The organism is Reyranella sp. (assembly GCF_044224635.1).
Classification (GTDB): domain Bacteria; phylum Pseudomonadota; class Alphaproteobacteria; order Reyranellales; family Reyranellaceae; genus Reyranella.
Genome location: NZ_JBGAKA010000001.1, coordinates 282,588 through 338,711 on the forward strand (window position 1 = coordinate 282,588; position 56,124 = coordinate 338,711).

The window sequence follows — 56,124 nt, forward strand, 5'->3', positions numbered from 1 at the left end:
TCGACCAGCGCATCCTCCGGCGCGACCGGCATCAGATCCTCGAGCTTCTTTCGTGCCTGGTCGAGGTTGGCCTCGCCCTGCACCACCAACGCCCTGGCCGCATCGATCTCGTCCGGACGGGCGGCGAGATTGGCGACTCTTTCCTGCGCCGCAAGCGAGGCCAGTCGCGAGCGCAACTGGCGCGCCTGCGATTCCGACTGCTCGTAGGCCTGGCGTGTGCCATAGCCGCGCGCCACCAGGTCGGATTGGCGCTTGAGCTCGGTCTCGGCCATGACCAGCGCCGCCTCGGTCTCGCGCTGCTGGCTGCGAATCACGTCGAGCTCCTCTTGCCGCTTGCCAGTCAGCAGATTCTCGTAGCGCGCCTTGGCTTCGGCGAGGGCGGCCTCGCTGCGTGCCACCTCGGCCTTGGCGACGACCGGGTCGATGACGAACAGCCGATCGCCCTTCTTCACCCGGTCGCCGCGATTGACCGGCCGTTCGATCAGGCGACCGGCGCTCGGCGGGGCGATCAGGCTCGTTTCGCCTTCGACGTAGCCCAGGTATCGATTGTCATCGGGCGACAGGCCGAGCAGCGGCTCCCACTGATCGCGCGTCACGTAGGCCGTGCCGGCCAGCAGCACGACCATCATCGCGACGATCGCCCGGACGGGTGGACGTTTCATGACGGCCCCTCCGGCGCCGGCCGCAAGGCATGCAGCATCAGGTCGGCGTGATGGCGCGCGAGGCCGCGCACGTCGAGCTTCTCGCCGCCGATCGGCTCGAACACGGTCTTCCACACCATTCCGAGCAGCATCGGCGCAACCAGCGACCGGACCGTGAGTCCTGGGTCGACCCGGCGGAACTCGCCGCTGGCCACGCCACGCGCGATCAGGCCTTCGAACAGGGGAACGCCGCGGCCGATCACCTCCTTCAGGTAGAAGCGGCCGATCTCGGGAAAGGCGCGCGACTCGGCGATCACCAGCTTGGCGATCGAGGCCATCGGCGTCTCCTCGACGCGGCTGGCCATGAAGTCGAGGATGGCGGGGATCAAGGCCGCCACCGGCCCGCGATGGGCCTTCGCCAGGGTTTCGACCGTGCCGATGTTGGCGCTGACGGTCTGCCGGATGACGCCCTGCAGCAGGGCGGTCTTGTCGTCGAAGTAGAGATAGATCGCAGCTTTGCTGAGCCCCGCCCGCTCGGCGACGTCGTCGAGCCGGGTGGCGGCAAATCCCTTCTCCACGAACAGCGCCAACGCGGCGCTCAGGATCTCTCCTGGCCGTTCGGCAGGCGCGCGACGCTGCTTGGCGGCTCGCTTCATCGTTATTACTTACCGGTTAGTAAGTATTTGGTCAAGCTAGCAAGAAGCGTGCAAAAAGAACCTTGGAAAGGCGGGCTAGGGCCCGTTCCGCATCTACGACGCCTTGTACTCGGCCAGCCGCAGGTTCTTCATGATCGCGCCTCAGCTCATGGCGAACGTCGGCACGCACTCGGCCTCGCCGGGGGCGAACGCCAGCGCCTCCCAGAAGCCGGCCTCCTCCAGCAGGCCGCGCAGGCCCTGGCGATCGGCCTCGGGCAGGTCGGCGAACATCTGCTTAAGCCACAGCCAGCACCTGGCCACATCGGAGCGGGCGATGCCGGTCAGGCGGACGCCGTCGATCTCGTAGCTCGTCATCTGCTCGCCGCGGGCGACGGCCTGGCTGACGGCGAGCATCAGCGGCAGCAGGGTCCTGCCCGCCAGCTTGACCAGGCCGCGCACCGTCTCACTGCTCGCCGGCGCAGCGGACCAGTCGCCGTCATGGCCCGACAGGTCGTCGCTGTACTGGGTCCACTGGAACAACCTGACGGCGCGTTCGCGAAGGATCCTGGACGGCGTCGGGTCGATGACGAACTGCGAGAACATGCCATGGAGGCCGAAATCGGCGATCGACGGCCGCTCGCCGAACAGGAACAGGCTCCGGGACAGGCCGGTCTCGAGGATGTCCAGCAGCGTCTCGTATTGGCTGACGAACATCGGCATCGCCGCCGGGTTGGCGGCGCCCAGGATCATGCGCAGCCGGCGTTGGCGCGCCACAAAGCGCTCGATGCCGGCCGACAGGTCCGCCTCGGAGATGGCGCCGAGCCAGCCCTGCATCTGGCGGCGGGCGCAGAAATCGACGTCCTCGTCCGAGGTCCAGCGGAAGGCCAGCAGCGGGATGGGAAGCCACTCATCGGCGAAATCTTCGATCAGGCGCGCAAGGAAGCGGCGGGCCGGCGTGGGCGGGATGACGGAACGTTCGCCGGGATAGCGCGTCTCGAGTTCATGGATGATCGGCGTCGAATCACACCACGACGTGCCGTCCGGGAACTGCACGATCGGAAACATCGGCTTGCCCAGCGGCCGCAGCTTCTCGGTCTGCGCCGTGCCGTCGAAACCGCCGAGCACGATCACCCAGTCGTGCGGAATGCGCCGGTAGCGCATCACCGCCCGCATCTTGTGCGAGTACGGCGACCCCGGCCCGCCGAAGATGCGATAGCGGTCGTGCGTCTGTGTCGCCATGGCTGGTCTCCGGGGCATCAATCGAGGTCACGCTCCTCTCGCTTGGCGGACAGGGCGTTGGCAAGGGCACTTTCTCATTCTCCTCCCCAGCTCCGCTGGGGAGGAGAATGAGAACATGAGCAGGACAACTCTCTCACATCAGGAACACGCCCTTGCCGTCCGCCTGCTTGTCGAACAGCGTGTAGGCCTGTTCGGCCTGGTCGAGCGACCAGCGATGCGTGAACAGCCGATCGACATCGACCTTGCGCTCGACGCAGAACTCGGCGCAGTCGGCCTGGATGACGGTCGAGAAGGTCCATGACGCGATCAAGGTCAGCTGGCGCCGCAGCAGTTGCGGGCTGACATCGATCGTCACCTCGCCGCCTTCGCCGACGAAGCACATGGTTCCCCACACCTTGGTGCTGCGGATGGCGGCGAGACGCGCCTCCTTGCTGCTCGAGGTGTCGAGCGTCAGGTCGGCAAACTTGCCATGGGTCAGGTCCTTGATCGCCTGCACCGGGTCGTTAGAGCCCGGATTGACCGCGTCGTCGGCGCCGAACTCGCGGGCGCGCGCGAGACGCTGCGGGTTGACGTCGAGCGCGATGACGCGCGCGCCCATCGCCTTGGCGAACTGGGTGGCGGCAAGCCCAACCGGCCCCTGTCCGAAGATCGCGAGCGTGTCGCGGCCCGACAGGTTCATGCGCCGGAGCGCGCCATAGGCGGTGCCCGAGCCGCAGGAGATCGCCGCACCGGCGCTGAAGCTCAGCGCGTCGTGCAGGCGCACCATCGTGTTGGCCGGCACCTTCAGGTACTTGGCATGACCGCCGTGGGCGTTGTTGCCGTAGACCTTGATCGGCACCTCTTGACACAGCTGCTGCCAACCCGAGCGACAATGGCTGCACTGCGCGCAGCCCTGGTAGTGGTGCACCATCATGCGATCACCGACCCGCGCCTCGGCCACCGACACGCCCGGACCGACCGCGACCACGACACCGCATGGCTCGTGGCCGGCGATCACCGGCTCGGCACTCGCCGGCACGCCCGAGGCCGGCCGGGCGCCTCCCTTGGGCCGGCGATACTGGTGCAGGTCGGAGCCGCACATGCCGGAGGCCTTCATCTCCAGCACGACCTCGCCCGGGCCCGGCGTCGGGTCCGCAAACGACATGATCTCGACGGTCCGATCGCCGGTGAACACTACGCCCTGCATGGTTCCTCCTCCTTCACCTGTCGTGATGCCGCGCCCGGTCAGCGTGGAGCCGGATCATGGGCCCTCCTCGCGCGCCACTATCCATGGCGCCCGGATGATCGGCAACCAGCCGCCCGTCGGAGGAGCTGGCATTCTTCTTGCGTGACAAACGGCATGGCATTCCTGGCTGATACTGGCGTGCCGCGCCCCTCCACGCTGTCGCGCCTTACCCTGCGTGTCGAGCGAGCCGAATGGCTGATCGTTGCCGTCTACGGATTGGCGCTTGCCGTCATTCTCGCCATCACCGGCTCGCTGGCCGACAGCAGACCGGCTGCAGCGACCGGCACCGCCGTCTGCCATCAGCGCGTAATCACGCTGGCGCCGGGGTTATTCCTGCTGCCGATCCACTGATCGCGTCATCGCTGCGGCAGATCGCATGCAGAAGAAAGGTCTCTCGCGACGCTCGGGATGACACCGGGGATGTTGCCCCAACGACGATGTCATCCCGAGCGCAGCGAGAGACCTTTCGACTTCACTACGGTCAGAACTCCAGCAAATTATCGCGCAGGTGCTTGTGGGCGTAGGCCTTGCGGGTGACGCCGCGGCACTGCAGCTCGGGCACCAGGCCTTCGCACACTTCCATGATGTAACGGCGGTCGAAGTAGCTGTTGAAGATCAGGAAGCCGTCGCCGCCGACTTCCTCCATGAGCTCCTGCATCAGGCCGGCGACATGATCGCTCGTGCCGGTGAAGTCGATGCCATCCTTGCGCGCGTAGCTGCGGACCAGCGTGCGCGGCGTCTTGCCGATCCACTTGGCCAGCGCCGACTGGTGACCGTTGGTCGTGAGCTCGAGCGGCAGCGGCTGATCGAGATCGAACCTGGCGAAGTCGATACCGGTCAGACGCGACATGCTCGAGAGCTGCATGTCGATGTGCTCGAGTGCCTGCGCCTCCTCGAGGCGCTGCCGCTCGCGCGCCGCCTCCATGGTGGTATCGATGATCGGATGGGCGAGGAACAGCACCTTGATGTCGTCGGGGTTGCGGCCGAACGCGGCCGCCTGGCCCCGGATCTCCTCGCGGTAGGCCTTCATGGTCTCGACGCTGCCGCCGCCCTCGGTGATGATCGTGTCGGCCCAGCGCGCCGCGAATTTCTTGCCGCGTGGCGAGCCGCCGGCCTGGCAGATCGGCACGCGGCCCTGCGGCGAGCGGGGCGCGTTGATCGGGCCGCGGCACTTGAAGTACTTGCCCTCGTGGTTGACCGCATGGACCTTGCTGCCGTCGGCGAAGATCTGGTTCTCACGATCGAGCACGACGGCATCGGGCTCCCACGCCTCCCATAGCCTGGTCACCAGGTCGGCGAACTCGTCGGCGACGTCGTAGCGCTCGTCATGCGGCCGGTGCTTCTCGTGGCCGTAATTCTGCGCCGCGCCGTCGTTGCTGCCGGTGACGCAATTCCAGCCGATCCGGCCCTCGGTCACGTGATCGAGCGTGTTGACCAGCCGCGCCATCAGGTACGGCGGGTACTCGCTGACCGACAGGGTCGGCACCAGGCCGAGATGCGTCGTCGCCTGAGCGAGGTAGGGCACGAGCACCGCCGGATCGAGCTTGGGCGTGCTGGCGGCATACTTGAGATACGTGTCGTGCGTGCCCTTGTAGGTGTAGGGCACATTCGACGAATCCTCGATGATGACGTAATCGAAGCAGGCCCGGTCCATGGCGCGTGCCAGGTCGACGAACAAGTCGGGCATCATCCAGCGCGACACGTCGCTGCCCGGCCAATCCGACCGCCAAGTCTTTGGCCCGTAGCCCTGCGACAGAAACCAGGCGAGATGGAAGTGACGCTTGCCCATGGATATCGACTCGTCGTTGGACCCTCAGTCATCCTCTTCCGGACGGCGAGCGTCTCGCGCGCTCATGGAATCATGAGCGCGCGAGGCGCGCGAGACGCTCGCCGTCCGGAGGACCATGAAGTCTCTATCAAATACCGTTTCAACCCCAGCGCGTCGACATCACCCGCGGCCGTAGTCGGCCGCGGCCCTGGCCGCACTCACCTTGCCGTTGGCGAGGTCGAGTGCGAGTGCATCGGCATCGCGCGCCGCCGGCGCGCCATTACCGCCGCCACCAGCCGTCTCGATCACGATACGATCGCCGCGCTGCAAGCGGGTCATCCCCTTCGAGGGGATGACCTCTTCCGTGCCATCGGCCCGCCGGATGACGGCATCCGCCTTGGCGCCGTCGCCGCCGCCCTGTGCACCCCGCGGTGCATGGAAATGCCGCTCGCCGCGATAGGTGAAGGAAACCTCGCCGTCGAGTATCTCATATTCCTTGACCACGCCGAGACCGCCGCGCTGGCGGCCGGCGCCGCCGGAATCCTGGCGCAGCGCCACGCGATGGACGCGGACCGGCGCCTCCATCTCCATCGCCTCGACCGGCAGGTTCATGCAGTTGGTGACGTCGGTCTCGATGACGTCGACGCCGTCGGACCGCACGCCCGCGCCGCTGCCGCCAGCGATCAATTCCCCGGTGACGAACGGCGCGCCGCCAGCATGCCGGCCGCCGAACGCCAGGACCACCAGCTCGCCCGAGCTGTCGGCCGGCACGCGCTCGGGCAGCACCTCCTTGAGGGCACCGAGGATGCAGCCGGTGATGCGCTTGATGGTGGCCGTCCGGGCATTGACCGGCGCCGGCTCGGACGGATTGACGATGCTGCCCTTGGGCAGCTCGAGCGTGATGGGGCGGAAGCAGCCGGCATTGGTCGGGATCGTCGGATCGGTGACGGCCCGCACGGCATAGCAGGCCGCGGCAAGCGATCCCGAGGGCACGCAATTGAACGGTCCGCGGACCTGCAGCGAGGAGCCGCTGAAGTCGCAATGGAAGGTGCCGTCCTTCACGGTGACCGCGACCTCGAAGCGGATCCCGCGATCGAGATCGATGCCGTCATTGTCGTTGTGATCGACATAGCGATAGGTCCCGGCGGGAATGGTCCTGAGCGCCGCGCGCGTCAGCACCTCCGAGCGATCGAGCAATTCATCGAAGATCGCGAGCGCATGGTTTTCGCCGAGCTGCCCGGCAAGCTCGGCCATGCGACGGGCACCCACGTTGCAGGCGGCGAGCTGGGCGTTTAGATCGCCCATCACGGCGTCGGGGATGCGCACGTTCTGGCGGATGATGGCGACTAGGGTCTCGTTGTACTTTCCGGCGTCGCGGAATTTCAGGGGCGGCAGGCGCAGGCCTTCCTGGAAGATCTCGGTCGCATTGGTCGGGATCGAGCCGGCCGACATGCCGCCCATGTCCTGGTGATGCGTCATGGTAGCGGAGATCGCCACCGGCCGGTCGTTGAAGAACACCGGCTGCACCAGGGCGACGTCGGGCAGATGGGTGCCGCCGAGATAGGGGTCGTTCATGCAATAGACGTCGCCCGGCTTCATGCTCGCCAGGGGAAAGACTTCCAGCATCTTGGCGATGATCGGGATCAAGGTGGCGAGGTGGATCGGTACTGCCGTTGCCTGGGCGAGCGTCTCGCCCCGAATGGTGAACAGGCAGGACGATGCGTCGAGCCCCTCCTTCACGATCGGCGAGAAGGAGGAGCGCAGCAGGGTCTGCTGCATCTCGTTGGCAATACCTTCGAGCTTGTGGCGCACCACTTCGACCGTGATCGGATCGAGGCCCGATCGTTCGCCGTCCTTGCTCATGACCTTGCCGCCTCCAGGCGCGTGAGGATCAGGTTACCGGGCGCATCGACAACGCACGACCACCCCGGCTCGACCAGCGTGGTCGTGTCGGCCTGCTGGACGATGGCCGGTCCGGCAAAGGCGAACCCCTCCGCCAGCGCGTCGCGATCATAGACGGCGGCGCCGACGAACCGCGATTCGCCCGCCACCAGGATGTCACGCCGGCCGATGATCGCCGGCCCGCCCGAAGGTGCGAAGCGCATCTCGGCCAAGGTGTCGCTGCCGCCGGCGCGATGCACGGTACGGACGCCGACGATCTTGGCCGGGATCTCGACACTGTGGCCGTAGATGCGGTCGTGCGCCTCGAGGAAGTCGCGGTAGAGGCACGTCGCCGGATCGGGGTCGTCGGCGTCGAATGGGATTTCGAGGTTGTAGGACTGGCCGATGTAGCAGACGTCGGCGAAATAGCTGATGGCAACGTCGGCAGTGCCGACCTTCTCGGCCGCCATCAATGAGGCGGCTCGCGCGTCGATCGCGTGCAGCTTCTCGCGCAAGGCGGCGCGGTCGAGATCGGCGAGCGGCGTGGCGAACTCGGCGGTCACCTCGTGCTCGGTCGGCGCAGCGAGCAGGCCTGCCGCCGACAGCACGCCGGGCAAGCGCGGCACGACGATACGGCTGATGCCGAGCTCACGCGCCAGCGCCGTCGCGTGCAGGCCGCCGGCGCCGCCCAGCGGCACCAGGGCGTAGCGCCGCGGGTCGATGCCCTGGCGTACCGAGACCAGGCGGATGCCTTCCGCCATTTGAGCGTTCAGCACGCGATGAATGCCGAGAGCCGCCTGCGCCGTGGTCATACCGAGCGGCTTGGCGATCTTGGTATCGATCGCCGCCGCGGCCTTGTGCGGCTCCAGGCCGAGCCGGCCGCCGGCAAAGAAGCCCGGATCGAGATAGCCCAGCACGACCGAGGCGTCCGTCACCGTCGCCTCCTTCCCGCCACGGCCGTAGCAGGCCGGACCGGGCTCCGAGCCGGCCGATTGCGGCCCGACGCGCAGCCCCCCAGACGCATCGAGATGGGCGATGCTGCCGCCGCCCGCGCCGAGCGTCGTCACGTCGACCATGGCGACACGCACGGCATGCCCCGCGATCACGCCTTCCGACTTCAGCATCGGCTTGCGCCGGCTGATCAGCGCAATGTCGGCCGAGGTGCCGCCGACGTCGATGGTGATGAGATCGTCCGAGGCGGCCGAGGCCCCGGCAATCTGGCCGCCGATCACGCCAGCCGCCGGACCGGACAGGAACAGCCGCACGGGCCGCAGGCGCGCCACCGCGGCGGTGGCGAGACCGCCACGCGACTGCATCACCTGCAACGGCGCCGCGATACCGGCTTGCGTCAGACCTTCCTCGAGGCGCGCCAAATAGCGATCGACGCGCGGCTTCAGATACGCATCGAAGGCGGTGACCACGGTGCGCTCGTACTCGCGGAAGGCCGGATCGACCTCGTGCGAGAGCGACAGCATGAGGCCGGGATGACGGGCGCGAATCAACCCCGCGGCGCGTTGCTCATGCACCGGATTGCGGAACGAGAACAGGAAGGCGATGGCGATCGCTTCGACGCCGGCCTGGACCAGCTCGTCGGCCGCCGAGAGCACCGCCGCCTCGTCGATCGGCATCAGGACCGCGCCCGACGCGTCGATGCGCTCGGGAACCTCCTTGCGATAGCGGCGCGGCGCCAGGAAGGCCGGCGCCTCGGGCTCGAGCACGATGCGATAGACTTCGCTGCGCAACTGGCGGCCGATCTCCAGCACGTCGCGAAAACCGGCCGTGGTGAGCAGGCCAATCCGCGCGCCCTTGCGCTCCAGCACGGCATTGGTCGCCACGGTAGTGCCGTGCGCGAAGCGCCCGACCTCGGATGGCTGGACACCCCAGCGTCGGGCGAGCTCGCCGATCGCCTGCAGGACGGCGGCGCTTGGGTCGCCGCGGGTCGTCGGCACCTTGATGACATGCAACGCGCCGCCGACTTCGCGGCACACGACATCGGTGAACGTGCCGCCGATATCGACACCGATCTCGACGCGGCCGCCGGCCGTCAATTGACCCGCTTCCAGGCGACGCGGTTCACGACGCTGCTGTCCGGCTTCAGGTCAGTTGGAGGGGCCGGCTCAGGACGATCCGCCGACCTGTAAGGTATCGCACCAATATGGACAGCGAGGGCCGGGCCCTTCCAGATGCCGACGAGATTGGGCACGTCCTGCGCCAGCGACGATGCGACGAGCGCCGTGGACATACCGGCTGCAGCGGCAACCCGCAAAGCCGCGTGTCGTGCAAGCCTGCCTGTCATCGGGCCTTCCTTCGCGCATCTGGCGACGCGGCGAACGATAGGCAGGTGCATCGAGCCTTTCAAGCGCGCGCGCCAATCGTCACGAGCGAAGCAGGCTTCCATAGCCCGACACCCTTGCTTCGATCGACGCGGATCGCATGGCGTGCCACAGGCTCGCCTGGTTGGCCGAGATCGCCGGCCGCTTGAGGTCCTGCTCGAGCGCCTCGAGGATGCCGACGCAGCGAAAACCAGTGCCGGCGATCAGCACGCCGTCGGCCTCAGTGGGGCAGGCTTGCTTGATCTGCGCGAAAAGCGGCTCGAGCTCCTGCTCGAGGTGCATGCCTTCGCGCGTAAGATCGGCCGGCGGAAGATCGCGCCATTTGCGGCCCGGGTCGTAACGGAGATGGCCTGTGGGCTCGAAGCCGTGGTCGGCATAGTACCGCACGCCGGCGGCGACCAGCTCGTCGTTGAACCAAGGCGGCAGGACGAGGAACGGCCGCTTGACGTCGCTGGCGCAGAGTGCCGCCTGTGTATCGAGGCCATTGGTGGTCACAGCGCCCCGAGGCCCAAGCTTGTCCCGCAGTCCGGCGACGGCGGCCTCGTCCCAGCCCCTGCCGCCGATCAGGCTGCTCGAACTGTGGCCGACAACCACCGCCGACAGGCGCATGGTGGCGAACTGCCGGCAACCGCGCACGACGTCGTCCTCGAGATCGACGCCCGACCTGTCGGCCCGCCAAGCCGCCCATGGTGCCCGCGCCGTCACGCGCGCGGCATGGATCGAGACGTCGGGCGGCGCCATAGCCCACCATTCCGCCTCGGGCACCACCTCGCCACCCACGATGAACAGGCCGATGCGGCCGCGCCACCCCCAATTGTCCCTGCTCATCGGTCGCGGCGCCTTCCTTGCGAGAATTCAAATTGCAATCTCGAACAGTCTAAACCCCGCCGCCTGGACTGAGAAGATCGAGGTTTGCCGGGCAGCAATTCGAACCAAGTGATTGAGGCGACGGCATCCTTCGCCTCAGGTTTGCGCAGCCAACGACCAGAGCGAGAGAACGAATGACCAGGCCACGCGTGCCGCACGATCGCAAGAAGGGTGCCTAGCTATTCGCGAGCTCGAGCAGCACTTCGGTATGGCAGGGCTGATCGAGGCGGCACCAGCAAGCAAGGTCATGGCCGCGCAGCTCTTGCAGCCTGTGCAGCACCATTCCGCGCAGATCGACGAGGGAAATCGCGTCCGGCAAGTGATCTGCGGCGCTCAACGCCGTCATCTCGTCGAGGGACATGCTGCCCTCGAGCCAACGCCGGTGCAGCTCGACCGCTTTCTCCCGCCCGTGAATGCTCACCGGAAATGGATTGCCGAACAAGCTCGGTCGACCGCAGTAGATCGTTCCGGCCGGTTTCCGCCAACCCGCCGTGCGCCGCATCTGGACTCGCTCTGGCATCGCGATCCGTGTGTCCACGTGTTGTGCCCTCGCAATAAGGTTGTTTCGCCTCGCCATCTTCTAGCCCGCGGTGGCAACCGTTCCCGTGATCAATAAAGGTCATCATGGTGGCGGGAGTTGCATTCACCGCCCGAATTTCGTCGGGATTGATGGCTAGCCGACTACCCGCGTGGCCACTGCGCCAGGCAGGTTGTTTTCAGGATGAAACGAAGATGAAAGTCGTGCTGAAAGAAGGGCTGATCGTCCTGATCCCGCAGTCGAACGAGGATTCGTCCGAGCTCGTACGATGGAAGGCGGCTCACGCCGACCATGTGCTCGCCGTGCGTGCAGACCAGCCCGATGTGTCTTCCGTGGAGCTGCACGATCTCGGGCCGCGCCTGGAGGCATGCCGCGAGCCCCTCAACGTCGTCAGCACGAGCACCGACCCGCTGGCCAGGATCATCAGCAATCTGGCGACCACGCCGTTCGAGCTCGACGGTCGGCGCTACCTTTCAATCGAATCATTCTGGCAGGGATTGAAATTCCCGAGCGAAACGGAGCGGCAGCGTCTGGCCGCACATGAAGGTCCGCGCGCCCGATCGGAAGGCCTGCGCCAGAAGTACGAAAAGACGATCAGCTACAACGGCCAGGACATCGCCGTCGGCGCCTGGGACCATTGGCAACTGATGGAGAAGGCCTGTCGCGCCAAGTTCCAGCAGAACGAGGATGCACGGAGCGCCCTGCTGGCGACGGGGGATCGCCCGCTCATCCACGTCGTCCGCCGCGACAGCCGATCGATCCCCGGCGTGATCATGGCCCAGATCTGGATGCGCCTGCGGAATGAGCTCAAGAAGATCGGACGCTGATCAGGCTCCCCCACAGTCGGCGCGAGCAAGCTGGTGGAATGTTGCCAACGGCGTGGTCCTTCATGCATCCGGCGCAGGACACGTGAGCGCATGATGCGACCAACACGGCTTGCCCCGCCGACTCTGCTCGGTACGATAGGCGACATCGAGCCCCCCGGAGCAGCCGCATGTCCCGTCCCAGCCTGGTGATTCGCAACGGCACGATCGTCGACGGCTCGGGCAGCGACCCGTACGAGGCCGATCTCGCCATCACCGACGGCCGGATCGCGGCGATCGACGGCAACATCGCCAAGGGGCTCGAGGAGATCGACGCGCGCGGCAAGCTGGTCACGCCGGGTTTCATCGACGTGCACACGCACTACGACGCGCAGGTCACCTGGACCAACCGCCTGTCGCCCTCGAGCTGGAACGGCGTGACCACGGTTCTGCTGGGCAATTGCGGCGTCGGCTTCGCGCCCTGCCACGCCGACCAGCACGACCTTCTGGTCAACCTGATGGAGGGCGTCGAGGACATTCCCGAGGTGGTGCTGACCGAAGGCCTGCCCTGGAACTGGCACAGCTTTCCCGATTACCTCGATGCGATCGCCGTGCGCCCCTACGATACCGACATCGCCACCCAGGTGCCGCATGCGGCGCTCCGCGTCTATGTCATGGGCGAGCGCGGCGCCGATCGCGAGCCGGCGACGGCGGAGGACCGGCACCGCATGGCCGAGCTGGTGGCCGAGGGCCTGCGCGCCGGCGCGTTCGGCTTCTCGACCTCGCGCACGCTCAATCATCGCGCGGCCGACGGCAGGCACATCCCGACCCTGCGCGCCGAGGAGGCCGAGCTGAGGACGATTGCCCATGCCATGCGCGATACCGGAATCGGCTGGATGCAGATCGTCTCCGACTTCGAGGACCAGGACCGCGAGATCCATCTGTTCCGCCGCCTGGCCCGCGAATCCCGCCGGCCCGTCACCATCTCCCTGCTGCAGTCGGATGCGCAGCCCGATGGCTGGCGTACGCTGATGTCGCATATCGACGAGGCGAATGCCGAGGGCCTGCGCATCATCGCCCAGGTCCGCTCGCGCCCGACCAGCATCCTGCTCGGGCTGGAGCTGTCGCAGAATCCGTTCATGGGCCGGCCCAGCTACAAGGCCATCGCCCATCTCCCGTTTGCCGAACGCCTCGCCCGGCTTCGCCAACCCGAATTGCGTGCCCGCATCCTGGCCGAAGCTTTCGAGGGCAGCCGGCGCGCGCGGCGCGTCGAACGCTGGGATCGCATGTTCCCGCTCAGCGATCCGCCGGACTACGAGCCCGAGGCCGACAGCAGCATCGCCGCCCATGCGGCGCGCCAGGGCCGCTCGCCCGAGGAAGTAGCCTACGACCTGCTGATCGCGGGCGACGGCAAGAGCATTCTCTATCTGCCGGTCACCAACTACGCCGGCGGCAATCTCGATGCGGTGGGCGAAATGATCGCCGCGCCCAATTCCTTGCTCGGGCTGGGCGACGGCGGTGCCCATGTCGGCATCATGTGCGATGCGACGGCGACCAGCTACACCTTGACCCATTGGACGCGCGATCGCCGGCGCGGCTCGCTGTTCCCGATCTCCTGGGGCATCAAGCGGCTGACCGCCGACAACGCTGTCGCCATGGGCCTCAACGATCGCGGCCAGCTGAAGGTCGGCCTGAAGGCCGACATCAACGTGCTCGACTACGACAACATGCGCCTGCGCCGGCCTGAGATCGTCTACGACCTGCCGGCCGGCGGCAAACGCCTGGTCCAGCGCACCGACGGCTTCGACGCCACCATCGTCTCGGGCCAGGCGGTCTACCGTCACGGCGAGCCGACCGGCGCCCTGCCAGGGCGGTTGCTGCGGGCGCGCGCTTAGGTGGCGACGTTCTTCCTTCTCCTCACGAGCGTCCTGAGGAGAAGCCATGCGTCATGTGCCGGGAGCGCGCCACTCCGTGGCGCTCATTCCTCCTCTCGCGCGGAAGAATATGAGCGCCACGGAGTGGCGCGCTCCCGGCCATGACCTCTCCGTCGCCGTGTGACGGCGACACCTCCCCAGCGAAGCTGGAGAGGAGAATAGCGTCACCCCTCCAGCAATCGCTGCACCAGCCCCTCGCATTCCCTGGTGACCGGGCTTCTGAACCAGCGTTGTGCGTTGGCTTCGGGGTCGCCTGAGTAGAGGCGTTCATAAAGGCCGGCGCGCGAGCCGAACTCGGTGCCGGTCATGTCCCAGGCGAGCTTCATCAGCTCGAGCCGCTTCCTGGCCTCGATGTTCGGCCCGATCAGCCATTGGTCCATCAGCGGGCCGACGTCGGGATGGGCGTAGTCGCCCGCCGTCATCGCCAGCACGCCCGACCCGGCGGCGAGGCGCAGCACGTCGGCCGCCTTGGTGTTGGCATAGGGGAAGAAGAAGTTGATCGCCCCGCCGCTCGCGCTGCCGACAGCCGCCGCCTCGCCCAGCCCGTCGCCCTCGACCACCAGCTTGCCCGCAGCGTAGGCCTCGACGCGGCGCTGGCTTTCCGCCATGGCGCCCAGGCGGATACCCTCGGCGACACTGATCAGGGCGATCAGCTCGCCGATGGCGGCCTGGAAGCGCGGGGTCTTGTCGCGGCCATTGGCGCGCGCGATGGTCGTCGCCATGCCGGCGAGGAAGCGCAATTTCATGGTCGAGCGCGTGCAGGCCTGGATGCCGGTGTAACCCGGTCGCGCGTTGATCATGCCGTTGTATGCCGCGAGGTCGCCGTCGACGATCATGCGGTCGTGCGGCACCAGCACGCGGTCGAACATCAGGATTGCGTCGCCCTCGTCGAAGCGACTGCTGAGCGGACGGTCGAAGCGCAACTGGCCGTGATGAAAGCTCTCGCGCGCCAGGATGGAGAGGCCCGGCGCATTCATGGGAATGACGAACGCGAGGGCAAAATTCTCCTCGCCCGCCTTGCGCGGGTAGTAGGGGCCGACGTAGCACTCGTTGGCGACCGGCGCGAGCGTCGCCAGCATGCGGCAGCCGCTGACCACGGTGCCCTCGGCTGTCCGTTCCACCACCCGCACCGCCTGCGACGGCGCATCGAGCGTCGATCGATCGGACTGCGGATCGATCAGGGCGTGCGTCACCTGAAGGTCGCCCTCGCGGCAAAGCTCGACCATGCCCTGGGCGCGCGCGGCCGCCTCGTTCTTGCCCAGGGCGCGCAGGCCGGCCGACAGATCGACCAGGAAGCCCGACATGAAGTCGGTCAGGCGGCCCATCAGGCCGAAGGTGCGCTGCGCCCGCAGATGGAAGCAGGCGGCGAGCGCGCGGAACTCCTCCGCGGTGCGCGCTTCGAGATAGGTCTTGCTGACCAGGTCGCCGGTCGAAGGCGAGCGGTATGTCAGGATGTCGCCGAGCGCCGGATCGTGCTGGTCGTCGTGCAACGCCGCGATCGTGTCGATGACGCCGCGCAACGGCAGATAGTCGGTGACATCGGACACGACCTTGCCGTCGATATGGAGCGTGCGGCCGTCGCGCAGCGAGGCGACGTATTCCTGTCCGGTCTTGATGGCCATCTTTCCTCCCCTATGAAAAGCGCCGGGAGCGCGCCACTCCGTGGCGCTCATGAGGATCGCGGTCGTCTCGCCCGCTCATGAGTTACAAGCTGGAGAGACGCCCACGGCCCCGACGAAGAGCATGAGCGCCACGGAGTGGCGCGCTCCTGGCAATGAGCTTTCATCACGCACATTGCGAAGGTTGAAGCGAGAACCGTTTGGCTTCCATGCCCGAATCTGAAATGTTCGCGAGGCGAACATGGGTGAAAGATGCATCGTTCCGTCAGGTCGCTGTCGCGCGGGCTGGACCTGATCCGGCAACTCAATGTGACCGGGCCGGCCGGCGCCCAGCAGCTCGCCGCAAGCACCGGTCTCAATCGGACAACGTGCTATCGCCTGCTGCAGACGTTGCAGGACGAGGGATACGTCTCGTTCGACGCCAAGAGCGCCCTGTTCGCTCTGACCAACCAGGTGCGCACGCTGAGCGAAGGCGTATCGCTCAGTGACCTGTCGAGCCAGGCTGCCCTGCCACCCATGTTCGCCCTGCTGAAGGAAGCATCGTGGCCGAGCGATTTCGCCCTGTTCGAGCTCGGCTCGCTCATGATCCACGAAAGCACGCACTCGTTCAGCCCGTTCTCCGTTCATCGATCGATGATCGGCCGACGCCGCTCGCTGGTGAGAAGCGCTCTCGGCCGCGCCATTCTCACGGCCGCGTCGCCGACGCTCCGGCGCGAGATGCTCGACATCACGGCGTCCCTGGTGCCCGAGGACGCGACGCTGGCGCGCAATCAGAAAGTCATCCGCCACTTCGTTCTGCAAACCAGGAAGGATGGCTATGCCTCGTCGGTGGGCGAGGCCGAACACGGCATCAGCGCGATCGCCCTGCCGGTTCAGGGCATCGGGCCGGTCCTCGCGAGCCTCAACCTTGTCTTCTTCACGTCGGCGATGACGCCCGAGGTCGCCGCGAGGCGGTACCTGCGTGCCATGAAGAAGGCAGTCAGGGAGATCGAACGGCGATGGCGGGCCCTGCAGCAGGAATCGGCAAGAGGATAATACCCGCGCGCAGCCCGACGGGGATCAGCTCCCATAGGCGCCAACTCTCGTCGAAGGCTCACAAGATCCTCATCCTGAGGAGGCCGCCCCTCGAGTTCCTCGGGATAAACTCAGCGGCCGTCTCGAAGGATGGGCCTCAACGAAATCGTTGGAAAATCCGTGTCGCCACACCAACTCTGTCGTCGACCCTTCGAGACGCGGCCCTCCGGGCCGCTCCTCAGGGTGAGGTCCGTTTGTAAGTCAAGTTAAGTCAGCGCCCAGGGATCATCGCCCCTTCCAGCGCGGCGGGCGCTTCTCGATGAACGCGGCGATGCCCTCGACGCGGTCCTCCGACAGGTAGGGGTTGGTCCCTTCGTTCAGCCGCAAGGCGGCCGACGCCGGCAGGCCCGACGCCTTGGAGGCCGTCTCCTTCATCCGTCGTACCGTGACCGGAGCATTGCCGGCGATCTGCGTGGCCCACGCCATCGCCTCGTCCAGCGCCTTGCCCTTGGCCACCACCTTGTTGAGGAAGCCGATGCGCTCGGCTTTCACGGCATCGATGTACTCGGAGCGGAACAGCAGATCGAGCGCGTGTGCCCGCGGAATGGTCCGCGGCAGCATGACGGTGGCGAAATGGGCACCCATCCCGCGCTTGGCTTCCGGCAGGCCGAACACCGCATGCTCCTCGCCGATCCGCAGGTCGCAGGCGAGCGCCAGCTCGAAGCCGCCGGCGACCGCCGCGCCGTTGATCGCGGCGATCACCGGCTTGTAGGTTTCGTAGATCACCTCGAAGACGAAGCGCTCCCGGGTCGACATGAGATAGACGAACGGCTTGCCGGCCTGGTCCGCTTCGTGCCGCGCCTTCAGGTCGAAGCCGCCGCAGAACGCTCGATCGCCCGCGCCGGTCACCACGATCGCCCGCACCTCGGGATCGGCCCCGGCCTCGACGAACGCTTCGCCGATCGCCGCCATCAGCCCCGGCGTCAAAGCGTTGGCGCGCTGCGGCCGATTGAGCGTCAGCAGGCGGACGTGTCCGTGATCCTCGATCAGGAGATCCTGCGCGGCCCCGCCCGTTGCTCCCTGTTGCGTCTGTTCCGATGTGCTCACGGTTCGCCCTCTCGCTCAATGATCCCAACCGAACGATCGCCCGCCCGCGCAGCCAAGACAACGCCGCGATCGCATCGACTTCAGCGCCGTTTCGCGCGATAAAGGTGACCGTGACTCGACAGTCGGGCCGGTTTCAGAGCGGGAATGCCTGAAGCCCAACAAACCAGAAACTACGCGGCTCTCGCAGCCTTGGCCGTCGTCGCGACGCAGTTCTCGAACGCCTGGGGCGCGGCGTGGTCGAAGTCGCTGTTTGCGGCCATCGGGCCGGAGGGCGTGATCGCGCTCCGTGTCGGCTTCAGCGCGATCCTGCTCGGCATTGTGACCCAGGCCTGGCGGCTTCGCGTCAAGCGAAACCAGATCGGCAATGTCGTCGCCTACGGCGTCGCGCTCGGGCTGATGAACAGCATCGCCTACCAGGCCTATGCCCGCATTCCGATCGGCATCGGGATGGCGATCGAGGTGACGGGACCGCTCGCCGTCGTCGTCTTCAACTCGCGGCGGCCCGCCGACCTGGCATGGGTGGCGTGCGCGATCGCCGGCCTGGTCCTGCTCCTGTTCAGGGGGTTTGGCGACGTCGCTGCCGTCGACCCGCTCGGCATCGCGTTCGCCTTCGGCTCGGCGGCGTGCTGGGCGAGCTACATCGTCTACGGAAAACGGGTTTCGACCTTGGGCGGCGGCAGCATCGCGGCAGCCGGGCTGGCGATCGCCTTTATCTTCGTGGTGCCGTTCGGCCTCGCGACCACCGGCGCCAAGCTGTTCCGCCAGGAATGGCTGATGGCCGGACTGGTGATCGCAATCCTGTGCAGCGCCATTCCGTTCTTCCTGCAGATCCATGCCATGCGCCAGCTTCCGTCACGGGTCTACGGCTTGCTCGCCAGCGCGGTCCCGGCGGTCGGCGCGATCATGGCCTACATCGTTCTTGGCGAAGCGCTCGACCTGCAGCAATACCTCGGCATCCTGCTGGTCATCGTGGCCGGCGCCGGTGCGACCTTGAGCCTGTCCAGAGGACGCTGACGAACAAGGCCCGGGCGCCGTCAGGGAGCCAGAAGGGCATCAATCGTGCGCTGTTCGAAGGCCTCGGCAGGGAGCATCTCCGGTCCCAGGAGCGTCGCCAGTCCAGGTGACAGCATCTTGTCGACGGCAATCCGCTGCGCCAGCGACTGACGGCGTCGACGTGCCGTTGCGCCGAATTCGGCGCGAAGGGTCGAAACGAGTCTCGCCGCGATGCGCAGTCGGCGCATGCGCTTGCAGCAGACGGTCGAGCAGCGCCAACCGCTTGAGCTCGGCGACGCCCCACGGCGGTGCGTACTCGCCGCGGACACGGTCGACCGGCGTGAGATCGCGCGCCAGCACGGCGGCCAGAGCCGCTCCGGCAATGCCACCGCCGATGATGACGACGTCGTGCGACCGCTCCATTCCGTCAGCCGGCAGCGCGCGCCCATGCGGCGGCGCGCTCGAGCAGACGTTGCGCGCGGATGACGACCGGCAGGTCGATCATGCTGCCCTCGAAGGCTACCGCACCGGCGCCGTCGGCCGCCGCGGCATCGAAGGCGGCGATCAGCCGGCGCGCCCGGTCGAGCTCGGAGTCCGACGCGCCATACTCCTCGTTGATGATCGGCACGTGCGCGGGATGAATGCAGGAAGCCGTGGTGAAGCCCAGCGCCCGGCCGCGCCGCAGCCCGGCCCGGTAGGAGTCGAGGTCGTCGATGTTGGCGAGCTGGCCCATCGAGCCCATCGGCAGGATGCCGGCCGTCCGCGCCGCCGCGAGACCCTGCATGGCGAAGACATACATGCTGTCGGCCGACGGTATGGCGCCGAGCTCGGTCGCCATGTCCTCACCGCCCACCGACATTCCGGCCATGCGCGGCTCGGCGGCGATAGCATAGAGGTGCGGCAGCGCCGCCGGGGACTCGATCAGGGCGAGGAAGCGCGTATGGCCGATCGTCATGCCGAGCGCCGCCTCGCGATCACTCACCAGCTCGGCCAGCAGCCGGACATGCTCGGGGCCCATCACCTTGGGCAGCATCAGGGCGGCGACGCCGGGCATGACGGCGGCGGCGATATCGGCGACGGCGAGATCCAGCGGCCGGTTGATGCGCACCACGACGTCGGCGCCGGCCTGGGCGACGCGCGGCACGGTGGCGGCCAGCGCAGTGCGCGCGATGGCCTTGTGCGTCGGCAGGATCGAATCCTCGAGGTCGAGGATGATGGCGTCGGCGCCGCGCGTGTGGGCCTTGGCGACAAAGCGCTCAGAGGTCACCGGGACGAACAGCAGCGAGCGCCAGGACGGCAGGGGCGAGATCATGGGATGCACTCCAGTCAGCAGTCCCCTTCTAGACCGCCGCTGTGACAAAGTCGTCGCCGTGCCCTTCACAGGCCGGCCTGCGAAATCAGGACGGTTTGCGACGGGACGGCGCTGCACCAAGGAAGCTCATGGCTGGGAACGCGCCACTCCGATGGCGCTCTTCTTCTCGATCACAGATCACATGAGCGCCATCGGAGTGGCGCGCTGCCAGCTTCAGGTTCCGCCGCCACCGCGCAGGAAGCACCTGACGTAGCCGTCCTGCTCGCAGATGTGGGCGTGCAGCGGCACGCGGTTGAGCCGGTCGGGCAGGATCCGCTCGCTCGGCACGGATTGCCATTGACCGCCGAAATAGGCCTCCCACTGGCCGTCATCGCGCGGCCGGGCCTGCACCGGCCGGCAATCGCCGCCCGTCACGTCCCCCTTGCAGCACGAGTAACCCTGCGGCGTCTTGAGATACTGATACCAGTCGTGATTGCTTGCGTGCCCGTCGCCATGCTCGCCCGATTGGGCGCGCGCTGAACTCTGGCACATCGAAATTCCGGCGCCGGCAAGCAGCACCAGGAGAGTCGCAACGGCAATGTGGCGGTCGAGCGTGAGCATCGTTCCGCCGCATCAATGGCCGGCGGCGCCGGAAGTTCCGCAACAGGGGGTGTCATTCCAGCCTGATGCCAGCGTCGGCGATGACCTTCTTCCAGATCTCAGTCTCGCGCGCGATATGCGCCTTTGCTTCTTCTGCCGTTCCGCCCAACGTTTCCATGCCCTGCTGAGCGTAGGCTGCACGCACCTCGGCGGCGGCGAGCGCTTTGTTCATGATCGTACCAAGGGCAGCAACCAGCTCGGGCGGCGTCTTCGACGACACGACGATGGTGTACCAGTTGGTCGCGGCGTAACCGGGAAAGCCCTGCTCGGCAATGGTCGGGATGTCGGGGTCGAACGGCGAGCGCTTGGCGCCGGTGACGGCAAGCGCGCGGATGCGGCCGTCTCGCATGAAGGCGGTCGCGGTGGGGGCGCTGGCGATCAGCGACGGCACGTGGCCCGCCACCAGGTCATTCATCGCCGGTCCGCCGCCGCGGAACGGGATGTGATTGAGCTTGGCGCCGCTGCGCGCCTTCAGGAGCTCGCCGGCAAGATGGCCGGCGCCGCCGATGCCGGAGGTGCCGTAGTCCATTCCTTCGGGCCGCTTGGCCAGCGCCAGGTACTCGGCCAGCGTCCTGGCGGGCACGCTGGGATGCACGACCAGCACGTTGGAGAAATCGACCGCCATGCACACCGGCGCGATATCGGCTTGGGGATCGTAACCGACATCCTTCATGGCGTAGGGATTGACCGCCAGCATGCCGACATTGGCGAGCAGGACGGTGTGGCCGTCGGCCGGCCCACGCAAGGCCTCGCGGGTCGCGACGTTGCCGCCGGCGCCCGGCTTGTTGTCGACCAGCACCGACAGCCCGTCGCTCTTGGTCAGCTCCTGCGCCAGGACGCGCGCCACGATATCACCGCCGCCGCCGGCCGCGAAGCCGACGACCAGGCGGAGCTGCTTCGATGGAAACGTCTGTGCCCGGCCCGCCGTGGGCAACAGCCCGGCCGCCAGAGCGGTGCTGATCAAGGATCGGCGATGCATGAAAACCTGCCCCAAGTCAGTTCATCGACGCCTCCATGCTTCGGCACGGGGGCGCCACTGTGGCGATGTTTCGCCGGCGGCTAGTTCGCGGCCGCGGCCAGCTTGTCTTCGGTCCTGAGCTCGAAGTCGCTGGCGTCGTGGCGTTCGCGCAGCTGCATCGCCGGATCACCCTGCAGGCGATTGACGATGCGACCGCGCTTGACGGCTGGACGCGCGCCGATGGCATCGGCCCAGCGGTTGACGTTCTTGTATTCGTGGACCGCCAGGAACTCGCCCGCGCCGTAGAGCAGCCCTTTCGCCAAGCCACCGTACCACGGCCACACGGCGATATCGGCGATGGTGTAGTCGTCACCGGCGAGGTACGGCGTCTCACCGAGACGGCGCTCGAGCACATCGAGCTGCCGCTTGCTCTCCATGGCGAAGCGGTCGATCGCGTACTCGATCTTGGACGGCGCGTAGGCATAGAAATGGCCGAAGCCGCCGCCCAGGTAGGGTGCGCTGCCCATCTGCCAGAACAGCCATGACAGGCACTCGGCGCGCCCGGCCGCATCCTTGGGCAGGAACTCACCGAACTTCTCGGCGAGGTGCAGCAGCATCGCGCCCGATTCGAAGACGCGGATCGGCTTGGCGCCGCTGCGGTCGACCAGCGCCGGAATCTTGGAGTTGGGGTTGACGGCGACGAAGCCGCTGCCGAACTGCTCGCCCTCGCCGATCTTGATCAGCCAGGCGTCATACTCGGCGCCCTTGTGGCCACGCGCCAGCAGCTCTTCGAGCATGATGGTGACCTTCTGGCCGTTCGGCGTGCCCAACGAATAGAGCTGAAAGGGATGCTTGCCGACCGGCAGCTCCTTGTCGTGAGTCGGCCCGGCGATCGGGCGGTTGATGTTGGCGAAGCGGCCGCCGCTCGGCTTGTTGACCCAAACCTTCGGCGGCACGTAGTCGGATGTACTGCTCATGTTCTAGTTCCTTCGATCGCGGTTTCGCTCATGGCGCCATTCTAACTTGCCAGTGGCCTTCCGGCGCGCCTGGCGACACACTTCGGACAAGGAAAATGAATGGAGGAATGAGCGCCATGAGGGCTGACCGGCAGCGCCGCTTCGGCGATCTTGCGGACGACATCGCCGCCCGCCTGCCCGATCGCGAGGGGCTGGTGTTCGGCACCAACCGCTACACGTTTGGCCAGATTGCGGTACGCATCGACGATGCGGCCCGGCGCCTGATCGCCGCCGGGGTCGGGCATGGCGAGCACGTCGCCCTGTGGCTCAATAACTGCGACGATTGGATGTTCATCTCGTTCGCAGTGCAGAAGATCGGCGCCGTGTTGGTGCCGATCAACACGCGGTTCCGCCCGCGCGACCTGTCCTACGTGCTGGGCCAATCCGACAGCCGGTTTCTGATCACGCATGATCATTCCGGCCCCGTGGATTATGCCGGCATGGTGCGCGAGGCGATCACCCTGCCCGCCTCGGGCCACGCCGTGCAGGATTCCCGCTTTCCGCTGCTGCGCTCGGTGATCCTGCTCGGCGAGGCGCCGCAACCGGGAACCCTGGATTGGCAGGCGCTTGCCGAGCCCGCGGGCCGAGTTTCCGCCGATCATCTGGCGGCGCGGGCCCGTGCGGTCGATCCGACCGCGACTGCCTTCATCATGTACACCTCGGGCACGACCGGCTTCCCCAAGGGCGTGGTGCGCAACCACGAGCTGATCCGCAACGTCGAGGAGCGCGCTCACCGGATGGCGATTACGTACAACGACACGATCCTCAACTACCTGCCGCTGTTCCATGCGCTCGCCCTGTCGGAGGCGGCCTGGATGTCGATGATCACCGGGGCGCGGCAGATCGTGACCCGCGGCTTCGATCCCGAGGAGAGCCTCGACCTGATCGATAAAGAACGCGCCACCATCATCCACGGCTTCGAGGCGCACGTGAAGGGTCTGAGCGAGGCGCAGGAGGCGCGCCCGCGCAACGTCTCCAGCCTGCGCACCGGCATCTTCGCCGCCGGCATGCTGAGCGCCACGCCCGTGGTGCGCCGCGGCATGAAGGCGCTGGCGCCGATCAGGAACGTTTCCGGCTACGGCATGACCGAGATCTGGCTCGGTGTGTCGCTGTCCTCGCTCGACGACGACGAGGTGCATCGCAGCGAGGCCTCGGGCTGGCCGGGGATCGGCTACGAGCTGCGCATCGTCGACGACGCCACCGGCGCACTTCTCGCGCCGGGCGTGGCCGGCGAATTGCAGGTGCGTGGCTGGGCGGTGATGAAGGAATACTACAAGAAGCCCGTCGAGACCGCCGCCTGCTTCACCGAGGATGGCTGGTTCCGCACTGGCGATGCGGCGATGTGGCTGCCGGACGGCCATCTCCGCTTCCTCGGCCGCTACAAGGACATGCTCAAGGTCGGCGGCGAGAACGTCGATCCGATGGAAACCGAGGGCCTGCTGCTGGAGCATCCCGCCGTCCAGCAGGTCGCCGTGGTTGGCCTGCCCGACGAGCGCCTGGGCGAGGTCGCCGTCGCCTATGTCGAACGCCGCCAGGGCCTGACGCTCGAAGCCGACGAGGTGCTGGGCCATTGCCGCGGCAAGATCGCGAGCTTCAAGCTGCCGCGGCACGTCGTCTTCGTCGAGGCCTTCCCGATGACCGAGTCGGGCAAGATCAGGAAGGCCGTGCTGCGCGAGGATGCGAAGAAGCGGTTCGTGAAACTCGAAGCTTGACACTCATTGCCGGGAGCGCGCCACTCCGTGGCGCTCATGGTCATCTGGCCCACTCATCATCATGAGCGAGCGGGACGCTCGCGGTCCAGAAGAACATGATATGAGCGCCATGGAGTGGCGCGCTCCCGGCAATGATCTTGATGCCTCGCAGGCCCGCCTATTTGACGGCACCCATGGTGAGGCCACGCACGATGTACTTCTGCACCATCAGGCTCAGCACCAGCTGCGGCAGCGCGGCGACGATGGTTGCGGCCGCCATCTGGCCCCACAGCACCTGCTCGTAGGAGATGAACTGGATGGCGCCCACCGTCACCGGAAAGGTCTGCCGGCCGGCCAGCATCAGCGGATAGTTGAAGGCGTTCCAGCAGAACATGAAGCCCAGGATCAGCGTGACCGCGATGCCCGGCATGCTGAGCGGCAGGATCACCCGGCTGAGCACACCGAACCAGGAGCAGCCGTCGATCTTGGCCGCCTCCTGGATCTCCGCCGGGATCTCCATGAAGAAGCTGCGCAACATCCAGATGGTGAAAGGCAGCGTGATCAGTTGGTAGGCGAGGATCAGCCCGACGTGCGTGTTGTACAGCCCGACGCGCTGATAGAGCAGATAGAGCGGGATGACGAAGGCGATGAAGGGCACGAAACGGAAGCTCATCAGGACGAAGGCAAAGCCGTCCTTGAGCGGAAAGCTGAAGCGCGCCAGCGCGTAGGCTGCGGGGATGCCGGTCAGGACCGACAGGGCCACCGCGCCGACGGAAATGATCATGCTGTTCAGGAAGAAGCGCGGGAAGTCCGGGCGCGTCGAGGAGTACTGGCCGCCCTGCTCGCCGATCACCAGCGCCGAATAGTTGTCGAATGTCGGCTCGAACAGGAATTTGGGCGGCACCGAGATGATGTCACCCGGGTTCTTCAGCGAGGTCAGCAGGATCCAGACGAAGGGAAAGACCGTCCACAACAGCAACAGCGCCGCCGCTCCCCAGATGGCGACCTGCTGGACCGACCGTTGCCACGATGCCGCGTGCGCTGCCATCAGGTGGTGCTCTCGGCGGCGCGGTTCCACAGCCGCATCAACAGATAGCTCACCAGAACGACCAGCAGCAGCAGCACGATCGCCTGCGCCATGCCCTTGCCCATCTGGTACCACTGAAAGGAATACTGATAGGCCATGATCTGCAGGTTGGTGGTGGCGTCGTTCGGCCCGCCCTGCGTGGTGGCGTAGATCACGTCGAAGATGCGCAGCGAATCCATCGTCCGGAACAGGACGGTGAGCACGATGAACGGACTCAACAGCGGCAGGGTGACGTAACGCAGCATGGCGACGGCCCCGGCGCCGTCGACCCGAGCTGCCTCGTAGGGCTCGGTCGGCAGGGCCTGCAGCCCGCCCAGCAGGATCAGGGCGACGAACGGCAGGTTGCCCCAGGTATCGATGATCAGGACCGAGACGACGGCACCTTGCGTCGAGCCGAACCAGTTGACCGGATCGACGCCGATGAACGACAGCATGTAGTTCAGGATGCCGGCGTTGGTCGACGCCATCATGATCTTCCACATCAACGCGGTGATCACCGGCGGCAGCATGAGCGGCAGCAGCAGCAGGGCGCGCAGCGCGCTGCGTCCGGGAACGCGGCCATGCAGGAACAGCGCCACCGCCAGCCCCAGACCGACCTGGATCACGACAGCCACCAGGGTGAAGCCGAGCGTGAACTCGAGGGCGCGCACGAACAGCGGCTCGCCCATCAGGTCGACGTAGTTGTCGAGCCAGACGAAGCGGAAGCGATTGGGATACTGCAGCCAGTAGCTGGTGAAGCTGTAATACAGGCCCAGGCCGAACGGGTAGATCATCCCGACCAGCAGGACCAGCGCCGGCGCCAGCAGCAGGTACGGCAGGAACCTCTCGCGCCGCCAATGGCGGCGCTGGCGCGGTGTCGTCACGGGCGGGTGCCGCTACTTGATGCCGGCTTCCTTGAGCACCTTGTCGACCTCGGCGCTCGCCTTCTTGAGCGCATCGGCCGCCGACATGCGCTGGAAATAGATCTCGTGCAGGGAGCGCGCCCAGATGTCGCCGGTGCGCGTGCGCTCGGACTGCGGCGTCCAGGCGACGCGCGCCGATTCGAGGTTCTTAGCCACCACCTTCAGATAGCTGCCGCCACCCCACGCGCCCATGATCTCCTGGACACGCGGGTCGTTCATGACCGACGCCCGCGCCGGATTGTAGTTGCGGAAGTTGACCGTGGCGTTGAGCAGGGTGCGCGGCGCCGTCGCCCATTCGATGAACAGCCAGGCCGCATCCTTGTTCCGGGTCGCCTTGTTGACGCCGAGCGCCCAGGTCCACAGGCCGGCATAGGGTTTGCCGCCCGGCCCGGACGGCAGCAGCGCGTAGCCGACCTTGCCGGCGACCTTCGACTTCTTGGGATCCTCGTAGTTGGCGGCGAAGAAATCGGCGTCGGCGATCATGCCGGCCTGCCCGGCGGTGAAGGCCTCCATCGCGTCGTACCACTGCATGTTGGCCCAGTTCGGCGGTCCGCTCTCGCGCACCATGGCGATCCAGGCCTCAGTGTACTTGACCGAGCGCGGGTCGTGGAAATTGGCGTTGAGCTTGTCGTCGAACTCGCTCCATTGGCCGTCCGTGTAGGCCTTGAGCCCGCTCATGAAGCCGGTGCCCATGCTGGCCACGCTCGGCGTGCCGCGGGCGACGAGGCCGGGAATGCCGGCATTCTTCTTCACCAGCCGCGCCGCCTCGGCCATCTCTTCCAGGGTCGTCGGGACCTTGATGTTGTACTGGTCAAAGATGTCCTTGCGGTAGGCCAGGATGTAGCTCTCCTCGAGCACCGGGATCGAGTAGAGCGGCCCCTCGCCGACGCCGCCGCCGGTCTTGCCGTTCCAGCGGTTGGCGGCGAGCAGCGCCGGATAGAAATCGTCGAGCTTGTACCAGGCCGGATCGGTCAGCTTGGTATTCTTGAGGAAGTCGTCGAGCGGCAGGATCCAGCCCGGCGTCACGTACTGCCAGTTGCGCACCGGGCCGGTCATGATGACGGAGAACTCGCCGCGCTGCTGCGACAGGTCGGCCACCAGCTTGGTGAAGTATTCCGCCTCGGGCAGGATCAGGTACTCGACATTGATGCCGGTCAGCTTGCGGAACTCGGGGATCAGCGGCAGCAGCGATTCGGTGAACGGGTGCTTGTTGAGCCCGATGGTCAGCGACTGACCGGCGGCCTGGCGCCAGTCGATCTTGGCCTGGCGGTAGTACTCGAGCGCAGCATCATCCTGTGCCGAGGCGATGGAACTGCCACCCGCCGCGATGGGCGCCGCAAGCAACGAGCCGGTGAACTGTCGACGCCGCATGCGCATGCCGCCCTCCCCCAAGGTCGCTTTACGAAATTTCTCGCGAGTCGCGCACAGGACTCATCGCGCGCCGCTTTCATCCCGTCAAACAGAATCGAATCCTGTAATACGGGACAGCATGAATATCGCCCATAGGACGATGGAGTCATGGCGGGGACCGCACCATTCCTGTGGCGCTCTTCTCGTTGATCACATGTCCCATGAGCGCCACGGGAGTGACACCCTCATAGGCGCAAACTAGCTACAAAGAGACCTCACCCTGAGGAGCGGCCCAGAGGGCCGCATCTCGAAGGGTCGGCAACAGAATGGGTGCGGCGACACCGATTCCCAGCGATCTCGTGCGTGGCCCATCCTTCGAGACGTCCGCTGCGCGGCCTCCTCAGGATGAGGATTTATGAGTGGCGCGCTCCCGGCCATGAGCCTGTTTACAGCTTCGCCGTCACCAGCTCGCTGTGATGGACGAGGATCTTGGCGAGCTCGCCGACCTGGTCTTTTTTCAACTGGCGCGCTGGCCCGCTGACGCTCATCCCGGCGATGACACGGCCCGCACGATCGCGGATCGGCGCGCCGACGCAGCGGATACCGGGCTGGTGCTCGCCCTCGTCTACGGCATAACCGCGGGCACGGATGAGCTTGAGCTCGGTCTTGAGCTTTCTTCCGTCGGTGATCGTCGTGTCAGTGAATCGCTTCAGCCCGTCGGCGATGATGGCGTCGATCTTCGCGACCGGCTGGAAGGCGAGGATTGCCTTGCCGGTGCTCGTGCAATGGATGGGTGCCGCCTCGATCAAGGTGAGCGGCGTTCCGCCTTCGGCCAGGACACGGTGGACGACGACCGCTTCGCGGCCATCGAACACAGCGAGGTTGACCAGGTGGCCGCTGATTCGACTCAAGGCATCGACGAACGGACGTGCCTCGCGATGCAGATCGAGATTGGCGAGGGCCGTGTTGCCGTACTCGAACAGCTTGATGCCGAGCCGATAGCGATCGCGATGTCCCTCCTGGTCGAGCAGCCCGGCATCACGCAGAGACGCCGCCAACCGGTGGGCTGTGCTGCGCGGCAAGCCGGTCGCGGCCGAGATTTCCGCCAGCGACATCGACCGGCGCGAGGTCGAGAAGGCATCGAGGATCGACACCATCTTGGCCAGCGACTTGACGGAGTCGTCCGAGCGGCGTCCGCTGCCGCGCTTGCTCTTCATCACATCCCCATCCCGTATGTCGGGACAGAATAGGATGGCCACGGAAGGCGCGACAGCTGCTCTTTTCTTGTCGTCCTGAGCGCAGCGAAGGACCTCATCGCCATCGGCCGCCAGCGCGCTTTGGGGCTCCTGGCGATGAGATCCTTCGCTGCGCTCAGGATGACATAGGGGGTGGCGCTCTCCGGGGCGACGACCGGACTGTTCAGGGCCTCATCCGCCGGAGTACGCTCGCGCAAAGCGAGAAGGCTTCGGGAGGAAAATTCATGCTGAAGAAGATCGCCGCGGTCCTTGCCGCGGTGCTGCTGGTGCCGTGCGTCGCCGCCGAGGCGCAGCCCTATCCGTCCAAACCGATCCGCTTCGTCATCCCGTTCGGCGCGGGATCGGCGACCGACGCACTGGCGCGCATCGCCGGCCAGGAGCTCGAGCAGACGCTCGGCCAGCCCGTCATCGTGGTGCCCAAGCCGGGAGCCGACGGCGCGCTCTCCGCGGGCGAGGTCAAACGCGCGCCGCCTGACGGCTATACGTTCCTGTTCGGCACCAATAGCCCGTTGGCCGTCGTCCCGAACCTGCAGAAGGATCCGCCTTACGACGTGATGGCCGACTTTACGCCGGTCACCTACCTGGGCGACAACACGTTTTTCATCGTCGTCCACCCCTCGCTGCCGGTGAACACGCTCGGCGAGCTGATTGCCTATGCCAAGGCCAGCCCCAAGCCGGTCGACTACGCCACGGGTAACACCTATGCCTTCGTCTCGATGGCTATGCTGGCCGCCAACAACCGCATCAAGCTCGAAGCGATCCGCTACAAGTCGGAGCCCGATGCGATGGCTGACCTGCTGTCGGGCCGGGTGCCGTTGATGAACAGCACCTCGACATCGTCGCTGGCGCACATCAAGGCGGGCAAGCTCAGGGCGCTGTCGACGGCGTTCGACGAACGCAGCCCCCTGCTGCCCGAGGTGCCCTCGATCATCGAAGCAGGCCAGGCAAAATTCCCGATCGGTCCGTGGTTCGCCTTGGTCGGGCCGGCCGGACTGCCGCCGGAGGTCGTCGCCACCATGAACAAGGCGATGGCCGCCGCGCTCGCCAAGCCATCGGTCAAGGAGCAGATGCAGCGTCACGGATTCATACCGAAATCGTCGACGCCGGAGGCGCTCGCCGCCTACATGAAGGATCAGCTCGCTGTCTGGAAGGTGGCCCTCAAGGACGCCGGCATTGAGCCGCAGTGAGGCGGGACCGAACGGACAGCCGAATCTTCATCGACCTGCAACCAAAGCCAGGGCCACGGCTTTTATCGGAATCATCAGAGGAGCGTTCCGATGCCCTACCTGGATCTGGCTCCGGCGATCACCGCCATCCGTTCCCGCCCGGAAGAGTTCGAGTTCTCCAACGATACGCTGCACCACCGGCCGAGCCGGCATCATTTCCGGTTCATCAACGAGGAGGAGGTGCGGATCGACGCGGTGTGCGACTGCTCCCTCCTGCGGGCCACGCCCGAGCAGACGCGGAAATTCCACGCGGCTTACAGCGAGTGGCGAACCTCCTACTGGCGCCCCATAGAGGTCAATCGGGAGTTCGCCCGGCACTTCGACGCGCCGCTGTGGCGGCGGTTCGCCATCTGGCTGCTGCGGCGGCTGGTATCGCTGCCGTCGGAGCGCCGGCATGCCCACGCGGCGCACGACAGCAAGCAGGCCGTCGCAACCTAGGACGCCCTGCCCTCACTCCGTATCGCTGCCGCGTCGTCAGTAGCTCGGCTTGCTCGGAAACGGCGTCAGCTGAAGCTCGTGCGTCCAGCACGAGCGATCCTGGGTGTGCAGGTAGTAGAAAGCGTCGGCGATCTTCTCCGGATTGATCACCAGGTCGGGGTTCTGGCGGACCCGCGGCAGGGCGCGGGTGCCGGGCGAGTCGATGGTGCCGTCGATCACCACATTCGCGACGTGGATGCCGTGCTCGGAATATTCCTCGGTGAGCACCTGCGCCAGCGTGCGCATCATCACCCGCGGATAGTAAAGCGACTGGCCGGTCATGCGCTTGCGGCCGCGCAGCGAGCTTGCGTTGTTGGAGAACAGGAACGAGCCCTCACCGCGCTTGCGCATGGCGGGCAGAACTTCCTTGGCCACCAGGAACGGGCCGCGGCTTGCGATGTGATGGGCGGTATCGAACATTTCCACGGGGATGTGCTCGAGCAGCTCTTTCTCCGGCGGCAGGTCGCGACCCTCGAGATAGCCCGCGTTATAGACCACGACCTGGGGCTCTCCGGCCTGGTTGCGAACCGTGGCGAAGGCCGCAGAGATGGATTCCTGGCGAGAGACGTCGAGCTCGACGATCATGCCGTCGCCGCCCTGGTCGTGGATCGCCTTCTCGAGGCCGGCAGCATTGGCGGCGGCGCGCGTCGTCAGGACGACGAAAAATCCCTCGCGGGCGAACTTCTGGGCGATGGCGCCGCCCACGCCCCAGCGCACGCCCACCGGCAGGTCGCTGTCGTCGACGGCCTTGCCATGCACCAGCCTGGTGTTGCGACCGTCCGACTGCCATTTCGACGTGGCGCCGATCACCACCGCCACCGGCTTGCCCTTGGTGTTCTTCCCGACTTTCTCGGCCATGCGAGCTTTCCTCCTTCTCGATGGCCTCGATCATATCCACAAAGCGGCCTGTGACGCTCTCTTCATTCTCTTCGCGAGCAAAGCTGCTCGCGGCGAGCGCATCCTTCATGTGCCGCCCCCGTCATCGGGCAGGGCATTCGCATATGGACGCTCTCTCATTCTCCTCCCCAGCTTCGCTGGGGAGGTGTCGCCGTCTTGAGGCGACGGAGGGGTCATGAGCAGCGAGACTGCGGCCCATGACCCTTCCGCCCCCGATTACGGGGGCACCTCCCCAGCGAAGCTGGGGAGGAGAGAGGAGTCAGTCGAACAGCGTCGCCAGACGCTGCTTTATCTGGTCGGCGACGTAGAGCGCCAGGGCCTGGATGGTGGAGGTCGGATTCACCCCTCCCGAGGTCACCCAGATGCTGCCGTCGACGATGAACAAGTTCTTTACGTCGTGGCTGCGGCCCCAGTCATTGACGACCGAGCGCTCGGGATCGGTCCCCATGCGGGCCGTGCCCAGGAGATGACCGGGGTAGTTCAGCGCAGTGCGCGAGCAATAGAGCCGGCTGGCGCCGGCCTCGGTCAGGATCTCCTCGGCGCGGGCGATGCCGTGCTCCATCATGCGCTCAGTGTTCTCGCTGATCGTGTAGTCGATGCGCGGCGCAGGGATGCCGTTGCTGTCCTTGAGCACGGGATCGAGGGTGACCCGGTTGTGCTCCTCGGGCAGGTCTTCGCAGGCGACGCCGATATTGAGCCGCCGGTCAAGCAGCTCGCGGTAGATGCGATGGTGATCGTGGCCCCACGGCAGATGACCCACCCCGGCGGCAACCATCGCCAGATTGGCCGGACCGGCGTTGCGGCCGAACTGCAGCGTGTAGCCGCGCACGAAATCGCGCGCCGGATCGGTCTCATAGAACTGCTTGCTCCACATACAGGTGATGGGACCACGTCCGCCGTCGAGCCGCTCGTCATCGACATAGCCCGAGACGATCGGCCAAGGGTGCAGCATCAGGTTCTTGCCGACCAGTCCGGAGGAGTTGGCGAGCCCGTTGGGAAATCGTCCCGACGCCGAGTTGAGCAGCAGGCGCGGCGTGCCGACACCGTTGCAGGCCACGATGACGACCTCGGCCGGCTGGAAGCATTCCTTACCCTGAGCGTCGTAGTAGATCGCACCCGACGCCATGCCATCCGGGCCGACAGTGATCTCGCGCACCCGGCAGCGCGTGCGCAGCTCGACGCCGGCGCGCAGCGCCAGTGGCCAATATGTGATGTCGGTACTCGCCTTGGCGCCCTGTGCGCAACCCGGCGTGCAGTGGCCGAGATTGATGCAAGGCGCGCGGCCTTCGTAGGTCGTGGTGGCGATCGTGGTGTCGGACGGCCACCAGTGCCAGCCCAGGCGGTTCATCGCCCGGGCGTAGCGCATGCCGGTCTTGCCGAGCGGGATCGGCGGCATCGGTGGATGGCGCGGCGGCACGCCGGGATCGCCGGCCAAGCCGGAGACGCCCATCATGCGATCGTTCTCCTCGTAGAATCGCTCGAGCGTCCAGTAATCGATCGGCCAGTCGTCGGCCACGCCGTCGAGCGACTTTGTGCGAAAGTCCGAAGGGTGCATGCGCGGCCAGTGCGCCGTGTAGATGATCGTGCCGCCACCGACGCCGTTGAAATTGGCGATCTTCATCAACGAATTGTCGTCGTTGATCGGATAGTCGGTGTCGCGGCCGCGCCGGTTCGGGCTGATGTCGAAATCGCCGTAGCGCCGCGCCTCCCAGTCGCGCCCGTTGGTCGGGAAGTCGGTCGACTTCATCCAGTCGCCCTGCTCGAGGCAGAGGATGCGCATCTTCGTTTCGGCGAGGCTCCACGCCGCCGCGGCGCCCGAGGCGCCCGAGCCGATGATCAGGACATCGACCCGCTCCTGTTCCGCCATCTCAGCGCTCCCCTGACAGCTCGGCGCGATCATCGCGCCACAACGGGGCACGCCCGCGCACCGGGTCGAGCAGCGACCAGTCGCCCTGCTCCAGGATGTAGCCTTTCGGGAAGGGTGGCCGCGCTTCCAGTCCCAGCGCCACCAGAACGCGATCGTCGCGGTAGTAGGCGCCGAGCACCAGGCGACCCAGCATCACGGCGGCCGCGCCGCCGCTCTTGTACCAGTCGTTGACCAGCGCCTCGCGCCGATCCTGGTCCAGGCCGGTGAACGCGCCGTCCGCCTTGCGCGCGATTGCGGCCAGGGCCTCGCGGATCAGCGGCAGGTCGCGCCCGATCGATTTCTCCATATCGGCCAGGATGGCGGGATCGTCGGCGCCGGGTATGCCGAGCGTGGCGTCCGCCGGCACCATCGTGCCGGCGATAACGGCGAGGTCTTGCCGGTCGGCGACGCTCAGTGCGCTATCTTTGATGCTGTTCATTGGGTCTCGAGCGGGTTGCAATTACTTCGGACGCTCGTGGTGCGCGGCGATCATGTGGGCCACCGCCATCGTCACGCGCTTGCCGGTCGGGATGTGCAGGAACTCGTTGGGACCGTGCGCATTGGAATGGGGCCCGAGCACGCCGGTGATGACGAACTGGGTGTCCGGAAACTTCTCGCCCAGCATGCCCATGAAGGGGATCGAGCCGCCTTCGCCCATATAGGCTGCGGTCTTGCCGAAGGCGTCCTGCGAGGCCTGGCCCACGGCCTTGGCAAGCCATGGCGCCAGCGGCGGCGCGTGCCAACCGCTCGACCCACCCTCGGCGCGGAAGGCCACTTCCGCACCGTAGGGCGGGTCGGCCTCGAGCGCCCGCTTGATTGCCTGCTCGGCACCGTGGCCGTCGAGGGTCGGCGGAGTGCGGATACTCAGCTTGGCCGTCGAATAGGGCAGCAGCACGTTGCCGGCATCGCCCGGAACCGGATAGCCGTCCATCGCCACCACGGCGAGTTGCGGCCGCCAGGTGCGATTCAGCACCAGCTCGCCGCGATCACTCGCCATCGGCCGCGTCGCGCCGGCGAAGGGGTAGCTCGCATAGACCGCGTCGCCCAGGATCTCGGCCGCCGCCTTGGCCTGCTCGATGCGCTGCGGCGGGATCTGGACGTAGAGCTCGTCGAGCTTGATCGCGCCCGTCGCCTCGTCTTCGATTCTCGACAGCAACCCGCGCAGCAGGCGAAACGACGACGGGACGATGCCGGACGCGCTGCCCGAGTGCACGCCCTCGGTCAGCACGCGCACGGTGAGCGTCCCGCCCGCAATGCCGCGCAACGACGTGGTGAGCCACAGCCGCTCGTAATCGCCGCAGCCGGAGTCGAGGCAGACGACCAGCGACGGGCTGCCGATGCGACCGATCAGATGGTCGACATAGTACGGCAGGTCGTAGCTGCCCGATTCCTCGCACGCCTCGATCATGATGACGCAGCGGGCGCGCGGCACGTTCTGCTCGCGCAAGGCGTGGAGGGCGGCGAAGCAGCCATACATCGCATAGCCGTCGTCGGCGCCGCCGCGGCCATAGAGCTTGTCGTCCTTGATGACCGGAATCCACGGCCCCAGCCCCTCCGCCCAACCCTTCATCTCGGGCTGCTTGTCGAGATGGCCGTAGAGCAGCACGGTATCACCACTGTCGCCCGGCACGTCGAAGAAGATCAGCGGGGTGCGTCCGGGCAGGCGGACGACCTCCAGGGTGGCGCCGGAAAACGCCGCGAGCTCGCGCCGGGCCCACGTCTCCATCAGCGTGACGGCGTCTTCCATGTAGCCGTGCTCGACCCATTGCGGATCGTAGGCCGGCGACTTGTTGGGGATGCGGATGTACTCGACGAGGGACGGCACGATCGCATCGTCCCAGAACGTATCGACGAAGGTCTTCAGGCGGTTGGTGTCCATGGCGCCATGTTAGGACAAGGCAAAGGTCTCTCGCTACGCTCTCTCATGGCCCCCCCCGCGAAGCTGGGAGGGGCAGGAACGGCGTTGCGCGGCCGGCGTTGGCCGTTCACGCTCCATCCCGCACATTTCGAGGGGAGGATCGCCCAATGAAATTCGGCGCGTCGATGTTCTTCACCGACTATTCGATGGGACCGGCCGAGCTCGCCGTCGCGCTGGAGCAGCGCGGCTTCGACATCGTCTGGGCGCCCGAGCATTCGCACATTCCGGTGTCACGCAAGACGGGCTTCATCCTCGGCGGCGATCTGCCCAAGCGCTACTACGACGTCATGGACCCGTTCGTGACCCTGACCGCCGCGGCGATGGCGACGAAGACGCTCAAGGTCGGGACCGGCGTCTGCCTGGTGGCACAGCGCGATCCCATCCAGACCGCCAAGCTGGTCGCCTCGCTCGACCAGGTCTCGGGCGGGCGTTTCGTGTTCGGCGTCGGCAACGGCTGGAATCAGGACGAGATGGAGAATCACGGCACCGCCTACGCTACCCGCCACAAGCGGGCGCGCGAGAACATCGAGGCGATGAAGGCGATCTGGACGAAATCGAAGGCCGAGTATCACGGCGAGTTCGTCAAGTTCGACCCGATGATGACGTGGCCAAAGCCGGTGCAGAAGCCGCATCCGCCGATCCTGGTCGGCGGCGCCTTCCCCTATTCGGCACGCCGCGCCGTGCGCTACGGCGACGGCTGGATGCCGCAGATCACGGACAAGAGTCCGACGCCGCTGATCGAGCTTATTCCCAAGTTTCGCCAGATGTGCGCCGAGGCCGACCGGGATCCCGACAAGATGGACATTTCGATCGGCGGCCAGCAGCCCGATGCCGATCTGGTGAAGCGCTATCGCGACGCCGGCGTCAGCCGCGTCTCCGCCAGCCTGCCGTCGGAGACGGCCGACACGATCCTGCCGGTGCTCGACAAGTGGGTCGCCGTGATGCGTGCGGTCGGCGGCTAGAGGCGGCCAGCAATCGGAACGGTGCCGCCGACCGATGCGTAGCGATCGGTGAACTCGGCGTCGGCCTGGAAGCATAGCGATTAGCTGCCGCGGTCACTTGCCGAGATCCTTCAGGATCTCGCGCGCAGCATTGTGGCCCGGAACGCCGCCTACCCCGCCGCCGGGATGGGCAGACGATCCGCACTGATAGAGACCTTTCAGCGGGCTGCGATAGTCCGCCCAATGCGGCGCCGGCCGGGCGAAGAACAGCTGATCGATGTTGAGCTCGCCATGGAAGATGTGGCCGTGCGGCGAGCCGATCTTCGCCTCGATATCCGGAGGCGTCAGCACCTGCATGCCGATGATGCCGTCGGAAAAGCCGGGCGCGTGCTCGTCCATCACCCGCAGCACGTTCTTGACGAAATCGGGCTTGCGCGTCTCCCAACCACCCTCCTTCAGCGTATACGGCGCGTGGCCGCCGAACAGATGGACGACATGCTTGCCGGACGGCGCGATGGTGTCGTCGACGAAGCTCGGCGCCACCGGCGTGATGAACGGATCGCGAGACCAGTCGCCCCATTTGGCGTCGTCATAGGCGCGCTCGAGATACTCGATCGTCGGCCCGATATGGGTGTAGGTCGGATAGGGAAAACCGCATACCGCAGCATCGAAGGCGCGGTATTGCGGCAGCCTCTCGCAGGCGATGTTGACCTTGAAGGCGGTCGAGAAGGTCCGATAGGTCCTGACGTCGCGCACGAGCTCGGCAGGCAGCACGCTCTCGGGAAGGAATTTCAGGAAAGTCAGCTTGGCGCTGACATTGCTCGCCACAATTCCGGCGTCGATCCTCGTGCCGTCTTCCAGCGTGACCCCGGTCGCCCGCCCGCCCGCCGTATCGATCGACGCGACGGCGGCGTTGGTGCGGATCTCCAGCCCCTTGCCGCGGCCGTATGCGGCGATCGCCTGGGTGATCGTACCCATGCCGCCGCGAACGAAGCCCCAACCGCCAGCGCCGGCATGCTCGCCCATGACATGGTGCATAATGACGTAGGCGGAGCCAGGGGAGCGCGGCCCGGCGAAAGTACCGATGCCGGAGTAATAAGCGAGCGCTGCCTTGACATGCGTGCTCGCGAACCATTCCGAGAGGTAGTCATCGGCGCTCATCGTCACGAGATCGATGAGGCGGAAAAGCTTGCCGCCGATCCTGCGGTACTGCCACAGGAGCTGCGCCGTCTGCCTGAAGGCGCGCCAGTCGCGGCAGCTCGGATCGGGCGGCGTCTCGAGCAGGAGTTTGCGGACAATCTGCGCCGCTTCCATCAGGTAACGGTCGAATTCGGGATAGATCGCCGCGTCCTTTTCGGAGAAGCGCGCGAAGCTCGCTTGCGTCTTCGCCATTGAGTCGCTGAAGACGAGGTGATCGCCGCCCGGCAACGACGAGAACATGTCCGAAGCCGGCAGCACCTCGAAGCCGTGCTTGCGCAACTCGAGATCGGCGATGACCCTGGGATGCAGCAGGCTCATGAGGTAGCTGAAGACGGAAAACTTGAAGCCCGGGACGACTTCCTCCGTCACCGCCGCGCCACCGATCACGTCGCGACGTTCGAGCACGAGAGCCCTGAGGCCGGCGCGGGCGAGATAGGCGCCACAGGTCAGGCCATTGTGCCCGCCGCCGATGATCACTGCGTCGTAACGTTCCGCCACCCTGCCCTCGACGAAGTCCGTGTCGGCGCAGGCTGGATGAAACGGAGCGCCGTTTCAACGGCTGAAGACGCCAGTGACGAGAGCAGAATGAAGTGCGTCCGATCGCCTGGCTTGACTCAAACCCTGAACTATTGTTCATTTCTTGGGAATGAACTCCGGTTCAATTCTTGACGGAGCGGACGTGGTCTATCGGCAGACCGAAAGCGCGACGCGGCGTCTAGCCGACAAGCGGGCGCGCATCCTGGCGGCGGCGCGCGCGCTCGTCGCCGACGGTGGCTGGCAGGCTGCCCAGGTCGACGCCGTCGCGACCACGGCCGGCGTCGCGACGGGCACGGTCTATCGCCACTGGTCGTCGAAGGCAGAGCTCTGCGCCGAGATCGTGGCCAGCGTCTCGGCACGCGAGGTCGGGATCGTCCAGTCGGTTGCCGAAGCCGACGGCTCGCCGGCGGAACGGCTCGAGGCGGCGATCCGCACCTTTGCCGGCCGCGCCCTGCGCGGGCGTCGACTGGCCTACGCGATGATCGCCGAGCCGGTCGATCCGGAGGTCGAGACGGTGCGTCTCGATTATCGCGCCCAGCTGGCGCGCTGCTTCGAGCGCGTCCTGCGCCACGGCATCATGCGCGGCGCCTTCCCGCGGCTCGATCCCGCCGTCGCCGCGGCCTGCATCGTCGGCGCGTTCATGGAGGCGCTGGTCGGACCGCTGGCGCCGTCCAAGGGCACCGGCGCGCGCGCCGACCGCCATCTCATCGACCAGATCACCCAGTTCTGCCTGCGCGCCGCGAAGGTCAAGACATGACGACGTCCACAACGGCAACCGATCCGTTCGACCGCCTGCCGCCACTGCCGGCCGACGGCTATGCCACGCACGAGGTGACGAACCAGGCGACGCCCTTCGCCAGGCACAACGCCTTCACCGGCGACCGCCTGCTGGGCGAGATCACGGCACGGGAGAAGCTCGGCTGGGCGCGCAAGCTGCTCGCCGAAGCCGGTGCGGTGGTGGCAAGCGAGCGCGTCGCCGAGCTGGCGCGCAACGCCAACCGATACACGCCAGAGCTGCGCAGCCACGATCGCTTCGGTCATCGCCTCGACGAGATCGTCTTCCATCCCGCATGGCACGAGCTGATGACGCTGGCAGTCGGCCACGGCACACACGCCCTCGCCTGGACCGCCCGCCAGCCCGGCGCGCACATCGCGCGCGGCGTGCTCTCCTATCTATGGAACCAAGGCGAGAGCGGCATCTGCTGCCCGCTCGGCATGACCTACTCGGCAGTGCCGGCGCTGCGCCTGCAGCCCGACCTCGCCGCGGTCTGGGAGCCGTTCATCCTCTCGCAGCGCTACGATCCGGCAGCAGCGCCGATGCAGCGCAAGACCGGCGGCACGGTGGGCATGACTCTCACCGAGAAGCAGGCGGGATCGGACCTGCGCGCGACGCAGACGACGGCGCGGCCCGCCTCGGCGCGACGCGGACCGGGCGCGGCCTATCTGATCGATGGCCACAAATGGTTCTTCTCGGTGCCGCACAGCGACGTCTTCGTCACGTTGGCCCGCACCGACCGTGGCCTCTCCTGCTTCCTGCTGCCGGGCTGGCTGCCCGACGGCACGCGCAACCGCCTGCTGATCCAGCGCCTCAAGGACAAGTGCGGCAACCGCTCGAACGCCTCGGGCGAGATCGAGTATCGCGGCGCACTTGCCTGGCTGGTCGGCGAGGAAGGCCAGGGCATCAAGGCGGCGCTCGCCATGACGCACCTGACGCGACTCGACTTCGCCATCGGGTCGGCCGGGCTGATGCGGCGCGCCGTGTCAGAAGCAATTCATCACGTGACGACACGCCGCGCCTTCCAGCGCCGGCTGCTCGATCAGCCGCTGATGGAGAACGTGGTTGCCGACCTCGCCCTCGAGGTCGAGGCCGCAACCTTGCTCGCCTTCCGGTTGGCGTGCGCTGTCGACGGTGAAGCCGCGGGAGATGCAGCGGCGGCCTTGCTGGTGCGTCTCGGCACGCCGGTTGCCAAGTACTGGAACTGCAAGCGCGTGGTCGGCGTCGTGCACGAAGCCCTGGAATGCCACGGCGGCAATGGCTTCATCGAGGACGGGCCGATGGCGCGACTGTACCGCGAGGCGCCGCTCAACGGCATCTGGGAGGGCAGCGGCAACATCATCGCCCTCGACGTCGTGCGCGCCCTTGCGCGCACGCCTGAGACCGCCGGGGCCTTTCTCGACGAGGTGCGTCGCGCCCGCGGCGGCGACCGCAAGCTCGATGACATGATCAGGCGGCTCGAGACCGAGCTCGCCGCCCCGGGAGAGCACGAGGCGCGGGCGCGGCGCCTCGCCGAGCGCCTGGCGCTCTGCCTGCAGGCGAGCCTGGTCGTGCAGCACTCGCCTTCGGCGGTCGCGGACGCCTTCTGCGCCACCCGCCTGGCGGGCGACGGAGGTGTCGCCTTCGGCTGCCTGCCCGGCGGCCTCGATCGGCGCGCCATCGTCGAGCGCGCCCGCATAGAGAGCGACGCCGATGCGTGACTTCGCCGGCAAGGTCGTCCTGGTGACCGGCGGCGCGACCGGCATCGGACGCGCCGCCGCCCTTGCCTTCGCCCGCCGCGGCGCCGAGGTCGTGATCGCCGGCCGCCGGCAGAGCGAAGGCGGCAAGGCCGTCGCGGCCCTCGCCGAGAGCGGCGGGTGCGGCCGCTTCATCGCCACCGACGTCACCCGGCCCGACGACCTCGCCGAGCTGCATCGCCTTGTCATCGCCGAGCACGGCCGGCTCGACGTCGCCTTCAACAACGCCGGTTACCAGGAGCCGCGCGCGCCGCTGGCCGAGCAGGATGCCGCGCTCTACGACCGCGTCTTCGACACCAATGTCCGCTCGGTCTATCTCTGCCTGCAGCACCAAGTCCGGCACATGACGGCGCATGGCGGCGGTGCGATCGTCGTCAACGCCTCAGTGAGTGGCCTGCGCAATCCCAATCCCGGTCTGGCGCTCTACTCGGCGTCGAAAGCCGCGGTGATCTCGCTCACCCGCTCGGCCGCCATGGAGTACGCGGAGAAGGGCGTGCGCATCAACGCGGTGGCGCCGGGCCGCGTCGTAACCGACATGATGCTGGCCTCCAAGATCATGGACATGTCGGCCGTCGCCGCCGGCCTGCCGCTGCGCCGCATGGGCCGGCCCGAGGAGGTCGCCGAAGCGGTGGTATGGCTGGCCTCGGATGCCGCCTCCTTCGTCGTCGGCCATGTGCTCAACACAGACGGCGGCTTCATGGCGCTGTGACGGGAGGAACCACCATGTCGATCCACGCCGAACGCGCCCGCTACGTGCCGGTCGAGCAGGGCTTCAACATCGCACGGCCGGCGCTCGAGCCGCAGGCCTTCGTCTCCGAAGCCGCCCGCGCGTTTGCCGCGCAAACGCCGACCGGCTTCATCGCCCTCGATCTTTCGTCCATGCTAGGCACCGGCCGGCCAGCGACCACGCCCTTCATGCTGGCACGCTATGCCCGCATCCGCCGTGGCGAGACGCTCACATGCACCCTCGCTGCCAGCGGCGAGATCTGGGCCGTCCTGCGCGGCAGCGGCACGCTCGTGCGCGCCGGCGAAATGCTTTCCTGGCAGGCTGGCGACATGCTTGCCCTGCCCGGCGGTGTCGCCTCGACCTGGCAGGCCGACGACGACGCCGTGCTGTGGCTGGTAACCGACGAACCGGCGCTCGCCTTCCTGGGCGTCCGCCCCGAAGCAGCCGAGCACACGCCCGTCGAGACGACGCACTATCGGCACGACGCCATCGCCCGCGAGCTGCGCGCGCTCTACGACAGGCCGATGGCGCCCGACACGCCGGGCCGAGCCCTGTTCATGGCGAGCGTCCGCACCGAGCGCCTCGGCACCTGCCTGCCGGCGATGACGCTCACCCTGAACGCCGTGCGCCCCGGTGAGGCGCAGCGTCCGCACCGGCACAATGCCGCGGCTCTGGTGCTCGCCCTGCGCGAGGCGCACTGCGCCTCGACGATCGGCGGACGGTCCTTTCCGTGGACGGAGCACGTCACCCTGCTGACGCCGGCCGGCGCGGCCCACGATCATCGCAACGCGCCCAGGTCCGATGGCACGGTCGAGGACCGTGACATCGCCTTGGCGCTGATCGTGCAGGACGCGGGCCTCTACTATCGCGGCCGCACGATGGGCTTCAGCTTCGCGTGAGAGCGCAGCCGCACACCCTCCGCCGTCGCCCTGCTGCCGGGCGTCATCATCGCCAACCTACTCCATCACGCGCTTCTCCCGGGCCGTGCGGCAGGCCGGCGACATCCTGCCCTCCAAAGATCACCGGGTTGACAGGGTCGCCGGCCCATCGCCCGATGCCTGCGTGGAGTCACGACACGAAAGGAAGAGGGCAGATGTCCGAGACACCGACCTTCGGCCGGTACGCCGAAATCCCCTACGACAAGATGTCTGCGGAGCAGCAGGCGGGCTACAATTCGATGATCGAGGCGCGCGGTCGCCTGCCCGGTCCGACCAAGATCTGGGTGCACAACCCGAAGCTCGCGAAAGTCGCCGGTCCGTTCGGCGCGCATTTTCAGCCCGGCAATTACTCGCTCAGCGAGCGAGAGCGCGAAATTGCCGTCTGTGTCATCACCAGCCACTGGCGGTCGGCCTACCCGACCGCGGCACACGAACGGCTGGCCAAGCAGGTCGGGCTGCCGGCCGCCAAGGTCGAGGCGATCCTGGGCGGCCTGCCGACCACCTTCGACGATGTACGCGAGCAGGTCGTCTATGAAATGGCGATGGTGCTGTCCACCGGACGGTGGGTTTCGCGCGGGCTCCATGAGCGGGCGGTCAAGGCGCTCGACCACGTCGGAATCACCGACGTCATCACGCTGATGGGGCACTACACCAGCGTTGCGATGACGCTCGCCTTCTACGACGTTCCCGACGGCGCCACGGGCATGGCACGGTAGGATCACCGAACGTCTAGGCGCTTGCCTCGAAGGGAGCCGGCCCTGCAGGGGTGCGGCCAGCATCCTCGGAGACAAACGCCTAGGCGTCGGTTCTGGAGCGAAATAGCGCCGGCCCGGCGTGCGGCGAAGGGCCGACGTAGGTCATCCATGAACAATGGTAGGAACATTCTGGAGGCGGACCGGTTGCCGTCCGGTTTCAGACCAATACGCATCCGGCGGCATCGCGTGGTGCGATGGCGTTCCTGCGGACGCCGTACTGCGCGAGCTGCTCCTTGCAACGAGCGCTCGGGAGGCGTGAACCCCTCGCACGTGTCTCGCGTTGGCAAGAGGTCATGGGCATCCCTTCCCAACCGTTCTCGCTGGGCACGGCGACGTGTCATCTCTGCATCGACATGCAGCGCCTGTTCGCGGAGGGCACGCCTTGGCACGTGCCATGGCTCGCCGCGGTCCTCCCCACGATCGTGGAAATCGCCGGGCGATATGCCCGACAGACGATCTTTACGCGCTTCACCCCTCCGCGGCGGCCCGAAGAGGCGATGGGCGCCTGGCGCGACTACTATGCGGCCTGGCCTGAGATGACGCTCGAACGGCTCGATGAGGCTCTGCTCGAGCTCGTGCCTCCTCTGTCTCGCCTTGTGCCGCCGGCCAAGGTCTTGGACAAAGGGGTGAATTCGGCTTTCAGCCGCCCGGGGTTCGCCGCCGCCCTCAAACGCAGAGGTATCGATACGCTGGTTGTCACGGGAGGAGAAACGGACGTTTGCGTCCTCGCCACGGTGATGGCGGCGATCGATCACGGATTTCGGATCGTCCTGCCCACAGATGCGCTGTGCAGCACGCAGGACAGCACCCACGACGCGCTGCTGCAGCTCTACCGGCAGCGTTTCTCCCACCAAGTCGAAGCCACCACGACCGCTAACTTGATCGATCGGTGGCGTTGCTGAAATCGATGGGCGCCTCGCGCGCGAACGGCGCTTCTTTCGGCATCCAGGCGCGTCAAAGCCTTGCGCGTCACGGCACGTTGAACCAATCAGCAGAACGTTCCCTCCTCCCCCTGAGGAACCGCGCGGAGCGCGGCGTCTCGATTCGGGCGAAGTAACCTTCGCCCTTCGGCGAGGAGGAGAGCTTGCTCAGGATGAGGTTTTTGATGGGTCTTCGACCGACGTTGGCGCTTAGGGGCAGGACGCTCCCGCGCCCACGGGCTCAGACCCGCATGTAACCCTCGATCTCGTTGACCGCAAAGGCCAGGACCTTGTCCATCGACTCGCCCTTGATTGCGTAGCGTACCACCATCTGGGTCTGAAGCCCCTGCCGGTAGATTTGCACGGCGATCCGGTGCGGCGCAGGGGCGGCGGCGATGGACAGGATCTGGTGGTTGAACGGGTTCGCGTAATGATAGAGCGTGCCCTTGGGCGGTCCCTCCTCTTCCCACACTTTCAGAGTCGTCAGGTTGGCAAACGGCGGAATGTCGTAGCCGGCGCTGGCCTTCACCATCGCTTCGATCGCGTCGGCCTGCGACAGGGCGGCGAGCAGGCTCTTCGCGGCGCTCTGGTTCTTGCCGAAGTTCCAGATTCCCCAGAACGGCGTCGTGAACGGCCCGTAACGTCCGGCAGAGCCAGCGGCCATGCCGTGATGCCACGTCTGCTCGGCGATTTCAGGCCTGTCACGCCGCGCCACCGCCCAGGCGCTGGGCGGGTTCATGATCAGCGCGGTCTTGCCCGCGACGAACATCTTGTTGTTGCTGGCGTCGTCCCACGACGGCGCATCCGGCGGCAGATAGGGGACGAGCTGCTTCCAGTACTCGAGCGCCTTCTTGACGTTGTCGCTCTTCACCGTGATCTCGCCCTTGGCGTCCACCAGTTCCGCACCGAAGCTCTGAAAGATGGCGCCGCAGGTGTCGACCGAATCGGCCGTCGTGCCAAGCCCGATCCCGAACGGGTAGCCCGCCTTGTGGCAGTCGGCGGCAGCCTTGAGGAAGGCATCGAGCGTCCAGGCGTCGGCCTTGGGTGGCGCGCCGACCGGATACATGGCCTGGATGTCGATGCCGGCGTGCTGCTTCAGGAGGTCGATGCGCGACGTCGGTCCCTTGAACTGAGCGCCCGGCGTTGCCGGCACGCCAAGCCACCTGCCGTCGATCTTGCCGAGGTACTGCGTGATGTCGCTGGCCTTCCCGTTCTGCTTGATCAGCGGCGCCATGATGTCGTCGACCGGCGCGAGCTGATCGGCGTATCGCGCGCAATCCCAGCTCCCGACGACCAGAATGTCGTGACCCGATCGTGCCTGCGCTTCGGCGGCCGCCGTCAGGATCAGCTTGTTGCCCTGCGAGGTGATGAAATCGATCTGCAGGTCGACCTTCTCCTTGTCGGCCCAAGCCCTGGCGGCCGCCTCGGCGGCCTTGTTGGCGCCCGGCACCCAATGGTCCCAGAGGCCGATCGACATTTTGCCAGCGGCATGGGCGCCGCGCACGAACGGTGCGGCCACCAGGGCCGACGACAGAGCGGCCGTGCCGGCCGCGAAACGACGACGCGTGATAGTGCTCCTAGCCATGAACGTTCCTCCTCCAAGCTGCCTTCTCGACAGGTCGTTATTGGTGCTCGCGTTGCCGCGATGCGTGGCCTTCAGGCCTTTTTGGAAAGAAGCGTAAGCTACAGGCTGAGCGATGAAATTTCGCTCAGTGGCATTGCATTAGAAGCAGAAAGCCGGCGGTCGCGCAAGAATCCGCATGGAAAAGAAGTGTTCAGTCGCCGATTTGGTGGCGGATCCGCTCGCGCCGGCCTGCCTGCAACCAAGGAACGCTGGTGCAGCCCAAATGCCGAAGGTTCCTATGGGCTAATCAGAAACCACGGCGGCGTTCTGGCGCCAGATCACCCTTCAATTCAACGCCTCCACGCCCTTGACCGGAACGCCCGAGGCGCCGGGGCGTCGTGCGCCCAGCAGGCGCCGGGCCTCGTCGAGCCGACCGGCGTTGAGACAGGCCTTCAGCAGGGTAAACCCGATCAGGTCATGTTGCGCGCGGCTGCCGCCGATACGCTCGCTTTCCCCGGCGAGCGGCGCCAGCGCCTCGATCGCCGCGGGAAAGTCTCCACGTTCGAACGCCACGATGCCGCGCGACAGCGCAGGCAAATAGGCGCCGGACGGGTAACGCCCCTCGCGCGCCAGTGTCTCCATCTGTCGGGCGCGGATGTCGAGCGCGGCGTCATCGCCCATCACCGCCTGCACCAGGATGACGTGCAGGTCGGCAAGGCCGGCGCCCGGCCGCGGGAGCGCACTGTTCCCATATTCGTGCAGCGCACGCCAGGCGGCGGCGTCTCGCGGATGGCCGGCGAGCTCCGACCGCCACAAGAACGCTGCTCCATCAGAAACGCGCTGTTGAGGTCCGCCGCTATGCCGATCGAGAGCGATAGCATCGTGATAGCGCCGCAACGCTTCAGGCCAGTTGCCGACCTGCAGCTCGCAAAGCGTGAGGTGCCAGGTCAAATGGCCATGGAAGAAACCGTCACGCGGATAGGTGGCGAGCCACGAGGAAAGGTACGCGCGTGCCGTCTCGGGCTCACCGCTCTCGTAGCAGATGTGCGCGAAGCCATGGGCGCCGTGGGCGTTGTTCGGATTGACTGCTACGGATCGCTCGATCTTTGTCCGCGCCGCCGCAAGCTGGCCATCCTCGGACAAGGACATGGCGTGATAGGATGTGAACCAGAAGTCGTCACCGTAGTGCGGCGCCAGGCTGTCCATCAAAGCCGCGATCTGGCGCTTCTGGCCGATGCGACCGGAGCTGCCGATCAGACCGTTCGGATTGGCGGCGCTGGCAACCACCAGGGCGTCGCGCGGCCACGCTGCAAGATGGGCATGCAAGGCCGCGATCGCGGCGTCGATCCGGCCCGCGAACACAAGATCGAAGAAGCCGATATGGCTGGCCTCGCGCTCCGACGCATCCGAAGTCAGGTCCTTGGCCGTCGCCAGGGCCGCTCGCGCTGCTGCGACGTCCCCCTGTCTCATCAGGAGCTGCGCCTTGCCGGCGTGAGCCAGGGCAAAGCCTGGATCGACGACGACGGCCTGGTCGTAAGCCTCGGCCGCGCCGGGATAGAAAGTCAGCGCCAGGCCGGAAGCCTTGACGTAGGCATCCCGGGCGGCCGCCGAGGCGGTCGTCAAGGCAAGGTCGTATTGGTCCCTCAGCATGACAACCCTCACCGCTCCTTCGCCAAAGCCAAATCCCTCGCGCGACAAGGTGCCCGTCCTGCCCGGCACTTCGTCCGTTCGCGTTCAACGGAACATGAAGCACAGAATTGCTGCTTCGTCCGACTTTGTCGATCCGGGTTGTCAGCGCCTCAGCAGACGACCAGGCCAAGCGCGCTCCAACCACGCTTGCCATGACCAAGGAACACGGTGTAGGCCGAATCACTGTTCGGCGCGCAATCTCCGAGCTGACCGCACAAATGCTCATCAGCCCGCGGCGGGCATCGGCACCGTCGTCACGAATCGCGGCACGAACAGACGGGTGTTTCGCCTCAGCGGCTTCTTCGGTCACGGCTCGATCTTCCGCGTCAAGAAGATCGCGAGCACGACCGAGAGCGCCAACGCCGAGGGAGCGAAGGCCTTGCAGGTCATCGAAGGCGCCCTCGTCCGGCATCAGCGCTATATCGCGCTCCACCAGAACCAGCCATTCACCCTGACGGATGCGGACGAAGTCGAGGCCGACGAACCCTCGGCACAGAAGGCAAGGTCTTTGTCAGGGTCGCCTAGCCGCCGCGTCGCGCGCGCCGAGCAGGAGCTTATTGCCGTCATTTCAGATGGGCCGAGCGAGAAGTACCTCGGATACCCGGCCGGCCAGCCCATGATGGAAGCGCGCCGTATCGTCTTTGCCTCGGACGGTCTGCCGATCCACTACTTCATCCCGCGCTACCACCCGGAGCGCTACAAGTTCCTGGTCGACATGCTGCCTACCAAGGGCGTTGCGATCTTCGAGGGACGGCAGGACTGATCTACGGGGTCGACACAGTCGCTCGTGGCTGGGGGCGCGCCACTGGAGTGGCGCGCCGCCAGCTTCCCGTCACTCCATCTTGACGTTGCCCAGGCGAACGATCTCGCCCACGACCGACATCTCCTTCCTGATGTTCTCCGCCATCTGCTCGGGCGTGCCGCCGGCCGTCTGATAGCCCAGCTGCTCGATCTTGGCCTTGATCTCCGGCTCCTTCAGCGCCTCGTTCGCCGCGGCGTTCAGCTTCATCACGATGTCCTGCGGCACGCCCTTGGGCGCAAACAGCGCGTACCAGACGCTCAGCTGCAATTGCGGATAGCCACTCTCCACGGAGGTCGGTGCATCCGGAAACGACGGGATACGCTTGTCGCCCATCACCGCGATGATGCGGACCTTCCCCGAGTTGACATGGGAGACGTACGCCGCCGGAAGGTCGAAGGAGATGTTGAGCCGGCCGCCCAGCATGTCCGGCAGCAGCCCGCCGGTGCCACGATAGGGGATCATGTTGAACTTGACGCCCTCTCTCACCTCGACCATGGCGCACATCAGATGCCCCGACCCACCCTGGCCGGGCGTCCCGGCCAGGACCTTGTCGGGGTTGGCCTTCGCGTAGTCGATGAGTTCCTTCAGAGTCTTCGGGCCGAAATCCGCATTCGCCATGATGGCCATCGGCGAGGTCGTCACCTCGATGATCGGCACCAGGTCCTTCTCCGGATTGTAGGGAAGATTGGGGATGAGATATTTGCTGTTCACGATCGGCGCCGGCGGCGTGAACAGGATCGTGTAACCATCCGGAGCCGCGTTGGCGACCATCTGGGTCCCGATGGTGCCGTTCGCACCGGCCTTGAAATCGACGACGATCGGCCGGCCAAGGCGCTTGCTCATCCCCTCGGCCAACAGGCGCGCCGCGGGATCGGCGCCGCCGCCGGCGAGGTAGGGCACGATCATCGTTATCGGCTTTGTCGGCCACCCACCTTGCGCCAACGCGACGTTTGCCGCCGCCGCGGCGATGAGCGCGCCAAGAGCAACCATCAATCCAAGTCTTCGCATGCTTTCCTCCCTCCCATTTTCCATGTTGCCGGCTGCTGCCGGCTACGTCGAGAAGCTGGCCGGTATCGATACGCCGTCGGGGCCGATGTGATCGGCACAGGAACTCTCTCGCCCGCGCCGGCGGCGCCGTGCGTCGGCACCGCATCCAGAACCGAGTACTTGGCAACCGATACGGCGCGGGCACGATCCAAGGCGATCGGCTACCAGATGACCGGCTTCGACGCCAAGCGGACCGCTGACATCATCGACGAGGACACGGCGGCCTTCACCGAGCTCCTCAACGCCGGTGTCATGAAGATGCAGTAGCCGCTTCGCCATCAGGCCGAACCGCGTCGGCAATGCGCGTCTCAGGCGACCGGATGCGCACCCCTACGCCGGGCAAGGGCGATGTCCGGCCGGTCCGTCGTGATCTGGCGGATCGGCCGGGCGAGCCATGTCGCGATGTCGTCGGCCTCGTTGGTAACCCAGGCGCCGAGGCTGGCTCCACCCAGCCGTTGCAGGCAGAGCGCGTAGCTGTCCATCAGCAGGCCCTTTTCCACGGCCACCAGGCAGTGGCCGAGCGCCGCAAACCGGTCCAGCGCCGCCGGCAGACCGCCCAACATTTCCGCCGAGCGCCGGTCGAGCGACGCGAGGACGCGCTGGCGGGGCGACAGCCGGCGCACGGTTTCGAGAATGTCGGGCACGAAGCAGGTCAGGATCGCCCGCTCCTGCAGCTGGCGCCCGTCGATCAGGTCGAGAAGACGCTTCTCCAGGCCGTCATAAGGTCGCCCCAGGGCATCGGTCTTGATCTCGATGTGCAGCTCGATCGACGTGCCGGCAAAGATGTCGAGGACGGCCTCGAGGCCGGGAACACCGGCGCCACCACCCTCGTGCAGCGGCGTCGCGGCAAGCTCGCGCGCTGTCCTGTTCGCCACGGCACCCGCGCCTGCCGTCGTGCGTTCGAGCGACGGATCGTGAATCACCACCATCTCGCCGTCGCGCGCCAGGTGGACGTCGAATTCGACGCCATCGACGCCGAGGTCGCGTGTGCGGGCAAAGCCGTGCAGGCTGTTCTCCGGCCAGAGGTTGCGCGCGCCGCGATGTCCAATGATCAGGACCATGGCTCCAGCCTTCTACTTGCCGCTGTCGACCAAGCCCTTGACCAACCAGCGCTGCAACGCGACCACGACGAGCGCGGGCGGCAGCATAACCAGCAGCGCAGCGTTCATGGCGACATTCCACGCCGGCTCCGCATCCGACTGCGGGATCAGGTTCTTGAGGCCGATCACCGCGGTTGCCATGTCCTTCTCGGTGGTGAAGAGCAGCGGCCACAGATACTGGTTCCAGCCATAAAGAAAGAGGATGATCGACAGCGCCACCATGTTCGACAGCGACAGCGGCAGCAGCACATGGCGGAAGAAATGCATCGGCGAGGCACCGTCGATGCGCGCCGCCTCGCACAGCTCCTCGGGCACGGTGAGGAAGAACTGACGGAACAGGAAGGTGGCGGTGGCCGAGGCGATCAGGGGCAGGATCAGCCCGCCGTAGCTGTTCATCATGTTCCATTCCAACGCGACCTCCATCCGCCGGCCGGTCAGCCAACCGATCCAGCTGCCGACATCGAGCCAGTCGATCGCCCATTGCAACGGAAGAGCGACGTTGGTCACTGCCTCGTAGGTCGGCAGGATGCGCACCTCGACCGGCAGCATCAGCGAGACGAAAATCAGCCAGAACGCCGTCATGCGGTAGCGAAAGCGGAAGTAGGAGATGGCGAAGGCCGAGAGCAGCGACACGGCGATCTTGCCGACCGCGATGCCCGCGGCCACGATCAGCGAATTGAGCAGCAGCCGGCCGAGATTGCCCTTCTGCCAGGCCATCTGCGCATTCTCGAGAAACCGCCCGCCGGGCAGCCACGGCGGCGGCACGCTCAGCACGTCGCTTGTTGTGTGCGAGCCGACGACGAAGGCAAAGTAGATCGGCAGGCAAACCAGCAGACCGCCCAGGATCAAGAGCCCGTGGCAGGCGATGTCGAGCCGGCGTGTGCGCTCGACCATGTCAGACGTCGTAGTTCACGTTCCGCTCGACGTAGCGGAACTGAAGCATGGTGAGGATGACGGCGAAGATCATCAGAAGCACCGACTGGGCGGCCGAGGAGCCGAGGTCGATATGCACGAAGCCGTCCTGGTAGACTTTGTAGACCAGAATCATGGTGGCGCCCCCGGGGCCGCCCTTGGTCACTGCGTCGATGATGGCGAAGGTCTCGAAGAAGCCGTAGACGAAGTTCATCACCAGCAGGAAGAACACAGTCGGCCCGATCATCGGCAGCGCGATCCTGAAGAAGCGCAGGCCGGGCCCGGCGCCGTCGACGGCGGCCGCCTCCAGAAGCGACGCCGGCACGGCGAGCAGCGCCGCCACCAGGAAGATGTAGTCGTAGCAGATGTGCTTCCAGGCAGCGGCGATGGTGACGAGGACGAAGGCGTCGAAGCCGTTGCGCGTCGGATCCCAGGCGAGGCCGAGCGCCTTTAGCACATGGGTCAGGGGCCCAACATGGGCATTGAACAGGAACGCCCACAGGATGCCCGCGATCACCGGCGCGATGGCGTAGGGCAGCAGCACGATGCTGCGATAGAGCCCGCGACCGCGGATCACCCGGTCGGTGGCGAAGGCCAGCACGCCCGCCACCGACAAGGTGAGCGCGTTCTGGGCCAATGTGAACCACACGGTGACCCAGACCGACGAGCGATACTCGGGGCTGGCGAGCAGGGCGCGGAAATTGTCGAACCAGACGAACTGGACGCTGGTGCCGAACGGGTCGGTGATGACGAACGCCTGGACCAGCGCCCGGGCCGCCGGAATGAAGAAGAACAGCAGCAGCACCAGGAGCTGCGGCAAAAGCAGCAGCAATGGCAGGCGCGAGTCGCGATAATGGGCGCGCTTCAGCCCCGCCGTCCCGCCGGCCGACGCCGTCCGTTGCCGGCGGGCGACCCGAGGGATCGCCGCCGGCAGGGCCTCCGCCGCAGCGCTAGTACTTGCCTGCATGCAGCTTCTCGAACTGCCGCAGGATCTCGTTGCCGCGGCGCACCGCGTCGTCGAGCGCCTCCTGCGGCGTCTTCTTGTTTGCCCACACCGATTCCAGCTCCTGGCGCAGCGCGAAGGTCGACTGCGTGTAGTTGCCGAAATGGAAGCCCTGCGAATTGGCCGTCGGCGTGCCGCGGTTGAGCTGGAGGATCGCGATCTCGCGGGTCGGATTGGCCGTGTAATAGCCCTCCTTCTTGGCCGTCTCGTAGGCCTTGTTGGTGATCGGCACGTAGCCCGTCACCTTGCTCCACCACACCTGCAGGTCGGGGCTGGCGACGAAGGCAAGGAAATCGGCCACGCCGTCGTAATCCTCGGCCTTCTGACCCTTCATCACCCAGAGGGTCGCACCGCCGATGCTGCTGTTGCGCGGCGTCGTCCCCTCCTCCCAGGGCAGATAGGTGGCGCTCCACTTGATCTTGGCGTCGCGCTCGACGCTGCCGTGCGCCGCCGTCGAGGCGAAGAAGGTCGCGCATTTGCCCGACGTGTAAAGCTGCTCGGGTGAAAGGCCTTGGCCGGCGATCTGCATGATCCCGTCGTCGATCCATTTCTTCAGGCGCTTCGCCTGCTCGACCACCTTGGTCTTGTTGTAGACGAACACGGTGTCGAGGCCATCGTAGCCGTTGGCCTTGGTGCCGAACGGCTGGTCGTTCACGGTGCTGTAGTTCTCGATCAGGCTCCAGAAGAAGTCGCCGGCGAGCGAGGAGCCGCACTCGGCGATGCCCTTGCTCTTGATCGCGTAGAGCTGCTTGTCCAGCTCCTGCCAAGTCGGCCCGGGCGCGGTGAAGCCCGCCTTCTCGAAATACTCTTTATTGTACCACAGGATCGGCGCCGAGGAGTTGAATGGCATGCTCATCAGCTTGCCCTTGTACTGATAGTAGCTGGCGACCGGCTTGATGAAGTCCGCCCAGTCGATCTGCTTCTTCTTCTCCGTCATCAGATCCTGCACCGGCACGATGGCGTCGGACAGCAGCATCGTCATGAATCCGCGCTCGTAGATCTGCACGATGTGCGGCGCCTTCTTGGCGCGATAGGCGGCAATGGTGCCGTTGATGACCTCGTCGTAGTTGCCCTTGTTGGTGGCCACGACGGTGTACCTGGTTTGCGAGGCGTTGTAGCGCTTGACGATCTCCTCCACACGCTCGCCCAGCACGCCGCCCATGGCGTGCCAGAACTGGATCTCGGTCCGCTGCTGAGCGGACGTCGGCGCCGCGAGCCCCGCCAACAACCCCGCCGCGAGCAACCGGCCGACAAACGCCCGTTTCGTCTTGTCCATGTGGCCTCCCTTCGTGATTTGCATCCCTAGGCAACGGCCCGGGACTTCCTCCAGAAACCATCCGCGGCGAACAGATCGCGCACCATCGCGTCCAGCCAACCCAGCTCGTGCAGCACGTCGAGGCCGGTGAAGCGGCGCCGGATCAACCGCGCGCGCCTGTAATCCCGGGCATGCTTGGCGTCGGCGATGCCGATGGTCGCCGCGCTCGACGGCGCGCCGGCCGCCTCCAGCCAGCGCCGCACCGTCTCGGCCGCCGGCAGGCGCTCGCGAAGCCAGCCGGCGACGCGCGGCCAGCTTTCCTGCAGACGTCGCAGGCGCGCCTCGACAACGCGCGGGCCGGCAGCCTTGGCCGCCGCCTCGATCTCGGCGTTGACGGCCATGAAAGGCAGCGGGAACGACGCCGCCACATCGGCCCGCAGCGTCACCGCGGACGGCGTTCGGTCGGCGAGCTCGGCAGGCACGATCGACGCGACGTCCTGGCGCAGCAGCCATTCGTAGGCCGCCAGCATCGACAGGCAGCCGATGCCGACGCAAGCACCGTGCGAGACCGGTTCGCCGCCGACGGCGACCTCCTCCATTTCCCACAGGTGAGCGAACTGATGATCGCTGCCGCTGGCCGGCCGGGAATTGCCGTGGGCCTGCATGGCCAGCCCGGCCATGATCAAGCCGCGCATCAGCCCGTCGAGCGCGGCGGGCTCACCCCGCCGCACCCCGGCCGGCTCGCCCAGCCAGGCGGCAAGATTGTCCTGCACCATGGCGAACGGACCGGGATTGACCGCCTCGACGCCGAGGGCATCGGCAAGCATCCAGTCGGCGCCGGCCACCAGCTTGCCGGCGAGATCACCGTACCCCCAGCCGGCCATCGGCTTCGGTGCCGTCGCGATCACATCGAGATCGGCCACCACGGCGACCGGCGCCGCACAGGCGAAGGTGCGCTTGAAACCGTCCTCGCGCAGCGCCGCACCGGAGGCCGCATAGCCGTCCATCGACGCGGCGGTCGGCACGCAGACATAGGGCGTGCCGGCAAGCTCGGCGGCGTACTTGACCAGGTCGTTGATGACTCCAGCGCCGACGGCCACGGGCAGGACAGCGCTGGACTTGATCACCGTTGCCAGCTCCCGCGCTGTCTGCGCGCTTGCCTTCACGCGCGGCTGACCGGTCAGCACGATCGGATCCGCGGCGGCGAGACCGTCCGCGGCCAGCAGCGAGGCCGTGCGTCCGCCTGCCACTTTCCAGGTCCGATCATCGGCGATTACGAGATAGCGGTTCGCCGGCGCCGCCTGCTGCAATACGCCGGGCACTGCGCCAAGGCAGCCCGCCGCGATCCGCACATCGCGCGTGGTCGATGCCATTCGAAGCGCCGCCGCCAGCTGTCCGTTCATGTCCAATCCGCTTTGACCGGGCCCATGAATATCAACTTGTCTAACATTTGTATATGCTATGATACATCTGTTTATGGAGTATGACAGTCGGCGGCCGGAGGAGCGGGTGCTCGCGGGAGGCAGGCAACGGATGTCGGACGATGACGAGCAGCTCCGCGTGCGCGTGGCTTGGCTCTATTTCATGGAAGGGCTCACCCAGGCCGATATCGCCGGCAAGCTCGGCATCACCCGCCTGCGCGCCAACCGCCTGCTGGGCGAAGCGCGAGCGAGCGGCCTGGTCAATATCCAGGTCAATGCCCGACTGGCCGATTGCGTCGAGCTGGAGCGGCGGCTGATGCAGGAGACCGGGCTCAGGGATGCCGTGGTCGTGCCCACCCCGACCGATCAGGACCAGATCGCGGTCGCGCTCGGCCGCGCCACCGCCGAGTATCTGGGGCGCCATCTCGACGAGACGCGCGTGCGCGGCCTCGGCATCGGCTGGGGCACCACCTTGCGCGAGACGATCCGCCATCTGCGCGCCGGCGACTTCTCCGAGCTCAGCATCAATTCGATGATGGGTGGCCTCACGCACGGGCTCGAGCTCAACACCTTCGAGATCGCCAGCGAGTTCGCGCGTCGCTTCAAGGGACAGTGCAACTACCTGGCAGCGCCGATCTACGCCGGCAGCCCGCGTTCGCGCGACACCATCCTCGACCAGGACGTGTTCCAGGAGACCTTCCAGAGGCTGGCCACCAACGACGTTGCCCTGCTGAGCGTCGGCGATCTCAGCCGGCGCTCACTGCTGATCCGCTACGGCCTGCCGCGCGACGTGACCGTCGAATCGCTGCGCGCGGCCGGCGCCGTCGGCGACATCATGGGCACCTTTCTCGATCCGTGGGGCAAGCCCGTGAAGCATGCGCTGAACCGGCGCGTCATCGCCGCACCCGTCGACATGCTGCGCGACATCGCCACGGTCATTGTCGCCTCGGGCGGCCTGAACAAGACGGCGATCCTCGCCGGCGTGTTGCGCGCCAGGCTGTGCTCGGTCCTGGTGGTCGACGAAGCGGCCGCCCGCGCCGTGCTCGGCATCCTGCGCGGCACGGGTTGAACGGTACCGGCAGTGTATCTCGGCATCGACATCGGCACGTCGAGCGTCAAGGCCGTCGTCATGAACGACGACGACCGGCCTATAGCCGCCGCGTCGGTCCCGCTTGTCCTCTCCCTGCCCCGTCCCTTGTGGTGCGAGCAGGTGCCAGAGGATTGGTGGCAGGCGGTCGTCGACAGCCTCGACGCCCTCGCGGCCAAGGCGCCGGCAGCGATGGAAGCGGTCCGCAGCATCGGCCTGTCGGGACAGATGCTCGGCGTCACCCTGCTCGATGCGACCGACACGGCCATCCGGCCCGCCCTGTTGTGGAATGACGGTCGCGCGGCGGCCGAATGCACCGACCTGCACGCCCGCTTCGAGGCTTTCGCCGACATCGTCGGCTGCCGCGCCATGCCCGGCTTTTCGGCGCCAAAGCTCCTGTGGCTGGGGCGGCATGAGCCCGACGCCCTGGCACGTGCGCGCCGCATCCTGCTGACCAAGGACTACGTGCGCCTGCGCCTGACG

The 56,124-nt window shown here is 66.7% G+C and carries 53 protein-coding genes (2 of these 53 running past the window's edge); 19 read left to right on the forward strand and 34 right to left on the reverse strand.

Going from position 1 to position 56,124, the window contains the following annotated elements; genetic code table 11:
- The 4 genes from ACILR9_RS01315 to ACILR9_RS01330 all read right to left on the reverse strand — a co-directional run.
- Positions 1–662: the 5' portion of an HlyD family secretion protein gene (locus ACILR9_RS01315; RefSeq protein ID WP_395708067.1), read on the reverse strand. The gene continues 337 nt to the left of window position 1, outside the view; 662 of the gene's 999 nt are visible here — the first part of the coding sequence; the start codon lies at positions 660–662; its stop codon lies off the left edge, out of view.
- Complete coding sequence (locus tag ACILR9_RS01320) at positions 659–1,297, reverse strand: TetR family transcriptional regulator (protein ID WP_395708068.1); 639 nt, start codon at positions 1,295–1,297, stop codon at positions 659–661. Before ACILR9_RS01320 ends, ACILR9_RS01315 begins: the two co-directional genes overlap by 4 nt.
- Positions 1,298–1,438: 141 nt before the next feature.
- Positions 1,439–2,515 (reverse strand): glutathione S-transferase family protein, encoded by a 1,077-nt coding sequence (locus tag ACILR9_RS01325; protein WP_395708069.1) that lies wholly within the window; start codon positions 2,513–2,515, stop codon positions 1,439–1,441.
- Positions 2,516–2,648: 133 nt separating this feature from the next.
- Entirely contained in the window at positions 2,649–3,701 is a 1,053-nt protein-coding gene (locus ACILR9_RS01330; protein WP_395708070.1) for a zinc-binding dehydrogenase, read from the reverse strand.
- 153 nt (positions 3,702–3,854) lie between these two features.
- Here ACILR9_RS01330 and ACILR9_RS01335 point away from each other — a divergent pair, with 153 nt between their 5' ends.
- A complete protein-coding gene (locus tag ACILR9_RS01335; protein ID WP_395708071.1) occupies positions 3,855–4,091 on the forward strand; it encodes a hypothetical protein in 237 nt (78 codons plus the stop codon).
- 130 nt (positions 4,092–4,221) lie between these two features.
- On the opposite strand, the gene ACILR9_RS01340 is transcribed toward ACILR9_RS01335, so the two are convergent.
- The 6 genes from ACILR9_RS01340 to ACILR9_RS01365 all read right to left on the reverse strand — a co-directional run bounded on the left by ACILR9_RS01340 (position 4,222) and on the right by ACILR9_RS01365 (position 11,127).
- Positions 4,222–5,529 carry an NtaA/DmoA family FMN-dependent monooxygenase gene (locus tag ACILR9_RS01340; protein ID WP_395708072.1) on the reverse strand — a complete coding sequence of 436 codons (1,308 nt, stop codon included), beginning with the start codon at positions 5,527–5,529 and terminating at the stop codon, positions 4,222–4,224.
- 159 nt (positions 5,530–5,688) lie between these two features.
- On the reverse strand, positions 5,689–7,371 hold the full coding sequence (locus tag ACILR9_RS01345; RefSeq protein ID WP_395708073.1) for a hydantoinase B/oxoprolinase family protein: 1,683 nt from the start codon (positions 7,369–7,371) through the stop codon (positions 5,689–5,691).
- The gene (locus ACILR9_RS01350; protein WP_395708074.1) at positions 7,368–9,437 is read right to left on the reverse strand and encodes a hydantoinase/oxoprolinase family protein; all 2,070 of its coding nucleotides are present in this window, start codon (positions 9,435–9,437) and stop codon (positions 7,368–7,370) included. The genes ACILR9_RS01345 and ACILR9_RS01350 overlap by 4 nt, the downstream gene beginning before the upstream one ends.
- Entirely contained in the window at positions 9,434–9,685 is a 252-nt protein-coding gene (locus ACILR9_RS01355) for a hypothetical protein (RefSeq protein WP_395708075.1), read from the reverse strand. The genes ACILR9_RS01350 and ACILR9_RS01355 overlap by 4 nt, the downstream gene beginning before the upstream one ends.
- A 79-nt stretch (positions 9,686–9,764) precedes the next feature.
- Positions 9,765–10,550, reverse strand: a complete 786-nt coding sequence (locus ACILR9_RS01360) for a hypothetical protein (protein WP_395708076.1) — start codon at positions 10,548–10,550, stop codon at positions 9,765–9,767.
- A gap of 214 nt (positions 10,551–10,764) precedes the next feature.
- Positions 10,765–11,127: a DUF4326 domain-containing protein gene (locus tag ACILR9_RS01365; RefSeq protein WP_395708077.1), complete on the reverse strand. Its 363-nt coding sequence runs from the start codon at positions 11,125–11,127 to the stop codon at positions 10,765–10,767.
- Positions 11,128–11,213: 86 nt separating this feature from the next.
- Between ACILR9_RS01365 and ACILR9_RS01370 the strand changes: the two genes are divergently transcribed.
- Positions 11,214–11,954, forward strand: a complete 741-nt coding sequence (locus ACILR9_RS01370; RefSeq protein WP_395708078.1) for an NADAR family protein — start codon at positions 11,214–11,216, stop codon at positions 11,952–11,954.
- A 167-nt stretch (positions 11,955–12,121) separates the two neighbouring features.
- Positions 12,122–13,825 carry an amidohydrolase family protein gene (locus ACILR9_RS01375; protein WP_395708079.1) on the forward strand — a complete coding sequence of 568 codons (1,704 nt, stop codon included), beginning with the start codon at positions 12,122–12,124 and terminating at the stop codon, positions 13,823–13,825.
- Positions 13,826–14,028: 203 nt separating this feature from the next.
- Here ACILR9_RS01375 and ACILR9_RS01380 read toward each other — a convergent pair whose 3' ends face one another.
- Positions 14,029–15,486 carry a 4-hydroxyphenylacetate 3-hydroxylase N-terminal domain-containing protein gene (locus tag ACILR9_RS01380; protein ID WP_395708080.1) on the reverse strand — a complete coding sequence of 486 codons (1,458 nt, stop codon included), beginning with the start codon at positions 15,484–15,486 and terminating at the stop codon, positions 14,029–14,031.
- A gap of 249 nt (positions 15,487–15,735) precedes the next feature.
- Between ACILR9_RS01380 and ACILR9_RS01385 the strand changes: the two genes are divergently transcribed.
- Complete coding sequence (locus ACILR9_RS01385) at positions 15,736–16,518, forward strand: IclR family transcriptional regulator C-terminal domain-containing protein (protein ID WP_395708081.1); 783 nt, start codon at positions 15,736–15,738, stop codon at positions 16,516–16,518.
- Positions 16,519–16,782: 264 nt separating this feature from the next.
- On the opposite strand, the gene ACILR9_RS01390 is transcribed toward ACILR9_RS01385, so the two are convergent.
- Positions 16,783–17,604 (reverse strand): enoyl-CoA hydratase/isomerase family protein, encoded by an 822-nt coding sequence (locus ACILR9_RS01390; RefSeq protein WP_395708082.1) that lies wholly within the window; start codon positions 17,602–17,604, stop codon positions 16,783–16,785.
- Positions 17,605–17,793: 189 nt separating this feature from the next.
- On the opposite strand from ACILR9_RS01390, the gene ACILR9_RS01395 reads away from it, so the two are divergent.
- The gene (locus ACILR9_RS01395) at positions 17,794–18,618 is read left to right on the forward strand and encodes an EamA family transporter (protein WP_395708083.1); all 825 of its coding nucleotides are present in this window, start codon (positions 17,794–17,796) and stop codon (positions 18,616–18,618) included.
- A 39-nt stretch (positions 18,619–18,657) separates the two neighbouring features.
- Here ACILR9_RS01395 and ACILR9_RS01400 read toward each other — a convergent pair whose 3' ends face one another.
- From ACILR9_RS01400 to yghU, 5 genes are all read right to left on the reverse strand, one after another.
- Positions 18,658–19,020 (reverse strand): hypothetical protein, encoded by a 363-nt coding sequence (locus ACILR9_RS01400; RefSeq protein ID WP_395708084.1) that lies wholly within the window; start codon positions 19,018–19,020, stop codon positions 18,658–18,660.
- A 4-nt stretch (positions 19,021–19,024) separates the two neighbouring features.
- Positions 19,025–19,909, reverse strand: coding sequence for an HpcH/HpaI aldolase/citrate lyase family protein (locus ACILR9_RS01405; RefSeq protein WP_395708085.1), 885 nt, complete (start codon positions 19,907–19,909; stop codon positions 19,025–19,027).
- Between the two features lie 213 nt (positions 19,910–20,122).
- Positions 20,123–20,509 carry a hypothetical protein gene (locus ACILR9_RS01410; protein WP_395708086.1) on the reverse strand — a complete coding sequence of 129 codons (387 nt, stop codon included), beginning with the start codon at positions 20,507–20,509 and terminating at the stop codon, positions 20,123–20,125.
- Between the two features lie 52 nt (positions 20,510–20,561).
- Positions 20,562–21,527 (reverse strand): Bug family tripartite tricarboxylate transporter substrate binding protein, encoded by a 966-nt coding sequence (locus tag ACILR9_RS01415; protein WP_395708087.1) that lies wholly within the window; start codon positions 21,525–21,527, stop codon positions 20,562–20,564.
- Positions 21,528–21,607: 80 nt separating this feature from the next.
- Complete coding sequence (yghU, locus tag ACILR9_RS01420) at positions 21,608–22,483, reverse strand: glutathione-dependent disulfide-bond oxidoreductase (RefSeq protein WP_395708088.1); 876 nt, start codon at positions 22,481–22,483, stop codon at positions 21,608–21,610.
- 116 nt (positions 22,484–22,599) lie between these two features.
- Between yghU and ACILR9_RS01425 the strand changes: the two genes are divergently transcribed.
- Positions 22,600–24,234 carry an AMP-binding protein gene (locus ACILR9_RS01425; RefSeq protein WP_395708089.1) on the forward strand — a complete coding sequence of 545 codons (1,635 nt, stop codon included), beginning with the start codon at positions 22,600–22,602 and terminating at the stop codon, positions 24,232–24,234.
- Between the two features lie 157 nt (positions 24,235–24,391).
- Here the strand turns inward: ACILR9_RS01425 and ACILR9_RS01430 are convergent, their stop codons facing one another.
- The 4 genes from ACILR9_RS01430 to ACILR9_RS01445 all read right to left on the reverse strand — a co-directional run bounded on the left by ACILR9_RS01430 (position 24,392) and on the right by ACILR9_RS01445 (position 28,769).
- Positions 24,392–25,261 carry a carbohydrate ABC transporter permease gene (locus ACILR9_RS01430; protein WP_395708090.1) on the reverse strand — a complete coding sequence of 290 codons (870 nt, stop codon included), beginning with the start codon at positions 25,259–25,261 and terminating at the stop codon, positions 24,392–24,394.
- Positions 25,261–26,163 (reverse strand): carbohydrate ABC transporter permease, encoded by a 903-nt coding sequence (locus ACILR9_RS01435; protein WP_395708091.1) that lies wholly within the window; start codon positions 26,161–26,163, stop codon positions 25,261–25,263. Before ACILR9_RS01435 ends, ACILR9_RS01430 begins: the two co-directional genes overlap by 1 nt.
- A gap of 12 nt (positions 26,164–26,175) precedes the next feature.
- Entirely contained in the window at positions 26,176–27,579 is a 1,404-nt protein-coding gene (locus ACILR9_RS01440; protein ID WP_395708092.1) for an ABC transporter substrate-binding protein, read from the reverse strand.
- 419 nt (positions 27,580–27,998) lie between these two features.
- Complete coding sequence (locus tag ACILR9_RS01445; protein WP_395708093.1) at positions 27,999–28,769, reverse strand: IclR family transcriptional regulator; 771 nt, start codon at positions 28,767–28,769, stop codon at positions 27,999–28,001.
- A 263-nt stretch (positions 28,770–29,032) separates the two neighbouring features.
- On the opposite strand from ACILR9_RS01445, the gene ACILR9_RS01450 reads away from it, so the two are divergent.
- The gene (locus ACILR9_RS01450; RefSeq protein WP_395708094.1) at positions 29,033–29,995 is read left to right on the forward strand and encodes a Bug family tripartite tricarboxylate transporter substrate binding protein; all 963 of its coding nucleotides are present in this window, start codon (positions 29,033–29,035) and stop codon (positions 29,993–29,995) included.
- Positions 29,996–30,085: 90 nt separating this feature from the next.
- Complete coding sequence (locus ACILR9_RS01455; protein WP_395708095.1) at positions 30,086–30,472, forward strand: hypothetical protein; 387 nt, start codon at positions 30,086–30,088, stop codon at positions 30,470–30,472.
- Positions 30,473–30,508: 36 nt separating this feature from the next.
- Here ACILR9_RS01455 and ACILR9_RS01460 read toward each other — a convergent pair whose 3' ends face one another.
- From ACILR9_RS01460 to ACILR9_RS01475, 4 genes are all read right to left on the reverse strand, one after another.
- Entirely contained in the window at positions 30,509–31,369 is an 861-nt protein-coding gene (locus ACILR9_RS01460; RefSeq protein ID WP_395708096.1) for an SDR family oxidoreductase, read from the reverse strand.
- 298 nt (positions 31,370–31,667) lie between these two features.
- Positions 31,668–33,275, reverse strand: coding sequence for a GMC family oxidoreductase (locus ACILR9_RS01465; RefSeq protein ID WP_395708097.1), 1,608 nt, complete (start codon positions 33,273–33,275; stop codon positions 31,668–31,670).
- A gap of 1 nt (position 33,276) precedes the next feature.
- On the reverse strand, positions 33,277–33,753 hold the full coding sequence (locus tag ACILR9_RS01470; protein WP_395708098.1) for a hypothetical protein: 477 nt from the start codon (positions 33,751–33,753) through the stop codon (positions 33,277–33,279).
- Between the two features lie 21 nt (positions 33,754–33,774).
- A complete protein-coding gene (locus ACILR9_RS01475) occupies positions 33,775–35,193 on the reverse strand; it encodes a M20 family metallopeptidase (protein WP_395708099.1) in 1,419 nt (472 codons plus the stop codon).
- Positions 35,194–35,339: 146 nt separating this feature from the next.
- Here ACILR9_RS01475 and ACILR9_RS01480 point away from each other — a divergent pair, with 146 nt between their 5' ends.
- Positions 35,340–36,194, forward strand: a complete 855-nt coding sequence (locus tag ACILR9_RS01480; protein ID WP_395708100.1) for an LLM class F420-dependent oxidoreductase — start codon at positions 35,340–35,342, stop codon at positions 36,192–36,194.
- Between the two features lie 93 nt (positions 36,195–36,287).
- On the opposite strand, the gene ACILR9_RS01485 is transcribed toward ACILR9_RS01480, so the two are convergent.
- Entirely contained in the window at positions 36,288–37,871 is a 1,584-nt protein-coding gene (locus tag ACILR9_RS01485) for a phytoene desaturase family protein (RefSeq protein WP_395708101.1), read from the reverse strand.
- A 181-nt stretch (positions 37,872–38,052) separates the two neighbouring features.
- Here ACILR9_RS01485 and ACILR9_RS01490 point away from each other — a divergent pair, with 181 nt between their 5' ends.
- The 6 genes from ACILR9_RS01490 (at position 38,053) to ACILR9_RS01515 (ending at position 43,743) form a co-directional block, all read left to right on the forward strand.
- The gene (locus tag ACILR9_RS01490; RefSeq protein WP_395708102.1) at positions 38,053–38,667 is read left to right on the forward strand and encodes a TetR/AcrR family transcriptional regulator; all 615 of its coding nucleotides are present in this window, start codon (positions 38,053–38,055) and stop codon (positions 38,665–38,667) included.
- Complete coding sequence (locus ACILR9_RS01495; protein ID WP_395708103.1) at positions 38,664–40,385, forward strand: acyl-CoA dehydrogenase family protein; 1,722 nt, start codon at positions 38,664–38,666, stop codon at positions 40,383–40,385. The genes ACILR9_RS01490 and ACILR9_RS01495 overlap by 4 nt, the downstream gene beginning before the upstream one ends.
- Complete coding sequence (locus ACILR9_RS01500) at positions 40,378–41,130, forward strand: glucose 1-dehydrogenase (protein WP_395708104.1); 753 nt, start codon at positions 40,378–40,380, stop codon at positions 41,128–41,130. The genes ACILR9_RS01495 and ACILR9_RS01500 overlap by 8 nt, the downstream gene beginning before the upstream one ends.
- Before the next feature lie 14 nt (positions 41,131–41,144).
- On the forward strand, positions 41,145–42,047 hold the full coding sequence (locus ACILR9_RS01505; RefSeq protein WP_395708105.1) for a hypothetical protein: 903 nt from the start codon (positions 41,145–41,147) through the stop codon (positions 42,045–42,047).
- Between the two features lie 194 nt (positions 42,048–42,241).
- Positions 42,242–42,802, forward strand: a complete 561-nt coding sequence (locus ACILR9_RS01510) for a carboxymuconolactone decarboxylase family protein (protein WP_395708106.1) — start codon at positions 42,242–42,244, stop codon at positions 42,800–42,802.
- A gap of 332 nt (positions 42,803–43,134) precedes the next feature.
- Positions 43,135–43,743 carry a cysteine hydrolase family protein gene (locus ACILR9_RS01515; protein ID WP_395708107.1) on the forward strand — a complete coding sequence of 203 codons (609 nt, stop codon included), beginning with the start codon at positions 43,135–43,137 and terminating at the stop codon, positions 43,741–43,743.
- Positions 43,744–44,002: 259 nt separating this feature from the next.
- On the opposite strand, the gene ACILR9_RS01520 is transcribed toward ACILR9_RS01515, so the two are convergent.
- Together ACILR9_RS01520 and ACILR9_RS01525 are read right to left on the reverse strand one after the other, a co-directional pair.
- Positions 44,003–45,346 carry an ABC transporter substrate-binding protein gene (locus tag ACILR9_RS01520; RefSeq protein ID WP_395708108.1) on the reverse strand — a complete coding sequence of 448 codons (1,344 nt, stop codon included), beginning with the start codon at positions 45,344–45,346 and terminating at the stop codon, positions 44,003–44,005.
- 324 nt (positions 45,347–45,670) lie between these two features.
- On the reverse strand, positions 45,671–46,975 hold the full coding sequence (locus ACILR9_RS01525) for a tetratricopeptide repeat protein (RefSeq protein ID WP_395708109.1): 1,305 nt from the start codon (positions 46,973–46,975) through the stop codon (positions 45,671–45,673).
- Here ACILR9_RS01525 and ACILR9_RS01530 point away from each other — a divergent pair.
- Entirely contained in the window at positions 46,974–47,777 is an 804-nt protein-coding gene (locus ACILR9_RS01530) for a UTRA domain-containing protein (protein ID WP_395708110.1), read from the forward strand. The genes ACILR9_RS01525 and ACILR9_RS01530 overlap by 2 nt on opposite strands.
- A 69-nt stretch (positions 47,778–47,846) precedes the next feature.
- Here ACILR9_RS01530 and ACILR9_RS01535 read toward each other — a convergent pair whose 3' ends face one another.
- Entirely contained in the window at positions 47,847–48,824 is a 978-nt protein-coding gene (locus tag ACILR9_RS01535) for a Bug family tripartite tricarboxylate transporter substrate binding protein (protein ID WP_395708111.1), read from the reverse strand.
- Between the two features lie 159 nt (positions 48,825–48,983).
- Here ACILR9_RS01535 and ACILR9_RS01540 point away from each other — a divergent pair, with 159 nt between their 5' ends.
- Positions 48,984–49,130, forward strand: coding sequence for a hypothetical protein (locus ACILR9_RS01540; RefSeq protein ID WP_395708112.1), 147 nt, complete (start codon positions 48,984–48,986; stop codon positions 49,128–49,130).
- Positions 49,131–49,171: 41 nt separating this feature from the next.
- Here the strand turns inward: ACILR9_RS01540 and ACILR9_RS01545 are convergent, their stop codons facing one another.
- From ACILR9_RS01545 to ACILR9_RS01565, 5 genes are read right to left on the reverse strand one after another with little or no spacing between them, the layout of a single operon-like run.
- A complete protein-coding gene (locus ACILR9_RS01545; RefSeq protein WP_395708113.1) occupies positions 49,172–49,924 on the reverse strand; it encodes a glycerophosphodiester phosphodiesterase family protein in 753 nt (250 codons plus the stop codon).
- Between the two features lie 12 nt (positions 49,925–49,936).
- Positions 49,937–50,857, reverse strand: coding sequence for an ABC transporter permease subunit (locus tag ACILR9_RS01550; RefSeq protein ID WP_395708114.1), 921 nt, complete (start codon positions 50,855–50,857; stop codon positions 49,937–49,939).
- Position 50,858: 1 nt separating this feature from the next.
- Entirely contained in the window at positions 50,859–51,842 is a 984-nt protein-coding gene (locus ACILR9_RS01555; protein ID WP_395708115.1) for an ABC transporter permease subunit, read from the reverse strand.
- Positions 51,826–53,154, reverse strand: coding sequence for an extracellular solute-binding protein (locus ACILR9_RS01560; RefSeq protein WP_395708116.1), 1,329 nt, complete (start codon positions 53,152–53,154; stop codon positions 51,826–51,828). Before ACILR9_RS01560 ends, ACILR9_RS01555 begins: the two co-directional genes overlap by 17 nt.
- A 26-nt stretch (positions 53,155–53,180) precedes the next feature.
- Entirely contained in the window at positions 53,181–54,536 is a 1,356-nt protein-coding gene (locus tag ACILR9_RS01565) for an iron-containing alcohol dehydrogenase (RefSeq protein WP_395708117.1), read from the reverse strand.
- 130 nt (positions 54,537–54,666) lie between these two features.
- Between ACILR9_RS01565 and ACILR9_RS01570 the strand changes: the two genes are divergently transcribed.
- Positions 54,667–55,623: a sugar-binding transcriptional regulator gene (locus ACILR9_RS01570; RefSeq protein WP_395708118.1), complete on the forward strand. Its 957-nt coding sequence runs from the start codon at positions 54,667–54,669 to the stop codon at positions 55,621–55,623.
- 12 nt (positions 55,624–55,635) lie between these two features.
- Positions 55,636–56,124, forward strand: the beginning of a protein-coding gene (xylB, locus tag ACILR9_RS01575; protein ID WP_395708119.1) for a xylulokinase. Its footprint extends 960 nt past the window's final position; 489 of the gene's 1,449 nt are visible here — the first part of the coding sequence; its start codon is at positions 55,636–55,638; the stop codon falls past the right edge of the window.

Bases quoted from the DNA above. Each gene is read 5' to 3' on its own strand.
- ACILR9_RS01320 (WP_395708068.1), bottom strand. From the start codon at position 1,297: ATGAAGCGAGCCGCCAAGCAGCGTCGCGCGCCTGCCGAACGGCCAGGA.
- ACILR9_RS01325 (WP_395708069.1), bottom strand. From the start codon at position 2,515: ATGGCGACACAGACGCACGACCGCTATCGCATCTTCGGCGGGCCGGGG.
- ACILR9_RS01330 (WP_395708070.1), bottom strand. From the start codon at position 3,701: ATGCAGGGCGTAGTGTTCACCGGCGATCGGACCGTCGAGATCATGTCG.
- ACILR9_RS01335 (WP_395708071.1), top strand. From the start codon at position 3,855: ATGGCATTCCTGGCTGATACTGGCGTGCCGCGCCCCTCCACGCTGTCG.
- ACILR9_RS01340 (WP_395708072.1), bottom strand. From the start codon at position 5,529: ATGGGCAAGCGTCACTTCCATCTCGCCTGGTTTCTGTCGCAGGGCTAC.
- ACILR9_RS01345 (WP_395708073.1), bottom strand. From the start codon at position 7,371: ATGAGCAAGGACGGCGAACGATCGGGCCTCGATCCGATCACGGTCGAA.
- ACILR9_RS01355 (WP_395708075.1), bottom strand. From the start codon at position 9,685: ATGACAGGCAGGCTTGCACGACACGCGGCTTTGCGGGTTGCCGCTGCA.
- ACILR9_RS01360 (WP_395708076.1), bottom strand. From the start codon at position 10,550: ATGAGCAGGGACAATTGGGGGTGGCGCGGCCGCATCGGCCTGTTCATC.
- ACILR9_RS01370 (WP_395708078.1), top strand. From the start codon at position 11,214: ATGGTGGCGGGAGTTGCATTCACCGCCCGAATTTCGTCGGGATTGATG.
- ACILR9_RS01375 (WP_395708079.1), top strand. From the start codon at position 12,122: ATGTCCCGTCCCAGCCTGGTGATTCGCAACGGCACGATCGTCGACGGC.
- ACILR9_RS01380 (WP_395708080.1), bottom strand. From the start codon at position 15,486: ATGGCCATCAAGACCGGACAGGAATACGTCGCCTCGCTGCGCGACGGC.
- ACILR9_RS01385 (WP_395708081.1), top strand. From the start codon at position 15,736: ATGCATCGTTCCGTCAGGTCGCTGTCGCGCGGGCTGGACCTGATCCGG.
- ACILR9_RS01400 (WP_395708084.1), bottom strand. From the start codon at position 19,020: ATGGAGCGGTCGCACGACGTCGTCATCATCGGCGGTGGCATTGCCGGA.
- ACILR9_RS01405 (WP_395708085.1), bottom strand. From the start codon at position 19,909: ATGATCTCGCCCCTGCCGTCCTGGCGCTCGCTGCTGTTCGTCCCGGTG.
- ACILR9_RS01410 (WP_395708086.1), bottom strand. From the start codon at position 20,509: ATGCTCACGCTCGACCGCCACATTGCCGTTGCGACTCTCCTGGTGCTG.
- ACILR9_RS01415 (WP_395708087.1), bottom strand. From the start codon at position 21,527: ATGCATCGCCGATCCTTGATCAGCACCGCTCTGGCGGCCGGGCTGTTG.
- yghU (WP_395708088.1), bottom strand. From the start codon at position 22,483: ATGAGCAGTACATCCGACTACGTGCCGCCGAAGGTTTGGGTCAACAAG.
- ACILR9_RS01425 (WP_395708089.1), top strand. From the start codon at position 22,600: ATGAGGGCTGACCGGCAGCGCCGCTTCGGCGATCTTGCGGACGACATC.
- ACILR9_RS01430 (WP_395708090.1), bottom strand. From the start codon at position 25,261: ATGGCAGCGCACGCGGCATCGTGGCAACGGTCGGTCCAGCAGGTCGCC.
- ACILR9_RS01440 (WP_395708092.1), bottom strand. From the start codon at position 27,579: ATGCGCATGCGGCGTCGACAGTTCACCGGCTCGTTGCTTGCGGCGCCC.
- ACILR9_RS01445 (WP_395708093.1), bottom strand. From the start codon at position 28,769: ATGAAGAGCAAGCGCGGCAGCGGACGCCGCTCGGACGACTCCGTCAAG.
- ACILR9_RS01450 (WP_395708094.1), top strand. From the start codon at position 29,033: ATGCTGAAGAAGATCGCCGCGGTCCTTGCCGCGGTGCTGCTGGTGCCG.
- ACILR9_RS01455 (WP_395708095.1), top strand. From the start codon at position 30,086: ATGCCCTACCTGGATCTGGCTCCGGCGATCACCGCCATCCGTTCCCGC.
- ACILR9_RS01460 (WP_395708096.1), bottom strand. From the start codon at position 31,369: ATGGCCGAGAAAGTCGGGAAGAACACCAAGGGCAAGCCGGTGGCGGTG.
- ACILR9_RS01465 (WP_395708097.1), bottom strand. From the start codon at position 33,275: ATGGCGGAACAGGAGCGGGTCGATGTCCTGATCATCGGCTCGGGCGCC.
- ACILR9_RS01470 (WP_395708098.1), bottom strand. From the start codon at position 33,753: ATGAACAGCATCAAAGATAGCGCACTGAGCGTCGCCGACCGGCAAGAC.
- ACILR9_RS01475 (WP_395708099.1), bottom strand. From the start codon at position 35,193: ATGGACACCAACCGCCTGAAGACCTTCGTCGATACGTTCTGGGACGAT.
- ACILR9_RS01480 (WP_395708100.1), top strand. From the start codon at position 35,340: ATGAAATTCGGCGCGTCGATGTTCTTCACCGACTATTCGATGGGACCG.
- ACILR9_RS01495 (WP_395708103.1), top strand. From the start codon at position 38,664: ATGACGACGTCCACAACGGCAACCGATCCGTTCGACCGCCTGCCGCCA.
- ACILR9_RS01500 (WP_395708104.1), top strand. From the start codon at position 40,378: ATGCGTGACTTCGCCGGCAAGGTCGTCCTGGTGACCGGCGGCGCGACC.
- ACILR9_RS01505 (WP_395708105.1), top strand. From the start codon at position 41,145: ATGTCGATCCACGCCGAACGCGCCCGCTACGTGCCGGTCGAGCAGGGC.
- ACILR9_RS01510 (WP_395708106.1), top strand. From the start codon at position 42,242: ATGTCCGAGACACCGACCTTCGGCCGGTACGCCGAAATCCCCTACGAC.
- ACILR9_RS01515 (WP_395708107.1), top strand. From the start codon at position 43,135: ATGGGCATCCCTTCCCAACCGTTCTCGCTGGGCACGGCGACGTGTCAT.
- ACILR9_RS01520 (WP_395708108.1), bottom strand. From the start codon at position 45,346: ATGGCTAGGAGCACTATCACGCGTCGTCGTTTCGCGGCCGGCACGGCC.
- ACILR9_RS01530 (WP_395708110.1), top strand. From the start codon at position 46,974: ATGACAACCCTCACCGCTCCTTCGCCAAAGCCAAATCCCTCGCGCGAC.
- ACILR9_RS01525 (WP_395708109.1), bottom strand. From the start codon at position 46,975: ATGCTGAGGGACCAATACGACCTTGCCTTGACGACCGCCTCGGCGGCC.
- ACILR9_RS01535 (WP_395708111.1), bottom strand. From the start codon at position 48,824: ATGCGAAGACTTGGATTGATGGTTGCTCTTGGCGCGCTCATCGCCGCG.
- ACILR9_RS01545 (WP_395708113.1), bottom strand. From the start codon at position 49,924: ATGGTCCTGATCATTGGACATCGCGGCGCGCGCAACCTCTGGCCGGAG.
- ACILR9_RS01550 (WP_395708114.1), bottom strand. From the start codon at position 50,857: ATGGTCGAGCGCACACGCCGGCTCGACATCGCCTGCCACGGGCTCTTG.
- ACILR9_RS01555 (WP_395708115.1), bottom strand. From the start codon at position 51,842: ATGCAGGCAAGTACTAGCGCTGCGGCGGAGGCCCTGCCGGCGGCGATC.
- ACILR9_RS01560 (WP_395708116.1), bottom strand. From the start codon at position 53,154: ATGGACAAGACGAAACGGGCGTTTGTCGGCCGGTTGCTCGCGGCGGGG.
- ACILR9_RS01565 (WP_395708117.1), bottom strand. From the start codon at position 54,536: ATGAACGGACAGCTGGCGGCGGCGCTTCGAATGGCATCGACCACGCGC.
- ACILR9_RS01570 (WP_395708118.1), top strand. From the start codon at position 54,667: ATGTCGGACGATGACGAGCAGCTCCGCGTGCGCGTGGCTTGGCTCTAT.